A 47,835-nucleotide genomic window follows, 5' to 3' on the forward strand; every position below is an offset into this window, starting at 1 on the left:
GTTTCCAATCTACGTGCATCGCTAATGGTGTTGAAGGAATTCTGAATTCCATACCTAAAGCTGGACGGATTGCAAAATCCGTATGGGTGTCCCCATCCCAGTGTTTGTCATCATCATCATACCAATCATCGTCCCATTTTCCATGGTCGATAAATGATAATTGAGGACCTACACCTACATACCACGTTAACCCTCTAGTACCAGAGATACGTTGGTTGTATGAATAATCAACACCTACCACGGTAATGTGGTCTCCAAATAATACTTGTGCATTTCCTGCGTCACGACCACTGAAGCTATGTTTGATCTGTGGTCCAAATAATGATTCTCCATCACCCACATCTACTCCCAGACCAATGGCAGTACGGTAAGGTGTCTGTGCGTTTGCCTGCTCATTGGCAGCAAACATTAAAATAAAAAGGGTTAGAATAGGTAAAAATACTTTCTTCATGATAATAAATAATTGTTTCAAATTTCAAACCTTCGATATGAAAGTTTCCGCTGTTATAACAAATAGTTTGCCAAAAGGCACCTTTATCCCCCTTTAAAACACTATATGACAGATTTAGAACAAAATAAAAACCTCAGGCAAATCTTTCCTGAGGTTTCAAGTTTTTAAAGATTTATTGAATTATAATAATTTGCTGTGTAAATCGCCAAGGTTATCAACTTCATCATCTTCTTCCTCATGATATGGCTTATTATTATCATTTAAAGTTTAACCTTCGCCTATGGGTTCATTAACATCTTTCAATGGATCTTCTTTTGGATCATATTCCTGTGAGCCCTGATCGGAATCCGGATCATAGAAAGGATTTTGGTATTCAGGTTCATTATTTTTTTCGTTTTTATTGTCTTCTGGATCCTGAATTAAGCTAATCGCAATAATTGGTCCTTGACTATTCATTGCATAATTGACTTTTGAGTTCATAATCTTATTTTATTAAGTAAACAGGTTGATAATGATTTAGTTGTAAAAATTATATTTGATGTCGAGTATAAATACCCTTTCTCAATATTTGTTCAACAAATTTCTACCTAGTGTTTTCATTATATAATAAATGAATTGTTTAATTATCCATTTTGCAAAGAACCAGGGTACTTTGATATTCTTTAGGGTAACCTGGTTTGTTTATTATCCAATAAACTTGTCGGACTTTGTATTTTATTTGCCAACGAATTCATCTGCAATATGTTCTATATTAAAAAAAGTGTTATGGCGACGAAAAATGAAAGTGCTATAGAAGGTTTAAATAATAAGGGAAGACCAGATAAAAAGTAAGATCTGACAGCCTTTATGAAACGGAAAGAAAAACATCAAGATGGGGCAGGGGAAGCCGGTGTTGACCCACAGCAGGAACAACTTAATACTATGCCTAATCCTCATGAATTTCCCAAAGAACCTAAAAAAAAGAAAACTAAAAAATGATCACATGAAAAAGTTAATCCTATTGACACCCGTTGTCTTTACCTTATTGATGTTGGCATGTACGAATACAAAAAACATGGATAACCAAAATAAAATAGATCAACCCATTGATACTGCAGATAGGCTAGATAGTGTGGATAGTGCTAGAATCGATAGTACCCTAACGGAACAGCCAATCAATCCTGTGGAGTAAAAAATATGTGATTGTTATTCAAAGAAAATTGATTTAAGCATCATCCATATATTAAGGTTAAAGTATTCCGATAAAAAATCATATTTTTAAGAATACTTTTAAACCTCTTGCAATGCATAAAATCTTTTTAACAACATTTTTGCTATCCCTTATTTTAGCCTCCTGTACAAATGCCGCTAAAGACCAATCTAAAAAGGATGTTCAATCTGATACCAGCAGTATTTCTAAAGATTTTCCCAAAATTGGAAAGATCGAAGTTCTAGATCCCGCTATGTTGAATATTGTGGACAGTACTGCTCAAGTAGAGAAATTAGCTGATGGGATGACATGGGCTGAAGGTCCAGTTTGGGTGAAGGATGGCAACTACCTATTGTATTCGGACACCAGGCAGAATATTATTTACCAATGGTCGGAGTCTGCAGGGCTTCAGGAATTCATTAAACCCGCAGGTTTTGAAGGGCCAGAAGTCTATTCCGAAGAACAGGGGACCAATGGTCTGTTGATAAACCAACAGGGTCAATTGGTAGCATGTGATCATGGTAATCGTCGAATTGCTCAAATTGACCTGAAAACTAAGAAAAAAGAAACATTGGTTGGAAACTGGGAAGGTAAAAAGTTCAATTCACCAAATGATATTGCTCAACATCCTAATGGGGATTATTATTTTACTGATCCACCTTATGGATTACCAGGTCGTGAAAATGACACCGAAACAAAGGAAATCAAAGAAAATGGTGTTTATAAAGCTAACCAAAAAGGAGAGGCAGTTCAGGTTGTTTCCAATTTAGCAAGACCTAATGGTATTGCTATTTCCGCAGATGCAAAACAGGTTTTTGTAGCATTGAGCGATGGAAATAATCCTTATATCATGGCATATGATATAAAAGCAGATGGCTTATTGTCTGAAGGTTGGATATTCTTTGATTTCAAAAAGAATTTTCCAGAAGAATCCCTTGCGGCAGATGGTATCAAGGTCGATGCAAATGGAAATATGTATGCAGCTGCCGGTGATGGAGTTGTGGTCATTAATTCTACTGGAAAACCTATAGGAAGAATTCGCTCTACCGTGCATACTGCTAACTGTGCCTTTGGAGCTGATGGCTATCTTTATCTGACATCAACGGATCAGTTATTGAGAATTAAACTAAAGATCTAAAACAATGATGGGTGGCAACTGTCTTTATAGTGAACAAAAAACATTTTAGCTATGGAAGATCAAATCCTCGATTTAGAAAAGAAGTACTGGCAGGGAATGGCCAGTCTAGATTATGATACTGTCCGAGACCTTACCTACTTTCCATGTACCGTAGTCAGTAAGTATGGCGTAAAATACTTAGATGAACCGACCTATAAGAAAAACTTTGATATGGGGAAAGGTATGAAAATGGAAATAAAGGGAATTTCCGAAGCTGTCGTGCAAATGTTCAGTAAGAGTTTTGCAACCATTGGTTATTTAATCGATGTTGAGTTTGAAAGCCAAGGGCAATTTCGTAATGCCAAATGTGCATGTAGCTCCGCTTGGATCCAAGAAAACGGAAAATGGAAATGTTCCCTGCATTCTGAAGCAGATTATTCCCCAGCTGAACAGAAAAAATAAGAGAAATAACAGCTCATTAAAATAGAAAAAGGACTTGAATCAGTCCTTTTTCTATTTTTTATTTTCTCAACAATACAAACTTAATCATGTTTAAACAACTAATAAATAACTTGTTGCATTTGCTTCGTTGAAATCTTTTTAATTATTAGAGAATAACAATAAAAATATTACGGAATACCGTAATGTTAAATAGTATTTTTGAGATATATTTGCCTTAACCAAATCGTCAAATTATTAACAATTAATTAGTGTCATGCTAAACAAATGCTTCTATTGCGGGTTTAGGGCTTTGAGTAAAAAGCACCTTAAAGAACGTAAGTGCCCAAAAAAACCGTTTTTCCTGAAAATATTTTTTAAAAACTGCACAACAGGATTATTTTAATCGCCATTTGAACATAAATGGCCTATTATTTTTGTGGTCTTGTTCTGGAAATATTGTCTCCGTATAATAATATTGCTTTTTACGGAAAACCGTAAAATTTTTATTGATTTAAACAATATATTCATAACCCACAATTACCGGATATCGTTTATTAATTATTGATTATTATGAAATATTTTTGCATTCATTGTGGATATTGGTCTTTTGTGAAAGAACATTTAAAAATGCGTGAATGTCCGAAAAAGCCATTCTTGCTCAAGCTAATTAATAAACATTGTTCAACTAGATTTATTTAATTCATGAATTGGAAGAAAATCCTTTTGGGAGAGATTCTGGTATTGGTTCTTTTGAAAGCGGGAATCTTGCTCAATAACCTTGCTGGAAATACTTGGTCCTTTATTATCGGAATAGGTTTCCTATTGATCTGTATAACCCTGTTCTCCTATGCACGTTTCAAAAAGCTGGAACAGCCAGATCTTGTTACTGCATTATTATTGACCATTATCTATATCCCGATGACCCTGATCAATTCTTGGCGGTATATCTTTTAAACAATTATATCTTTATATTTTAAACCAAAGGTTGTCATTTATGGCAACCTTTTTTATTCTTTGTATGACATAGGATGTCGATTTCCAATGGTTTCTTTGGCTGAGAAGAGTTGGTATATATACCAATACCTCACGGCTTGATGACTTCGTTCCTGCACCAAAACCTTTCTCAATTTTATTTCTTTGAATAGATTGGAATATTGATTTTCAACGGAAATATAATTATTGGAGGGAACAATAAAGTAGGCATTTTCACCCTTTTGTATAGGCGGAATCGACAGGTTTATCCAGGCATATTTATGGATGTCCGTCAGTTTTCCTTCAGCTATCATGCGCATTTCCATTGGCCTTGCCAAATAGAAGTATAAGTGGCCAGCGGGGAACCATTTATCTACCAATAGTGCATCATGGATGGACATTTCACCTTTGCTGATATCTTCTGTCCTTAACGCTTCAAATTGGCCCTTTAAATCCTTCCAGCCCATCATGTCAAGCGTAATATCTCCCTTGCCCAATTGATCGTTTGTCGAATTTGAAAAAAGGTTGCCGGGATAGAAATTGATCAGGAGAACCCCAATGGCAATGATAATAAGGGTAAAACTAAGCTGAAAATTTAATAATTTCCTGATTTTCGAAATCCTGTTAAGTATGATCTGTTGGTCGATCCACATGCTGCTTATTAGCATAATCCCAAAGAAACCTGGACCACTCCAATGTGGCAGGGCTTGTCTGAACAGGGAAATTGCCGTAGTTGCGCCAATTATCGGTAGGGAGGTCAGTAACAAGAGGTAAACTATATCTTTTGACAGCCCTTTTATCTTAAACTTATCCTTGAATAAGGAAAAAAGGACAAAAACATACATATAGATCAATAGGGGATTATTATAGAAGATCTGTCCAAAAATCGCTTGGGCAAAATAGTCCCATCGGATTCCCGAATCTAAGTAACTGATGCGCTGACTATGGAACTTCCAGGTGATAAAACCATATTCTTCATTCCAAAGCCAAATGGGAAGCACACAGATCATAAAGAGACCCATCCCTAGGTAGAACGATCTATTTTTGAGAAATGGTCTTTGGAAAAGGAGGATATAGGAAATAAAACCTATACCTAAAAAAATGGAATGCACCTTACTCATGCAGGCTAATCCTAGCCATAGACCTAGTAGCAGAAATTGATTGCTTTGCTTATGTGGGTCTGTTGTGGTCAAAATCACTACCATACTATATATGGCAGCGATCCAAAAAGTATTTGCTATGGAGTCTGGTAGGATAAATAGGCCGGAAATGATACTGGAATAAATGGATGCCGTGTACAGGACGGCCGCAATCAATCCTGCTCTTTCGCTCATCAGATGTCTCGCAATTCCTGCGATTAACCAAGTGTTGAAAGCCGCCATGATGATTGCTCCAAAACGCATGGAAAAATCATTGACCCAATGAAGGTTAAGCGTAAAAAAACGGATCAAAATACCAACCATAGGTGGATGGTCAAAGTGGTTCCAATCTAAGTGTTCCGCATAACTGTAGTAATAGACTTCGTCATTGCCCAGTTCGATAAAAAGAGCAAACAGGCATCGCAAGATGCTGCTAACAATGATTAGCCATCTCAGTTTAATCCTGTATTCATTTTCCATTGTTGAACGTAAAGAGAAGGTTGGCAGAAAAATTCCAGATGAAAACTATCCCAATAGCGAGGAGCTTACTGAAATAGAAGTTTAACTTTAACTTTTGGTGAAAAAGATATAGAAATGTACTGTTGAGTGCCAGTCCAATGCTGCTGATCCCTAGGAAATAAAGGAATTGTTCTAAAACCTGCGGGTTTTTGCTGGAAAAGGTCCATATCCTGTTCAAGATATAATTATTGACCACGGCTAATGAAAAACCGATGGCATTGGCGATGAACTTATTTATCTTTAGTTTTTCCTTGCAGAGCCAGGTGAAAAAGAAATCGATGGCCATTCCCAAAAGACCTACCGCCGCAAATTTGGCAGCACTCAGCGCTATCTTTAGCATAGATTATACTTTAAAGTTATTAGGTATGGAAAGGCTGAAGCCATTTTCACCATAATAGGAAACCAACAAACCATATAAACAGGAGAAGCTAATTCCCAATAAAGAACCAAACCATACGTCATCAAGGTAGTGCTGACCTAGGTAAACCCGTGAATAACCCGTCAAGCAAGCTAGCAGGAATGCAATAATGGCCAAATTTCTATTTTTAGAATATAGGGCAATACATGTGGCCAAGGCAAATGCCGAGGTAGTATGGCCAGATGGAAATGCGTTGTGGTAGGACATGGGCATCCAGGCCAAGGAATGAAAGGAGGGGTCATCATGAAGATTGAAACCCGGTCTATGGGTATGGAAGGTTCTTTTTAAGAGTGAACAGATCAATCCAGAGCCTATATAGGTTGCTGCAATTGCTACGCCCAGCCTTTTGGACCATAAAAAGAAACAAAGTAAGGCTAAGGCAATCACAAAGATTCCATCGCCAAACTGTGTGATGACCGTGAAAAAATAATCGAAAAATAAAGAATGCTTGGAATTGATAAATAAAAATGACTCTTGTTTCGGAATTGAAAATACAATGCAACTCAAAAAAAAGTACCAGGTTAAAAAACAATTATAAAAATACCTGTTTTCATGGTAGAGTTTTAGGATACGTTTCATGAGGTTAATTTGCTTTGATCTTTAAAACATAAAATTATGGTTGAAATATTAAGAAAATGTTATCACAAATACTTAACTTCATTAAGTTTCTATTAATAAATAACCGCTGTTTAATGACAGTTCAGTTTAGGGGCTGAACCATTTCGAATTCTTGGGAAATATCTTTACTTTCAACTACTCTTAATCAATTATTATGAACTGCAAATATTTTGGAGGCATTCCAAACATGTTCCCTAGCAAGTCCTTTCTGCTTTTCTTTCTGTTTTGCTTGTTTTTCCAACCGATCAATGCCCAAGAGAATCGACTGATCGGGCGTTGGGTCCTTGATTTTGTCACCGATGCCAATAAGATGATTTCCGATATACATTCGCCCTTGTTTTCCAATGAAACCATTTATGAAATATCAAAAGATGAGTTAAAAATCAACGATCAACCATTTAAGGCCAGATATGATGATCTCAAAAATATTGATATGGTCCACCGATCCCTTTTTTATTCTTTTGACTCAGATTACCTTGTGATACAAGAGCGTGGCGACCCTGATCATATCTTTTATTTTTTGAAAGACTCCATATTCATAAAAACATATCCTGAATTTCAGGCAAAATATGCAGAAAGAAACGGTGAGAAATTATTGATTGAAGATACCTTTAACAAGGTGAGGTTTACCAGCAATATGGATTTTGCAAGCAGTATGGCATTTTATTCCTCGGAACTAAAAAAGAAGTCAAGATCCGAATTCTTTTGTGAAATTGAATTTGTACTGGATACGAATAATGTAATCAGGGATGTCGTATTTCTAAATCCAGTTGACTTAAAACTGGAAACCGATCTCAGGAAAGCACTGAATAAGATCAGTGGTTTTTTCTTTAACGATTTTAAAGAGAATGTTCTTGTCGTTCAAAGGATCCATTATTCGACTTTCGATAAAAAAGATGTCGGAAAGGAGATCAAGGATGCAATTTCATCGTTCCAACTAGGGGATGACTTATACCAAGAAGGAAAATATGAAGAGGCCTTACCTCATTTAGAAAAAGCGATACAGGTTCCTGTCAATCGAAAACAATTTTTTTACTATAATGATTGCCTTCGAACCTTGGGGATCTGTTATCTGATGCTAAATAGGGGCGAGGATGCCTGTAAAGTTTTTAATGATTGGGGAGACAGCTCAAATTTTAATGTCCGTAATTATTTAAGGTTCTTTTGTAATAATAAGGTAATTCCCGAACCTCCTGATAAAGAAAGATTGATCGAAAATATCAATTAGATGATTTTTCGGTATCAAATAATTTCATATCTTCCAATATGTCAACACGTAAAACTATTGCCATCGATATGGATGGGGTCTTGGCCAATAACATGGCGCATTATTTAGCTTATCATTTCCAGGAAACAGGAATCCGGATCACTGAAGCCGAGATCCAAGGAAAACCAGAAGCCGAATGCTTTGAGGACCCTGCTGCAGTCTACCGATATTTGGAGAAACCTGATTTCTTTAGGACCCTTCCCCTGAATCCTGATGCCCAAGAAGTGGTCAAGCGTCTGAACGATAATTTTGATGTGTATATCGTTTCGGCAGCAATGGAATTCCCTTGGAGCTTGGTCGAAAAATTTGATTGGTTACAAGAGCATTTCCCATTTATTACTTGGCATCAAGTGGTATTTTGTGGCAATAAGGGCATCATCAAAGCAGACTATATGATCGATGACCATATCTATAATCTACGTTCTTTCTCGGGTACAGGCCTGATATTTAATTGCTATCACAATATCCATGAAACTGGTTTTGAAAGATTGAATGGATGGAAAGATGTGGAGCGATACTTCTTTGGATCATAATCCTTTCTTCAGCGATTTCACAAGGATAATTTTTTATACAAAGGAAAGAGCAACCTCATCAGGTTGCTCTTTCTATGGTTCTATGTTATCTCAAGTCTACTAGGAGACCTGAACTTCCTGTGCCGGTTTTATTTTGGAAGGATCTTTCTGAAGGATTACCGTTAAGATACCGTCCTCAAAACTGGCATGTACATTCCCTAACAAAATCTCATCCTGCAATTGGAAAGCTCTTTCAAACTCACCTAATTGCTGTTCTTGGTAGATATATTTTAATCCTGGCTCTAATTCTGCAGCTTTACAGGTGATTGTCAGGACCTGGTCGGTTATATTTACCTGAAATTGTTCCTTCTTCCTGCCTGCCGCATATACCTGAACCTGGTATAATTCTTCATTTTCTGCAATATTCACTGGGATGTTTGCTTTTTGACTTCTGTTGAAGGGATTTCCTTCATTGAAAAAGTGATTTTGAAAACGGTCAAATTTTCTCTTAAAATTGCTTCGGCAAAAATTTTGCTGAGCTTCTGCGTCTTGGTTATATGTTTCTCTTCTGAACATTTTTATCATTTTTTATTAATTAGTAAATAGGGACAATGCTGGGTTTGCTCGCTCTGTTCACATATTGAACAGGAACTATAGCCTGTGGATTTGCAGTAAGGTAAGGACCGTTTATCGGGTCCTCAAATGCTGCCCTGTAGGCAGGATAGTCTGCATGCTTTCTACGTCTGCTGATTTTGGAATAAACCAAGGTTCCTATGGAAAACAAGATGGTTGTAACCAACAGTACTTTAAAGATTGTTCCGATCAGCAATGTTGCAATACCTGCTATGGCTGTTACTACAAGTAATCTTGGAATTATTAATTGAAATTTATTTTTCATGTTTTTCTTATTTTGTTCTATTTAAAGGCCTTTGATGTAGTAGACGCAGGAACCCATCCTTTTACCTTAAATTATTTTGAAAAATATTCAATTTCCCCCCTAGGCAAGCCTAAAATCCACATTTTGAATCAAAGCGGCGCTTCCATTCTTCCCGCAATCTTTCCTTTTCTTCCTCACTTAAGTCGGAACGATCTAGTTCTCTTTGTCGCATTTTACGGCCAAAGCCAGAACCTGGCTTTCCAAAGCCTCTACCAAATAGGAGCTTAGAAAGGATAAACAATCCGAGTGCCTGCCAGTAATCAATGGTTTTCAGACCGAATATCTCGGGCATCAGCTTGTTCCATAGAAATTGAAGCAAGGCAATGAGCAGGAAGAAGAAGATAACAATGGCTATTCCTATAAAGATCTTTTTCCCTTTTCTTTTAGTATTCATTGAGCTATTCATCGCTATTTTTTTTTTAAGATTTTAATTCATTATAGAGACCCCGCAACCTTAATCTAAGATGCTTAACCGCATAGCTTTTTCGGCTGATGATGGTCTTGAGGTTTTCATTTTCAAGATTTGCAATTTCCTGTAGGGTCATCTCTTCGATTTCATTAAGGATATACACTTTGCGCTGTTTTTCGGGTAGTTCTTCCAGAGCCTTCATCAGCTCGTCCCAGAAGATATCCTTGAACATCTTGAGTTCGGGATTGTCCGTTTCATCGGCAACCAAGAGATGTGCAATAGGGAAGGAGTCCTCATCGGCAGCTTCGGTAAGCTCGTCGAGCGATTCATCCTTCTTTTTTCGATAACTATCTGTGATTTTATTTCGGGTAACGGAATATAACCATGCCCCAGCATTTCCCAAATCTTCAATATTGGTAACCCTCGAGAATTGATACCAAACCTCCTGCAGGATATCTTCCGCATCGGCAGTCTTTTTCACCCGCGCCTTGACAAAGCGCAGCAACTGGCCGCCATATTCCTTGACAACCTCCGAAAAAGTTTTGGCGTTTTTTTCCGACATACGTTCTAGCTGTGCCTCGTCCATAAAGACAAAGACGAATCAAAAGAGTTTTTACTTTAAATTATCTAAAAAAAATTGAAATTCATCATTGAAGGGGCTTTTTTCATAAGGTACTTTCCTAGGCCTCGGGTCCCTCCGTTTTGCCATCCTGAGAATAAAATAATTGGACTAAAATTATCGGAAGGTGATGATACCATGTTGGAAATGAAAATAAATTAGCTCTTTTATTTTTTAAATATATAACCCCATAGGGGTTACATTATTTTAGAAAACATGGCAAGTTAGCCTGGAAGTAGCGAAAAACTATTGCTAAAATAATTCTGCCCTTCTAGGGCAGTATATCGTGGAAAAAGCTCTCCTTTTCCGGGTCATCCTGAGGAAAGAAGGGGCTCGGGACTAAACAATCATAAATATATTGGCGTACAGTTCCTTAACCTTCGGTTAAGGATGACAAGCGGTTTGTGAGAAGAACCGTACAGATTCCTCACTGATCGTTCAGAATCAACATGCGCTAGAGAGTGATTCAGAGTGCAGCGAAGAATCTATTTTAAATAAATAATGGATAATCCGGGACCCAGTGGAAAACCTTATCAGGTGGGTAGTGTAGCTGTAAGAAATTGTCTTGGTCCATCCTCTCATCCATTCCATCCTGGTTCAAACCACCCTTACATCCACAAAACCACCCTCCTCATCCATTCCATCCAAATAAAATGAACTATTTCCTTTCCAGACTGTTCACCCAATGAATACTACCGATAAATAAGCTCGCAAAGGCATTATGAAGAAATAGTATGGACAGCTTACCTTAAGGCAGAAATAGGTAAAATGTCTAAATAATTGACAGCTCCAAATTAATTTTGGGGCTGTTTCTTTAAATAAAAAAATGCAGGCCAAATACCTGCATTTCGAGGGAAAACTAATTAAAATTTCTTTTTGCTTATACGAAGACTCCGAAACTTTTTTGGACCAACTGGGCCAATTTATCTACTGAAATACTAGGTCCAGGATCTTCGGTGCTTGTCCATTCCCGTGTCGCTGGGTTATAGGACAGGATATAATTGATGTTATCGCCCTCAACCACATTGAATGAATGGGTCTTAGGGTCATAAGTCACGCTGAATTGAATCTCACGGCCTTCATGATGATATGCAAAAGTTCTGTTTAAATCCATGTAATTAAAACAAAGAATCAATCATTTGGTTTTTGCAATCTTCTCCTTGAATTCAAAAAAAATAAAACTATTTAGGTTTAGCATTGTTCCTTTTATACACACATATTTATTAATTCACTTAAAATAAAAAGCAAATGGATTCATTAGATTTAAAAGGAAGATGGAATATTTTAAAAGGAAAAGTAAAACAGCAATATGCAGATCTAACGGATGACGATTTATTGTATGTTGAAGGAAAAGAAGACGAACTATATGGTAAACTTCAGAAAAAAACGGGTAAAACTCGTGAAGAAGTTCAAACATGGTTAAGAGATTTGGATAAATAATATCCAAAACTCCTATAAAGGAAAATGCCCAGCCATACGGTTGGGCATTTTTCATTCTATCCTAATTGTATGTACTTATGCAAAGGAGTTAATGTGATGTTGTTCCATACAAAAGTAAGGCTATTCTTACTTTCTATAAATACCAGTTTTTAGGTAATTATTGTACAGATTTTTGTTAATTTTAACTAAATAAAATCCTGATTATGAATTTACTGTTTATCAATATTGGCTCTATCGAGATTGTTTTTTTGTTAATAGGAGCATTACCGTTTTTTTATACCCTATTTCATATTATCCACAATAAATCCCTAAACGTCAATCAAAAATATCTGTGGACTTTCATTATATTAATTGGAAGTTTACTTGGTATCCTTATTTATTGGTTATGGGGAAGGAAAAATGAAGCTATTGGAACTTAAGTTTTCAAGAGCTCAATGATCTTTTCAATTGGTCTACCGATTGCAGCTTTTCCATCCTTGACAACAATCGGTCTTTCTATGAGGACTGGGTTTGCAAGCATAATATCTATCCATTCCTCATCGGATAGGTTTTTATCTTTATAGTTCTCCTTGAATATAACCTCATTCTTACGGATCAAATCCAACGGCTTCATTTTCAGCATAGCTAAGATTTCCTTTAATTCAGCTTTTGATGGAACCTGTTTAAGGTATTCCTGAATTTTGATTTCCTCCTGTCCCTCCTGTAAAAGATTTAAAGTAGCCCTACTTTTACTGCACATGTTGTTATGGTATATCTTGATCATAATCTAAATTTTTTGAAAGCATTTATCATTCAACTCTTCAAAGTTAATCCATAGGATCTGAAATGCAGGTATGTATGTATAATTCTCTTCGTTACTTTTGAAGCCCAAAAGTAACCAAACCGACGAAGGAGCTCACGGATACCAATTCTCTTCGTTACTTTTGAAGCCCAAAAGTAACCAAACCGACGAAGGAGCTCACGGATACCAATTCTCTTCGTTACTTTTGAGGCGCAAAAGTAACCAAAACGCTTCGGCTCATTTAAGATGGCTTTTCGCACCATCCACTTCACATGAAAAGAATGCCTTGTTGTCGGGAATATCTTCCTTCAAAATTCTCCCTTTTGATGGAGAATTTTGAAGGAAGCATTCCAAGGCCAATCCCATCGCGCAGGACAACGGCATTCTTTCCATTTTTCCGCCATTGGAAATGAGCCGGGAGGCTAAAGGGCTTCCTCAGGAAGGTGAATGTTTGTATTGAGAAACCTCCAACGGGGGTGAAATGTTTGTAGAAATTAGATGTTTGTAATGGCGAACCCACAGTGGGGGTGAAATGTTTTTCTATACCTTTCCTATGTCACCATGAGGGTATCACCGAAGGGTCTCGGAACTATCCATACTTCACTTGAAATGGTTTTCTCATCTTACGATTTGGGGATGACAGGATTTCCAAAAAAAAACATCAATAGATTCTTCGTTTCACTCTGAATCCCTCTTTAGTGCATTTTGATTCTGAACGATCAGTGAGGAATCTGTACGGTTCTCCTCAGAAACTGCTTGTCATCCTTAACCGAAGGTTAAGGACCTGTATGCCAATACAACATGGATATGTATACATTGTTCCGAGATCCTTCCTTCGTCAGGACGACAGCAGGGGTACGAAGGTAAAGGGCATGTACGCCAATACCATCCGTAATTGATTAGGCCTGTAAAATTCCGAGATCCTTCCTTCGTCAGGACGACAGCAGGGGTACGAAGGTAAAGGGCATGTACGCCAATACCATCCGTAATTGATTAAGCCTGTAAAATTCCGAGATCCTTCCTTCGTCAGGACGACAGCAGGGGAGGAAAGAAGATGGAGGACCTGTACGCCAATGCCAGCCGTAATTGATTAAGCCTGTAAAATCCCGAGATCCTTCCTTCGTCAGGTTGACAATCACGTCCAAAAAAAACCGCGATAAAATCAATTTACCGCGATCTTAAAATCTACAAATTATAAAAGCTTGGGTCAAAAGCCTCTTTTAGGTTTTTAGGTTCCACTTTTTTCTTATGATTAAGGGCATGACGACTTGTTGATGAAGTGACATAGGCCTGTTGTCTGGTCCGTTGTAGATTGCCGATTGGGCTATTTTCCTCAATGGTCCTAAAAGGGGTAAAGGATAGATTTTCCATGATTTCAAAGTTGCCATCTGCGGGAACTTCCTGTTGAAAAATGCTGATCTTGGCTACCGTTTGAAAGGGCGAAAGCTCTTGATCCCATTCAACTGTCAGATCATTGATCGGCAGTTTGTCCAGATCATTGCAGAGCTGCACCTGCAGTTCAAAGGTCATATCGTTTTTAGCGATTTCCTTAATAATTGCAGAACGATAGGGCCAATCTTCGGATTCTATGTTCACATCTTTCTGTTGAACCCGCTGTTTGGTCTCCTCGGTAGGTTTTACCCTGACCTTAGCCATGTAATCTCCATGCCTTACTGCGCCCATACTATAGAATTCGTATAGAAAGCTATTGATGGCAGGGATCTTTTCAAAGGTTTTTAAGGCATTCAATTCCTTGAGCGCTTCCCAATTTGGAAAAGCCTTTTTATTTTCTGTGGCCCATAATGCGGCAAATTCCAGTTTACCTAAGGCGCCTTTTTCAAAGAAATCGGTCAGCTTAAGGAATAGCTTAGAGATAAAGACATAATGTTCAGCCGTATTGCAGAAGAATACCGGATTATTGATCAGGTTATAATCCATATTAGGGGAATTTACCTCGTTAGGTGCCAATTTTTCCCCTGGTATATCAAAGACCTTAATGGCCATACCTTGGGCATTGCCACTTAATTTATCTGGCAGGACCCTTGACGAGCCATTGGAAAATCGGATGACAGCTTCGTGCTTTCCAGGCTGTGAATATACGCCCTGCGCAAGCTCGGGCGGAAGATTTCCCAAGATTTCAAATTCTGCCTTTAGGGCGGCATAGCCATTGGCATGTGCATCTCGGGTATAATGGTTGATATTGCTCAGTTGCTTGGTTTCCTGGATGTAGTTTTGGATATCCTTATTGATGGTAGCCATATATTCTTCGAAATTCTCTGGGATTTCCTCCAAATCAGGGCTATATTTTATATACTCCTTGTTCATGTTCTATAGTTTAGCATTTTATGAATATTGTGTGATTATTTATGCCAGTTCACTGATCCATTTCAAGGCAGAAAGGCTTGGGATAAAACAATACGCTCCACCTTTTACGATGTTGTAGGTCTGGAGGTTGTGGTACCGTTTGACCATGGGATCAGCGGGGACAGTGAACAGTCCATCTTTTTGAACAGATATCAAAGGGTCGGTTTCGGTTCCCAGGTTTTGGGAATTCCCATCGTTTACCCATTGGGCTTGTAAGAATTCCATGGTACCCATTGCATTGGCACTGATGGCGAGGAAATACTGACCACGTTCCTTGCCATCATTCTTGGTAACCTCAGGAGGGACGATATCTCCAAAGGTGACGCTCTTTCGAATGATGCGGTGCAAGCGAACATCTTCCATCACAAAGTTTTTGGAATCCCGAGGATTCATCCTGCGGATGTGTGAAGAGAAAGGGCATTTCTTGCCATATTCATCGTGCTTGAATGAAAAATCATTGTTCTTGTGCATATTCTCGCCCAGTTCTTTATCATCCGCATCTGGACTTAGGACCAAGGGAGCTCCACTTCGCCAACGGCCTACTGTCTTTGCTGCCAATAGCTCGCCTTCCTCTGGACTATTGCTGTTCTCTTGGATAAACTTATTGAATTCAGCAACCTGGCTTTGGTATTTACGCACTGCCAGAAAAGAACCATTCTTTCCCAGAACTTCCGGTTGAGGAAAAGGAGCGATTACTCCAGCTTCACCCGGATAACCTAAGATAAATTCCCCCGCTTTTATCGGACGGTCATAGCTGGCGGGTAATTCAATGCCACTGCCCTCAATTTCCGGATTGCTGATGCCATCCCTGAATCCAAAGACATTTTTGACCTCTTCCGTTGCACCAAAATCATGCTGAAACAAGACCTCAATGTCGGATTTCCCCTCCAGCTCTTTCCTGAACTGTTGCAATAATTCTTGCCATGCGTCTGCAGAATCGGCAATTACGGCGGCAGCGACATGGATTTCCTGCTTAAATGATTTTTCCCAATGCTTGGGGTCATTGACATCCACATCCTTTAAGAACTTGGCTCGAGCGGCCATGCCTTCCTTGAACGATTCCGGAAAGGAATCCAGAGAGTCTTTCGGTAATCCCAGTGCTTCCAATCCTTTATAGGTAAAGGTTAAAAATACGGTAGCCCCTTCGTTTTTGTCCCAATCTTGGGCAGAATGCACCAAGGGTAGCACGGCCTTGATCATTTCCTTTCCCGCTTCGGGAGATTTGATTCGGAGGGCTGCCATCGTCCCATAATAGGGAATGGGTCGGCTACGTAAGATCATGGATTGGATATCCTCCAATTCAATTTCCACCTTGTTCGGATTAAAAATCCTTTTTAAAATCTCAAATGCCATAGCCTAACTTTTATTCGCTTCATCAATTACCTTGTTCAGTCCAGATACGATCTTGTCCTGCCTTCGGATATCGTTGACCGTTAGGTGTGGCACACCAACATACCAACCCGTTGCAGTAATCTGATGATCAATGATAAATTGTTTGACGCTTGGATCCTTGATGCCAGGCCAGCCTTCCACATTCCCAAAGATGATATCCATCAATTCCGGGATTTTGGTCGCAAAATCATCGATATATGCATCCCAATCGCCATCGTAGGCCGTACAGAACAGTATTTTGCTGTCATTGTCCAACAGGACAATCCGCAGGTCATGTAAGGTACCTACGCGTGTTGCTCCGCCAAGATTACCATCGGCAATCTCCATGATTTTCTTTAATCGCTCTCCACCACCAGGTTTTAAATCCGCAATAGCTGTCAGTTCAGACACACGCCCTGAACGAAGACCTTTTTTTCCTGCGGACTCAATCGAATGGTCATAACCATCATTGGCAGCTTCCTTGAAATTGGCAATAATCAGGTCTTTCTTTAGTTTCAAATCTTCTAACATACTCATCGTTTAATCATTTAAATTTTAAAACTCTGTTTCTTATCCTCTTCAAAAAAAACAGGTCAATTAATTAAATGTTTTAGAAAATACTTAGTGGTATTATTAAAATATTTGTTTAAACAATTAAAAAAAAGGATATAAACGATATTTACATAGATTTTCGGAAAGCAGGACTAAAGTAAGGGAACCTTAAAGATTAAATTTATTTTCTGGCCATGAATTTTTTATTTCTTTCGGTTCATGCGATTGAGCAATTGCAATTATATAGGAATTTTTTAGCAATATTTATCCTATAGAATGGCAACTTCGGGCAAATCTCTAACGATCTAACCACCTTTTAAATTCAGAGACCTTGTTCTTGCTAATAAGGATTGGGGCTTCACTTTTTGCCGTGGTTTCAATTCGCAGTTGATTCCTCCCATACACCCAGATATTGGAGATCGCTCGGATATTAATGATAAACTGTCGGTTGGCTCTATAGAAGACCTCTTGGTCCAGCTCATTGACCAGCTCATCCAAACTTCCATTGACGCTATAGGTGTTTTGATCAAATGTCCTTGCTATTATAGCATTGTTGTTCAATTCAAAATAGGCGATATCATCGGTATCCAAGGCAATAACCTCATCCCTGATATAGGAGAGGATACGTTTTCGAGTCGGTTTTTTATCGGAAAATTCTTGAGCGATATTGTTCTTTACTGTTTCGAGTTGCTGGTTCATGATCTGTAGGGTATTCACTTGCATGTTGAGTTCTGCAATCTCAGCCTCTTTTTGCTTTTCGTAAGTCCTATAGATCAAGCGGATCAATAGGAAGGAAGAGAGGCTAATGAATAAAGTAAAAAGAATTCCACCCACAACAAATTTTAGGAATAGATCCTCTAACTGAGCCTGAACTGCAGCAATATTGGCATGGCTGGCCAGCATCCAATCTGTTCCCTGAACTGGGTAGACACTGACTATTTCGGAACTTCTTTGGCTATCCGAGGGGAATTCCCGGGTGCCGGAGCGTTCCTTTCCTTCCTTCAAGATCTGGCGAAACGAATTCCGTTGACCGGCTATATTGATGGAAGAATTTGAGGCGTCGATCTTTTGTCCGATCAAGGATGGATCGGGGTGGCATAGCTCAATGCCTTGGGTATTATACATGCAGACAAATTCACTCTGCACATCCGTGTTCAGGATGCTTTTCTGAAGGTTCGCAATCACCGTTTCCTTTGCAATCCCAGCATGGATCTGTTGTTCCAACAAAACGCCCAGTTCCCTGATTTCTCTTTTACCGGCACTTTCTTTCTGTTGCAGCAAGGAAGTCTTAGCTTCTTGGTAGTAATAGCTCAATGAGGCCGCAGAAGCCAGAAAAGCCAGCAAAGTTAGGCCTATAAATGTCCATAAGTAATGTTTGGAGCTTTTCATTTTATTTGTTGAGACATTCAAATGTATAGCTTTTGTGAGGGAATCAAAAATTCCTGCACTTAAACCTGATTTTAATACTTTCCTTCACGGATCTGGATCCCCTTCAAGGCCAAATATTCACTTTTAGCTTCCATTTTATCCCTTTCAAGCTCATTGAAGCGGCATTACTTCAGGTTTCAAGCTAATTTTGAGCCATGAACCATCAATCAGTTAAGATGAAAAGATCACTTTATGTCCCCTTGGTTTTATTTGCGGGAATCATTGTTCTGCAATTTTTGCCCTTTGTAAGAGCGGATTCGGTACAGTCGGATCCAGCAAAACCACTGTCCGGAGTTCCGGAGGAAATCAATGCTATTTTAGAAAAGTCTTGTTTTGATTGTCATTCCTCCCAAAGCAATCTCAGTTGGTATGATAAAATCGTACCCTTAGATTATTTTGTCAATGGCCATATCGCAAAGGGTAGGGCGGCAATGAATTTCTCAAAGTGGGATTCCTTAGAAATCCCGGCCAGGAACAATCTCCTCTATTACAGCTTGAATAAAATATTGGAGGGTGAAATGCCACTGAAATCTTATAGCTATATACATGGGGACAACAAACCCTCAGAGAATGATATCGCAATCCTAAAAAGGTATTTGACTGAGCGTACGCCTAGGAAAGCATTTGATCCCGCACTGGTTTTAGATAGCAACAAAAACCTCCATTCCCCAAAAGCGGTGGAAAAAATGATTGTTGCAGCGAATGCCAATGGAATCGAGTATATTCCTGAATATAAAGATTGGAAGCTGATCAGTTTTTCAGATCGTTTTGATAATGCTACGATGCGGCTCATCTATGCCAATGATATCGCCGTAAAGGCCATTAAGGAGAATCGGGTTAAACCTTGGCCTGATGGAGCCATTTTTGCAAAAGCAGCATGGAAATCAAGGAGCAATGCGGACGGAACGCTATCAACCGGGGAGTTCTTTCAGGTGGAATTTATGATCAAGGATGCCCAGAAATTTAAAAGCAGCTTGGGTTGGGGCTGGGCAAGATGGCGGGGAAAAGACCTGAAACCGTATGGTGGAAAAGCGATTTTAACGACGGAATGTACCAACTGCCATAAACCACTCCAAGAAAGCGATTATGTTTTTACTAGACCTTTTCTGCTTAAGAACCTTAATTAAATCCTACCATGAAAAATATCCTATACATCTTGATTTCCTTCTTGTCTGTCCTTCAAATTAGCTGTAAGGACCATGCTGATCGTTTGCTGAACCGAGAAGCCTCCATAATAAGTCTTGGGAAACTGCCTGAAAACCCTTTGCTTTTGCATGCCTTAACCCTTTCAAATAATCCAAAGGACAGCTGTATGTCGGTAATTTATGCCAATGATTTAGCATGGCAGGAAATAAAAAATTCAAATCGACATAAATTTCCTGAAAAAGCTAACATTTATCAAGTATCTTGGGCAGTAGAAAATGACAAGGAATGGTTCGGCGCCCTAACGCCCAAAAGAATAGTACAGGTCGAACAGGTTGAATTCCTTAAAGATTTTAAGTATCAGTACCGCCAATATCGGGAGGAAGATTTAGATTCTAAATCAGAGCCTGGAAAGAAAAATAGGGCCGAAATAATACTTGAAAAACTGAAAAACTTAGAAAAATAATCCTTCGATAAAAAATTTCAATTTCCATCAGAATTTCTTGGTCTCATCCCAGTCTCATTCGAGACACATTCCGAATTTTCCGAATGTGTCTCGAATGAGAGTAAAACTAAGTCAAAATAAAATGTCTGATCAAAAACCAATTTTAAATGAAAAATTGCAACGCATCAAGGAAAATTCCATTTGTTAATTGAAGAATTCTTCCTTTTATCATTCCCTGGACCAATCAAGTATATATTCTGAAATTAATAGTCATTTCTAAATTGCCCATCAGAAGAAATTGCAGCAATAAAGTTTGAGCAGCTATTAATTGTTTAAAAAATTTAAAAAAGATATTTAAATAATATTGGAGAATTGGTCAGCATAACTTTGGGCCGTTTTGGCGCAATGGATATGAGTAAAAATCAGCATTCGTTTTGTTTTATTTACCGCTATTATAGACATAGCTATTTGTAGGAGTATTCCCTGATCCAAGAGCTGCAGGGTATACTGGGTTTTTTTTGGCAAGTCTCTCAAGCATCGCTTGGGTATTGCAGTCAATAATATCGATTGATACCTAGGTTCGATGGGCCAAATGGTTGGAAATTAATATACTATCAGGTAGCAGCATGCAGAAAAGATAAAGTAATTGCTGCAATGATAGCTGAGTCCAATAAGTACTTAATACATTTATTTCAATTTCTTAACGTAAAAGCCACGCAATGTGTTTAATTAAAAATTAAATTTGGCCCATTAGGATAGAGTAGCGAGGGGTTAGTACATGATAGTAATCAAATCATAATATATGAACGAAAATCCATCCAGACCAAGATTCAATGAATTGCTGCGGGTGAGAAGGTTGTTGGAAAAAATGTATGAAACGTTAGTCGATCATACCGAGATTTCCCGAACAAACAGTGAATTTTTTAAAAGTGCCCAACTTTTTAACTCCCAAACCAAAAACATTAAACCAATTCCTGATAACTCACTTATTGATGTTGATGATCTGATTAAACTGCTAAAAATAAGTAAATCAACCTATTATAGGATGAAAAATGACCATATTATTAAACCCATTAAAATCGGTGGAAGAGATTATTTTACAATTGAAGAAATCAATAGATTGCTGGGAAGAAAGAGATAGGAGATGAAAGGATAATTTTATTATTAAAAGTGGCCATTTTTTTATGGCCATTAATTTAACATACAATATTATTTTAAAATGAATTGAAATAATGCCAAATTCTATGATTCTTCAATGATTTGTAGGGGTATAAAAAGAATTTTCTTCAAAAAACAAATATCATCCACAGCTGTTTCCTCAAATAAATGCATTAAATTAGTTTAAGCTAACCAAAACACATCGCTATGAAACTCAACAATATCAGGTTAATGGTCAGGGACTTTGACAGTTGCTTTACATTTTACAAGGAGACTTTAGGTCTGGAATGTGCACATGGGGATGTGGGGGAGGTTTACGCCAGTTTTAACATTGGGATTCCTGGGGGCTTGGCGCTGTTTAAGTCGGAGTTGATGAATATGGCCTTGGGCATTTCGGCGATAGAGAACAGGCGTGGGTCGAATGATCAATTTGCCATGATCTTGGAGGTTGATGATGTTGATGCATCTTTTGAGGACTTAAAGAAGAAGGGCATTGATTTTATTACGGTTCCCATGGATATGGATGACTGGGGGATTCGGGTTGCCCATTTCCGCGATCCTGAGAGTAACCTTATCGAAATCTATACCGAGCTAAAGGGTTAAATATTTCAGAGCTTTTCATAATAGGATGTTGGCAGTTACTTCTTTTATAAATTGACTACTGCTAGCTATTGCTATTTCTGCATTTCCTGCGGAAATTTAAGGGATATGTCTTAACGATTCCGATATGAAAGCTGCTGAAGCAAAGTCAGTGGCAAGTCCTGCCAAATCGAGCAGCTCTTTTTTCTCTAAAGGGGCTGAATCTTCATTTTTTTGCGATAGTGCTACCCATGCTGATTTCTTTCAGAGGAAGTCGGAGAATTCTTCTTTTTTTGTACAGCCGAAGTTGAATGTTTCTGAGCCGAATGACCGGTATGAGAAGGAGGCCGATGCCACTGCAGATCGGGTAGTGCAAAAGATGGAAGAGAAGGAAAACGCGGGAAATAGAAGGGAGGAGCAGAAGCCTTCGATTACGCCATTGGTCCAGAGAAAATGTGATCAATGCGCGCAGGAGGAAAAAGTACAGCGTAAGGAAACAGGGAATGATGAGGTTCAATTGAAGGAGGAGGAGAGGGATAAAATCAAGCGGAAAGAGCAGGATCGGGAGGATAAAACGCTTCAGAAACAGGCGCATGCTAATGAGAGCCAGATGAGCGTAGTCCTGGAAGATGGGAAAAGGCGGGAAATGAAACTGCGGCCTCAAAATCGGCGAACCTTAAGGAACAGATCTAGACATCAGCTTCAAAATGAATCCGAGGTTAGAAGAGCGGTATACTTGGAACGTAAGGCTGATGAAAGGGAAAGGGATAATACGGTGCAGCGAAAGGCTAACAGCCTGAATGCATTCAGGAATAAGGCTCAGACGTCAGTAGAGAATAACCTATCTGCTTCAAAAGGTGCAGGACGTCCATTGCCAGAGACAATATTAAGGCAGATGGAAAAATCCTTTGGGGTTGATTTTTCGCAGATCCGGATTCATGATAATAGCATGGCGGTTCAAATGAATAAGGATCTGCATGCGCAGGCCTTTACGCATGGAAATGATATTTATTTCAATACAGGTAAGTTTGATGTGAACAGTCATGCGGGCATGCATCTCTTGGCCCATGAACTGACCCATACCATACAGCAGGGCGGGGCAAGACCGAAGCAGGTGCAGCAAAAGTCTGCCCATACTGCTGGCCCTAATCCAGCGCATGCGGCAGTAAATCCGAGTTTGAGCAGTACGGAGAAGAAAATTGCCAAACAGGATGAGGAGGATGGCTTTTTAATGGAGCAGGCCAAAGAGGCCCTTTGGTCCCTGCTGAGGGAGGCTTCGCCTGAGGTCTACGACATATTTAGGGTACAGGGTTTCAGCAATTGGGCGAAGGGGAAAGTAGCCGACTTTGTGAACAGCACCGTGAATACCTTTAGTGAACCGATTCGGTTGGGAGCTTCCATTATCAGTCTGATCAAGACCAATTTCCATCTTTTCAGGGCTTGGATGGTTACGGCCATTGAGCGCTTGAAACAGGGGGACTGTTCGCCATTTGTGGAAGCGACAGACTTTATCAACAATATATTGGAAGGGATTGCAGATCCCGTTCTCGATAGGATCAAGACCTTTTTGGCTCCGATCAAGCGATTTATCGACCATGTATGGAACGATATCGGGAAGCCGATCTGGGATTTTGTCTCCAGGATCTTCGGCAGGATCTGGGATGGTATCAAATGGGTAGCGGAAAGGATATGGAACCATATTCAGACCGTTATTTCGGTCTATGCGGATATATGGCATTGGTTTGCAAGGGCGATAGGTTTTGAAGGTGATGATCAGGATAGTCTTTGGGAACAGGTAAAAAGGAAGGTCCTGAGTCTATGGGAAGAGGTGAAGCAAGCCTTGGAACCTTATAAAACCCAATTGATGATATTGGGTGGCATTATTCTGCTGTTATCTCCTGCGGGGCCATTTATTGTTGCTGGAGCTATGATAACCGGCATTATGTATGCGGCTTCAAGGATCAGGCATTATATCATACATCGGGATGCCATCATTCGAGAAAGAGGTTTTATCAATGGGGTATTGATTCCGGGCCTGTTTCAGGCGATCCAAAGTTTGAGTACTTTCTTGCGCGCTAAGATCGCAATGATCAGCGGTACTTTGCATACGGCAGTAATTTCCTTGCAAAGTATCCCGCAGGATGTTTCTGCCTTGATGCTTACGGCTATCAATATGGCGGTGAATTGGTTGACGGAAAAGTTTGTGGAGTTGGAAGCATGGGCGAATGTACAGGCTACCCAGCTGATCGTCAATCTGCAGCTTGCCTTTGCTCGGATCAGGACATTCTTGCAACCGATAACGAGAATATTGGCCAAGATAGGCCGTGCGATGACCAATTATATTCAATTGGGATTCTTGATCTTGGATGACCTCTTCCATAGGATCCCGAAATGTATACGGGATAAGATAATTGCATTTTTTGTAAAATATATATTTAAGCTTATTCCATTGCTCCGGGAGGTTCAGGATGTGGAAGGTGCTTGGACCGCCATGCGGACCCGGTGCATGCTCATACTGAACATGATGTTTGTCCATGGAGATGTAAAGGGAGCATTATGGGAGGTATTTAATCTGTTGCTCGAGGTATTAAGGTTTCCAGCTGAGTTGGCAGTCAGAGTCTTCAATAAAGCCTTTGAAGTATTTGACAGTATCATCGAACGGCCTAGGGTATTCTTTGTGAATATGCTGCAGACGGCCAAGCTGGGCTTTATCGGTTTCTTTGAGCGTAAGTGGACCCATCTAAGGGAAGGTTTTACGACCTGGCTGTTTGATGCCGTCCAAGGAAGTCCGATCTATATACCTAGGGCCTTTAATTTTACGGAGATCTTCAGGATGTTGGGCAGTCTGTTCAGTGTGGGAATGGAAAAGGTCTATCGGAGCATTGAGCGGAAAAGAGGGGCAGAATTGGCCGCAAGGGTAAGGCTGTGGATCAGTAGGATCGGTCGTGCCGCCGGACAGGCCTGGAGTTGGGTTGTTGCCCTGCATGAGCACAGCTTGGATGAGATCATTACGATGATCCGGGATCGTGGAGCTGAACTGCTGCAGACCTTGGTGGATTCGGTTATCGACTGGCTAGTGAGCAATATTATCACCCGGGTAAGTACAAGGCTGGTCAGCATGTTGGATCCTACGGGTATTATGGCGGTAGTCAATTCCATCGTTACTTTTTACCGGGCAGTCGAAACAGCGATCGATAGGGCGAGGGAGATCTTGGAATTGGTAGAAGGCGTGCTGGACAATGTGGGGGAAGTAATGGCAGGTACCTTTATGAATGCCGCATTGCGTTTTGAAAACAATTTGCAGCGGGCCATACCGTTGTTCTTGGAGTTTTTGTCCAATCAGGTCAGCATGAGTCGGGTCGGAAGAAGGATTAGGGAAATGGCTACCCGAGCTGAGGAATGGATCGATGAGAAAATCGATTGGTTGGTAGACCGATTGTTGGCGGCCGGAGATTGGCTGGTTGACAGGGGTAGGGAAGCCATAGCAGCACTGGTTGGCTGGTGGACCGCGATGAAATCCTTCAGGGCCAGAGATGGTAGGGACCATGAGCTTTATTTTGATGGTGAAGAAGAGAATGCGACTTTGATGGTTGCCAGTAGAAGGGGTACCACATTTGAAAGTTTTATCCGTAATGTGCCTGTTGCCAATGACGATGACAAGCGAAGGGCACAGCAAGCGGCCTTACCTATAGCCCAGGAAATAGACCGGGAAAAAATGAACTTTATTCCGCGCACATTGCCTCCAGAAGAAAGACGGGCTGCCTTTTTAGCTAAAAAGGCCAGGTTGGATAGTCTGTTGAATAACCTTTCTGAACATGTCGCTATTTTGATCTCTGAGGGCGATCTGCCGGATGGTAGCTATGAAAATCCGATTGCAATCCGCTGGACCAAACGCGGGCATGTGCTTGCGATAACCGATCTGATTCCGAAAGATTCTTTATGGCGAAGTAGAGGCATGGTACCACCAGATCCTATAGAATCAGCGCCAGCTGATCGTAAGACCCGTGTGGAGCTTCCGCCGACCACGAGAAGGGGCTATAGTGGCAGGAATGAAATGCCAGGCGAAGGGACTGAGTTTATTATGATTGGGGTGGACAGTGAGAACTTTGTGCGGATAGGGGATAAATTGCAACGGAGTTCAACTTCAGGTTCGGGTGCCGAAAAGGATAGATTCAGGAGGTTGATGACAGAGAATTATCACTTGACCTTATCGGGTTATGATTTTGACCATGTTAAGGACCTAGGCTTTGGCGGACGCGATCAGGTTGCCAACCTGTGGCCATTGCAGAATGACCTGAATCGGAATTGGGGTAATTTTGTCTATAGGCAAACGGTCTCTTATCGGGATGCTGAAGGTAGGCCACAGGTTAGTACACCGATGGATCTAAGGAATAAATGGTTTGTTGTCAATGAAATTGGGGATATATAAAAAAAGTGGCTGCTAGATCTAGCAGCCACTGGAAAACGATAATTCATTTTATTTTACCAACCTGGGTTCTGTACCAGGTTTTCATTTTTTACGATGGCTGTAGCCGGGATTGGGTACAAGTATTGTTTGTTGTTAGGATCCCAAGAACGGGGCTGGGCCTTGAACCATTCCAAATGTTTGTCGGCAGTAAGTGTTTGGAAGTTGGTTGCCTTTCCACCGATAGCGACTTTAGCAACACCTGAAGGTACTGTGATGGATGGTCCAGATTGACTGCCATCATAGAACACAACATCCATCTTACCATCATGGTCTAAATCCATTAAAGTATTCAAGGCTGGCACATAGATACCCGTCCAAGGCAGGTTTGCCATCAATTCGCCTAATTTCCAACGCTTCAAATCATTGAATCTGAAACCTTCTAATGCAAGTTCTACCTGTCTTTCACGGCGAACCTCTAGCAGAATAGGGTCTGAAATCTTAGGGAAGAAGGTCTTTTGAAGGAATGGGTCGACTTTTGTAGGTAGGGCATTAGTCCCCCCAGTCACCCCTGCTCGAGCACGAAGTGCACCAATGGTCTTTTGCCAATCTGAAGCCGATAATTGCTTTAATTCAGCTTTTGCCTCTGCATAATTTAATAATACCTCTGCAAAGCGCATCAACGGGACAGCATTGGTATTGTAGCCACCATTGTCATAGAAGCTATCATCCAAAGTATATTTGATAGGCTGATAACCCGTATAGGTAAAGCTGCTGAAGTTGGGCGGAGCTGGAGCATCATTGCGTTTGTAACCGGGTGTACGGATCAACTGCGAAAGGCGATTGTCCCTGTTTTGGGTTTCCTCAAAGAATTCTTCAGTTTTGTAGTTAGCACGGTCGGTATATGGAGTTCCATCGATATTCAATATGCTGTTCACAAATTCCCTGGACAAGCTCAATCTAGGACCGTAGGTTGCGGAAGTCCACCACCAGTTGGCATCATTTAAGATGGCCAATTCCTTACTGAATGCTACCGCTAGCATAACCTCAGAGGTAACCGGCGTATTGCTGATAAACAGCTGCCTTTGGGATAATTTAACCCCTTGGGCAGTATTCAGGGAATAAGGACCTTTTGATATCAAAATATCGCCGGCATCAACTACCATTTTGAAGAAGTCATCTGGTTTTGTTGGTAGATCAAGTGCATGGTATTTACGGAAGGTCCCTTCGAATAGTGCCACTCTGGTTTTTAGACCAAGGGCAGTCCATTTGTTGATTACCGTTCCGTCGCCTGCGGTTTCAGTGATATTTTGGTAGGCATAGTCAAGGTCTTCCAAGATGTGCTTTACCACTACCTCACGAGAGTCCTGTTTTGCAAAAAGAACTTCTCTTTCATCTTGCGAGATTGGATGGTCTATCCATGGCACATCTCCAAATCGTACAACCATATTATAATAGAACCAAGCCCTGAAAAAGCGAGCCAGTCCGGTATAGTTATTACGGATCGTTTCATTAACCTCCTCACGGTTGTTTTTGACGATCATTTGGTTGATGTTCCTTAAGGTTGACCAAGACCATCCCGAACTTACTTCAGGAGAATAGGCTCCCTTGACCATAAAGTCATTAAGGCTATTGACCACAGAATAATCGGTCATGGCATCGCCCTTATAGGCATCTGAACCGGAGGTAATATTGTTGTAGAATGAAATACTGTAGGTTTTCAATCCGTTTTCGGTTCCAAAGATATCATCTTCGGTTGCGGTTGCTTGGGGCATTTCAGATAGTTCACAAGAACTGAACAGCAATGCGATAGCAGGTAGATATAATAAATTTCTTAATGTTTTCATGATTATAATCCGATAGATAGGTTAAAACTATAGCTCTTCATAACCGGGTAATTGAAACCATCACCATGTCCTGTCGAGATATCAGGATCTGAAGGTCTTAAGTTGCCGACATCTAGATCTTTTGTCCTTTTGTAGAATGGGGACCAAGTAAATAGGTTTTCACCAGATAATCCAATCCTTAGGCTCTGAACTTTAAGTTTTGAGGTGATTGAACTAGGGAAGTTATATCCTATCTGCAGGTTTTTCATACGGATGTAAGAGATTTCCTGTAAGAACCTAGTTTGTGGATTGACCTTAATGGATTCATTATATCCTGCATAACGTGGGAAGTATCCATTCGGATTGTCCTCAGTCCAATAATTGTCAACATGCCAAGATGGAAGGTTGTTGTAAGGTCTATTATATTGTCCCCAGAAGATTGATTCGTTTCCAGGATACCACTGCTGCTTACCAACACCTTGGAAAAAGGATGATATGTACACATTCTTCCAGTCCAAGTTGAGGTTGAAGCTATAGATGTAACGTGGTTCTTTGTTACCAATGATTCTTTTGTCACCATGGTCAGTCAAGGTATTTGTTCCATAGTCAATGACACCATTTCCATCTAAATCAGCAAAGCGTACATCACCAGGATAGATCTTACCAGAATTAGAAGATTTAATCAAGGATTGTGTAGCAGCAGCATCGATTTCCGCTTGGTTCTGGAATAGGCCTTGGGTTTCATAGCCCCATATTTCTCCTAGGGTCTGGCCGATATAATAATCAGAAAGGTTTCCGGTTTCATTGTTGTAGCGATCGATGGTTGATTTATAATCAGCCAAAGTTCCTTTTACAGACCAGTTAAATGGACTTCCTGAACCTTCAAAGCTATCTCTATATCCTAGTGAAAGTTCAAAACCTTGGGTAGTCATGTCGGCATAGTTTCCTTTAGGGGATGCTGCACCGAATACATCTGGCAATGTCATACCTACGGTGTACATATTCAATGTTTTCCGTTGATAGAAATCAGCCGTAAAAGTCAATTTATTATTGATGGCAGAAAGATCCAGACCTATATTGGCCGTTCTTGCAGTTTCCCAGGTTAGGTTGTTTGGAATAACCACTGGAACCCCTGTATATGGATTTTTAACCCCGCCAATCACCCTGTTGGAGATACTGATGGAATACTGATCCATAAAAGCATAGGGGTCAATATTACCATTCCCAAGTGAACCATAGGAACCTCTTAGTTTTAAATCGGAGATAGCGCTCTTGTCTACTTCAAAGAAAGGTTCTTCCGAGATTCTCCATCCCACGGATGCAGAAGGGAAAAAGGCCCACTGCTCATTGATAGGGAACTTGGAAGATCCATCGTAACGTCCATTGAATTCAAATAGGTATCGATCTTTATAGATATAATTAGCACGCATAAAGACGCCAACGTTTCTGTATTTGTTGTAACCAGCAGTTGCGGTGGTATTTTGACCTAAAGCTAGGTTGATATTGTCAACATCTTCGGTCAGAAGCCCTGTCTTTGTGATATAATCTGATTCGTAAACGCGTTGTTCATAGTTATAACCCAATAAACCTTTGAAATAATGGTCGCCAATGGTTTTTTCGTACTCACCATATAAGTTTCCAAATAGGTATTTCCATTGTTGGTCGACCAGATAGATATTGTTGTTCATGGAGGTTTCCAGTTTCAACATCTTTCCTTCAGCAACACTGTATGGAACTGGCACGCGGACGCGAGTAGAATTGAAATCACGGTTCCTGAAGGTGAAATCACCTTTTATTCTCAGGGAGTTATCCAAGAATTTAGTTTCGAATGCCGTGGTATTGCGAAGGTCAGCGTTTTTAGTGGCTGTACCATTCTTGCCATAAATGAAATCACCAACGGTATAGGCAGCCGAGAAACTGAAGGAGCCATCTGGATTAAAAATTGGAGAGGAAGGGTGACCTTCATCAGCTATGTTTCTCCAGATATTTCCACCTTCACCAGCTGTCGAAGGATCCCAATATTTAGCATAGGAGTAGTCGATGTTATTGGTAATCCTTAGCCAATCATTGACTTGCATTCCTGCTTTAGCTCTTGTGTTGTACGTGTTATAATTGTCGGTATTGAAATTATACATACCGTTGTAGTCATAAGTTCTGCCAGATAGATAATAATCGAATCTACCGGAGTTTCCTGAAATGGAAAGGTTATGGTCCTGAACAAAGGTATTGTCCTTGATCAGGGTGCCATAATAGTCCTCATTGCCATAATATACGTAGTTTCCTTTATCATCTACTGTAACTTCTTCAGTAATGCCTTGTTCTTTCCGGCGTTTGAATTCTTCTAACCATTCTGTAGTAAAGATCTGGGTCTTATTCAGTTTACTTGGGATTGATGAATAGTTGTTCCATGCATTATATGCTGTAAAGAAGTGGGAAGCATAGGTGTATCCATCGGTAATAAAGTCGGGTCTAGCGATTGGCTTCTGGAATGAGGCATTTCCGGAGTAGGTAATGCTTGTTCGGTCCGCCTTAGCTCTTTTGGTTGTGATCAATACCACACCGAATGTACCGCGAGATCCATAAATAGCCGAAGATGAAGCATCCTTTAAGACCGATACGGATTCGATATCATTGGGGTTCAGTGAGGAAGGATCGCCTTCAACACCATCGATTAAGATCAAGGCACTTCCACCTTGCCCGATGGAGGTGGTACCACGGATGTTGAAACTGGGATTACGGGTTGGTTTACCGTCAGCAGGAACAATGTTTAAGTTAGGAACAGCACCCTGCAGCATTTGGCTGGCATTTGCCAAGACCCTTCCTTCGAAAACTTCAGGACCCACTTGGTCTACAGCTCCGGTAAGGTTGGCTTTCTTTTGTGTTCCATAACCTACTACGATCACTTCTTCCAGATTGGTGTCGTCAGGAGTCAGGGTTATCTGCACATTACTTGATGTTACCGTCACGTTTTGTGCTTCAAAACCTAGGTAACTGATTCGCAACTGCTGCCCTTGACTAGCTTCGATTTCAAACTCACCATTTTCATTGGTACTGGTAGACTTCTGTGTGGTCAGGTTAGTAATTGTTACTGGGGATAAAGGATTTCCATCTTTATCCTTTACGACACCTCGAATAGTCGATTGTCGTAGTTCTGAACCAATAGCTTTGAATGGCTCAGCAAGTCTCAAGTCCACATTTGCCCAACTGGGATAAGAAAGGCAAAGGGCGAGACTAACAATTAATGTTTTTCTCATAGTGATTAAAACGGTTTAGTGTTTTGGCAAAAATGTAGTTTTAAGATTGATTCAATGTTAAGCTAATATTATATTAACTTAAAAATCTTAAATAAGTTTGATAATAAATAGTTGAATATTAGTAATGTTGAAATGTTTTTAAAGATTTCTTAAGAAAATATTTGAAATTTATACGAGGATATTCTTGAGATATACCGTTACTTTTTATCCATAACCTTGATGATATGAGAAAATTATCTCTCTTTATAGCTTGCAGTTTAGATAGTTTTATCGCAAAGCCAAATGATGATCTCCGTTTTCTGAATTTAGTTGAAAAACAGGGCGAGGACTACGGATACGCAGATTTTACCGCAGATATTGATACAATTATCATTGGTAGAAAGACTTTTGATTTTGTTGAGCGAACCATAGGTGTTCAACATTATGATCAAGCTGAACGTCAGGTTTATGTGATTACGAGCTCCGATAGACCGGCACAGGGAAATATTAAATTTTATAATGGTAATGTTATTGCATTAGTAAAGGATTTGAAAGCTGCTGAGGGGAAAGGCATTTACTGTGATGGAGGGGCAGAGCTGATCAATGAGCTATTAAGAAATGAATTGATTGATGAATTGATCATATCTATAGTTCCAGTTTTGTTGGGAGAGGGGGTACGGCTATTTAAGGGACATATGACAGAACAAATCCTTGAGTTACATTCGGTTAAATCATTCGAGACTGGTTTGGTACAGCTTCGTTATCGACGGAAGGAAAGTGCGAAATAGGATTGGGCAATCAATAGAATTCAATTAGTCTTTGATTGATGATGTCGTACTCATAAAGTTTTCTATTTTCATTATCGATATACAGCCATTGTAAAATATTCTGCTTATTATCTTGGTCTGTTCCAAGGCCAATGACCATATAGGGTCGGTCTTCAAAAGTTATTTCATCGATTTGATAAATTAACTTGGCCTGATCCTTTTTCTTTAGGATTTCTTTGGTGAGAGGTTGGTTGCTATAGGAGAGATAGTATTCCAGGTAAGCAGTTACATAAGCAAGGTAGGCATCTGTTAATTGTAGATCAGGAGACTTGACATATTGTAGTAGGTTTGGATAAGCTCTTCGGAGTGCATGTACCTTTCCATCCTTTAATTTTGAATAATCCAAGAGGACTTGATTGATTTCCATGAAATCTCCATCAATATTTTTAATTTCCTCCTCTTTCCATAGCACTTCAATGATATCACCACGCAGCAAATCCTTGCTAGGTTCTTTTTTAGCCTTGAAGACCATTGGCCATGATTTATTTCCTTCTTGTACAAAGAACAGAGCTATGTCTCCATCATCGTTATACTCCTTAAAGACCAGGGTATCTTTAACCTGCGCTTGAGTTGCATTTATATGAATGAATAGGAGTGCGAGGAAGAGTAGTAATCTAACTATCATGACTTAACAATTTGAAATTGAAGGAATTTAATTTAAATCATTCAAAATTTACGAATAAAGCTTTAAGAAATTAGTATTACACTTCATTATTAACTGAAAGTAAAAATTATGAAACATGTAAATATTCTTTTGAGTGAAGCTGCACAATTGCTTTTCTGAAAGCTATCTTTGCGCCATATTTATAAAAATAGCTGTAATTAATATAAGAAAATATGAAGATGATTTTAACTGCCGATCTATGTGATGCGTATATGCCAAACCTTCAGGTTGTAAAACCCATTGGATTCAAGAATTATGGGAAGAAGAAGAGTTTTCATGGACAGATTGTAACTGTGAAAGTTTTTGAAGCCAATGAATTGATCCGTGCGATATTGGAGGAAGATGGCAATGGAAAGGTGTTGGTAGTTGATGGTGTTGGTTCAGATCGTAGGGCTTTGGTGGGCGGCAATATTGCAGCTATGGCACAGGAGAATGGTTGGTCTGGCGTATTGATCAATGGCGCGATCCGTGACGTTTTGGAAATTGCTGAGGTGGATATGGCAGTTCTTGCCTTGTACAGCAATCCACACCGTAGCGCCAAAGAGGTGCAAGGCGAAAGAGACTTGACCCTTCATTTTGCCGATGTAGATTTTATCCCTGGCCATTTTATCTATGCTGATGTGGATGGAATTGTACTTTCAGAAAAGGAACTTTCATAATATTTTACTCCAAAAAGGATCATTATGAAGTATCCTTGGCTGTAAAAGATGCGCCAATACGCCTAGACTGTATTAATTTAACTAACTTTGTAGCTTTACATTCATTTTAAATATTCAGCAGTGTCTTTAGATAAATTAAAACTTAGCAAGCGTCTCCATGCATCGATGAACGAATTGGGTTATTTTACAGCCAAGGAATTCCAGTTGAATGCTCTTTCACGTATCGTCGGTGGACATAGCATCCTCGGCATTGCTCCAGAAGGTGCCGGAAAAACCACGACTTATGTCCTTGGGGTATTGATGCGGTTGAAATATACCGACGATGAAGCTCCTAAAGTTTTAGTCTTAGCACCAAATGAAGAAAGAATCACTGAAATCGTAGATCGTTTCTATGCCGTAAGCCGTAATAAGAATCTGCATATTATGGGACTTAAGACCAGCGGTGGGATGGAAGAGGAGATCGAAGACCTGGTCCGCGGTGTAGATATCGTTGTGGCTACACCTGCCCGTGCGCGGGCGGTCTATTTGAAACTGGGCCTTAACCTAAACCGTATCGAAACCTTTGTGATCGATGATGCGGAAGAAATCGTAAAGCAAGGGATGCAAACCAACGTTCGCGAATTGGCGCAAAGTTGTGGGAAAGTGCAATACCTATGCTTCAGTACCGTTGAACATGAAAAGCTGCATCTGATGATTGACGGTTTTATGCCTTATGCAACCCTTGTAGAAGTGGATGAGCTTGGCGAAAACAGTCATGACACCCATGAACTGATGCTTTATCAGGTGCCTAATTTCAGTACAAAGATCAACCTGCTGAATGATCTCATGGCTGATGATGAAGTTTTCGATAAAGTAGTTGTCTTTGTAAATACCAAACATACTGCCCATAACCTATTGGATAGGCTACATGCCAAAAAGGGTGTTGCTGCTATCTATAGGCCTATGTTCCATGATGACTATGGCTTTGATGACATCAATATCTTTAAACAGAGGCCCGAATGCCGTATCCTGATCGTAGCCAATGAAGGCCTTGAGGATATAGACTTAAGCGCTGTACCTTTTATCTTCCATTTTGAAATTCCAGAGAACAGGGAAGAATTTATTAAGCATGTCCTCAAGACTGGTGAAGATGAGGTTATCGCCATCAGCTTTGCTACCGACATTGAGCTTCCTGAGGTTAAGAAGATCGAACAGAGTATTGGCAAAAAGATCCCTGTGATGCCACTTCCGGAGGATCTAACGATCTATAAACCATCTGAGGTATCTAAAGAAAAAGCTGTTGAGGATGAAAGTAGAGGGGGAGCCTTCCATAAAAAGAAGGAAAGCAACAGCAAGACCTACAATTATGGGAGTGGAGTGAAAGCTAAGATGACCAAAAAGAATAAAAAGAGGTAAGCACCTAGATCAGCTTTTTGATTTCTTGGATATCATCTATTTCTGAAGGGAGTTTATCTTTTCGCCAGCGAACAATTCTGGGGAACCTGAGGGCGACTCCCGACTTATGTCTGTTACTTGGGGCAATGCCTTCGAAGGCTATCTCGAAAACCAATTCAGGTTTTACGGTCCGAACAGGGCCAAATTTCTCTATAGAGTTTTCACGAACGAACTTGCTGACCTCAGCGATTTCCGTGTTACTGAGTCCTGAATAGGCCTTTGCAATGGTTACCAGTTTATCCCCGTCTTTCACTGCGAACGTATAGTCGGTGTAGTGCCCACTACGGCGGCCGCTACCTCGTTGTGCATAGATCAGTACGGCATCGATGCTCATCGGATCCACCTTCCATTTCCACCAGAAACCTTTCTTTCTCCCAACCTGATAGGCCGAATCTTTGGCCTTTAACATCAAACCTTCTGCATTTATATTTCCAGAGGATTCCCGAACCTTATTGAGTGAATTCCAATCGCTGAAATCCAATAATTCCGATAATAAGAAATTTTCTGAATTCAATTTACCCAGGAGGTCTTCTAATATTTTCCTTCTCTCCTTCAGTGCCATGTCTCGTATATCCTGTCGGTTCAGTTCCAAGATGTCAAAGGCAATAAATTTTATAGGGACCTCTTGCATCATTTTCTTGGAAATATTCTTCCGGTTCAGCCTTCTCTGCAATTGATTGAAGGTCATGACGCAATTTTCATCATAAGGAACGATCTCTCCATCGATGACAAAATCAAAATCCACCTCTTGTAGATCTTCCAATAGTTCGGGGAATTGCTCATTTACCAGCTCCTCACCACGCGACCAAATAAAGGTTTCGCCTTCCCGTTTGATTACCTGTCCGCGGATTCCATCCCATTTATATTCTACTTGCCAATCTTGCTCCTTGCCTAGACTTTCAAGATCCTGAACCAAGGGATTTGCAAGGCTAAAGGGATAGGGAACGGATAGGTTGATGTTGATATGTTCCCCCTTGATAAATTTTTCAAAGGAGAGCAATTCAGGATCCCAATCCGACATAAGGCTATGGGCTACCAGGTTTGCATCCAAATCATAATACTTGGCAAATGCATTAATGAGCGTTTTAGAAGATACACCGATCCTAAAACTACTGCCCATAAGTTTATTGAACACAAAGCGTTCGGTCTGTCCCAGGCTTTCCCATGAAGTGAGGATGTAAGATTTGATTAGATCTTCAGGTTGTCCCTGAAGGGCCATGATTTCCTGAATCCACTGGTCCAAGCTTTTTTCGACGCTATGTTTGGCGGGCGGTATGATCAGGGCAATGGTCTCCGCCAGATCACCTACAGCGGTATATGATTCCAGAAACAGCCATTCAGGAATGCCACTGTATTCAATGGCCAATTGACGCATGATATTGGTCTTGACAGAACGACGCGGCCTTTTTCCCGTAAAGAGACGGATGAACCAATACTTATCCAATTCGGAAGATTCAGCAAGGAACTGTTCAATAGCTAGGATTTTGCTATTGGTCTTATTGCTGCTGTCCAGCGCATTTATCAGTCTTGCCAGTACCTTCATCTTATTCCTTGATTAGCTGTTCATCAGTTTCTTCTTCGCTGCCAAAAGCAGTTGTTATTTCCTCAGCTTCAATGCCTATTTCATTGAGGTACCTCGAAAATTCTGCTTTAAAACCGTGCGTAACATATACCTTTTCCGCAGCTGTTTCACGCACCGCAGTCAATAGGCCTGGCCAATCGGCATGGTCACTGATGGCAAATCCCGCATCAGCACTGCGCCATCGCCGGGCACCGCGAACCTGCATCCATCCCGAACAGATTGCCGTTTGTGCATTGGGAATATTCTTCAAGATATTGGAACCAAATAGGGAAGGCGGTACAATGATAATTTCGCCTTTCATGTCCTTTGGGCGATCATTGAAATCTATAGTTTTATAGGCAGGTAAGGAAATGCCACTTTCGGTAAAAGCTGCATTGATCCTGGAAATGGCATAATGCACATATAGGTCATCAAAAGCTTCCAACGCCTTCATGATACGTTGAGCCTTTCCTAAGGCATAGCCGATGATTATCGAATTATTTCCATTTCGTTTATTATTGGCCACCCATTCCCCAAGGTTTTGGTTGATTTCGTCAACCGGAAGCCAATTGTAGATGGGCAGACCAAAGGTGCTTTCAGAAATGAACTCATGGCAACGGATCGGTTCAAAAGGAGTGGAGAGGCCATCATCCTGGATTTTATAGTCCCCGGAGACAACCGTTACTTTCCCCTGAAATTCCAATCGAACCTGTGCCGAACCAATTAAATGCCCTGCAGGGTGCAGGGAAACCCTTACCGAATTGATTTCGATAGCTTGGTTGTAATCCAGTGTCTGTACCTTAATATCCTGTCCTAGCCGCAGTTTGAGTATCGGAGCCGTCAGTTCATGGCATAGATACCGCTTCATACCTATCCGGGCATGGTCTGCGTGTGCATGAGTAATAATGGCATAATCCACTGGCAACCAAGGATCAATATAGAAGTTTCCTTGAGCACAATATATCCCTTCTCTCCGAAATTCCAACATAGGCCCAAGGCTTTAGGTTTTAGTCTTTAAAACTGTACAGAAAGATTACATCACCTACATAAACAGGTTTGTCAGACTCCTCACTCATGAGTTTAGCTTGAATGGTCGCTTTTACCGTACCACGCAGGTTGTTGATAGATTTCACCAAAGCATGCAATCGAACACGGGTATTCACTTTTACTGCTTGCCCGAATTTAAGGTTTTCAATACCGTAGTTGATTTCCATCTTCACATTCCTGACATCCGCAATCTGCTTCCATAAATGGGGGATAAGGGATAGGGTCAGGTAGCCATGTGCAATGGTGGTTCCAAATGGGCCTTCATTCTTCGATTTCTCCTCATCTACATGTATCCATTGATGGTCCAATGTGGCATCAGCAAATAAATTGATCTGTTTTTGGTCAATTAAATGCCATTCAGAAAGACCTAATTCTTTCCCTTCATAAGTTTTGTACTCTTCGTAATTATTGATGATTACCATAGGTATTATTAGTATATAAAAATAAGCTAGTGATTTTTTTTGATTAATTAAAGGTTTTAATCCATGAAAATCCCAATCAGCTCAGTCTGTAGGGTTTAATTACCCTTATTTCTAACAATTGATAGCTCCATATGTTTGCATTGCAGCCTAGGTTTCCCTAAATGAAATATGAATTGCATATGGTTATTTGATAAAGCGTATTTCCTTTATCAATGCGTAATGTAATAGACAAACTTACCTACAGCTTCTGCAATCTTATAGACCATCAATACAGCAATCAAAGCTGCAAATCCTAGTATGATTTTTTTATTTTTCATAATCCGTTTTAATAATTGGTTATCCTAATTCGGTAATCGTTACAAAATTTACTTAATTTATGTAAAATTCTTTTTTCAAGCATTAATTTATCACAGATTTCATGCAATTATACATTCCAAAAATAGAGTTAGACAGCTTAGATAAATCTGGATTGGAAATCTACCAAGGTTTAGATGCTGAACCATATGGCCCGGACCTGGCGAGCAAAGTCTGCAAAAAGCTTATGCAAAATCCAGGAGAGGATACAGGCCTATATTTTTCCCATCGTGATTATTGCGGACTGGGACTGTATTTTATCAACCAACAATTTATGCTAGGCGTAGTAAATGATGGTTATGGACCAGCACCAATGCTGGCAAGCTGCGAATCAGATACTGATTTAGTAAACTGGCTGAGTCAAGAATCTGATCAAACCATGTCGCTATATGGAAGTCACTTTAATAACCAAACCATTACAAAGTCCCGTTTGGAATGGTATCTAGAAGAAAATTATTCACCTACCTGGAATATGTACTGTTTGTATATGAATGATAGGCGGGGAAAAGGAAGACCATGATAATATTTCGAATAAAGCCTAATCCGAAAAATTAGGCTTTATTGATTTTAATTGATTTTTTTACCTGTAAATAGGATCTGCTTAGTTGCTTTACTTCCAAGCGTAGAAACCGATAATGAGTTTTCGTCTTTGATATATACGAATACTCCTTTCGGATCATCGTCATCATTGCTCATCGTACCGTTTTGCTCATAGACATCAAAAGTTTCCGAAACACTTCCCGAAGCTGCATTTGTCGTGAATTTTAACTGGTCTTCACCCGCTTGGGTAACTGTTACGATGCTATTGTCATAACTGGTGAACTTGCCGTTAGAAAGATGAATGCTCAAATCTCCCTGGTAACTCCCCACAGCATCAATAGGCTTCAAATTACTGTCTTTGCTACAAGACGTTGTTCCAATAAGACCCAATGCAATAAATAGCATAAAGTGTAATTGCTTTTTCATATTAAGTAGATTGTGTGATTTCTTGACACGAAACAATTTCCCTGCCAAAGATAAAAATCTGTGGATCCGGTAAATGGTAAAATAGGGGATATACCAAAGAAAATAAAGGAAATCGAAAAGGTTAAGCTGAATATAGGCTAAGCTACTTTTTTGGAGTTATTCAAGGCTAAGTAGATAATTGAACCAATCACATTAAAAACCAATACAACCAATATCCAGACCACTCTTTGGCCACTGGATAGTTCTCGGTTCGTGACGATATGGTAGATGGAAAAGACTGTAATAAATAACATAATTATCCAAATCGCACTAGCTATTAAACTGCCTAAGAAAAGTAAGTTCATAATGATTGATAATTATGGTGATTGATGTTGTTATCATGAATTTAGAAAGAATTGTTGGGGAATCAAAATAGGGAGGGAGACTATTATGATATATTTAAGAAGGTATATTTCTAGCAATGATAATAATTTCACCATTGCTTAACATCTGTTTCATATTCAACATCTTTATTTGTGCCAATTTATTAAGCTATATTAATGATAAAACAAATTCACACACTAGCGACTGCTTTAACCTTTATTGCAGCACTAACTTCTTGCGAAAAAGATCAAGATCACAACAAGGCCAAAGTTGTAGACTATCCTGCTATGGCGGAAGTCGAAACTCCCAATGTACTGATGACGACCAAAGATGGCGTAAAAGTCTATAATGGAGGTTTTGGTTCCGCTGTAGTGGCAGACCCTCATGATCCGGAAGTATTTTATATGATGACAGATCGAGGAGCCAATGTAGCTGGACAGGCTAAGAACGCAATCATCATTGGAAAGTCGGACTTCGCTCCACAGATTGGAAAATTCAGGTTGAAGGAAGGGAAATTAGTCCTGGAGCAAGTAATCGAGTTGAAAAATGAAAAAGGGGCCAGATTAAATGGCTTGCCGAATCCAAAGGGAATGGGCTCAACGGGCGAAATTCCTTATGATCTGAATGGACAGCAATTGGCAGCATCGGCAGACGGTATCGACTCTGAAGGTTTGGTTATCGCAGCGGACGGCACGTTCTGGATTTCGGATGAATATGGTCCACATATCGTTCATGCCGATATCACTGGAAAGACCATTGAACGTATCAACCCTTATGGAACTGGCTTCGGTGGCCGTAAAATCCCTGCTGTCTTTGCTAATCGCAGAGCCAATAGAGGGATGGAAGGCTTGACGATTACCCCAGATGGCAAGACCTTGGTCGGTATTATGCAATCCCCGATGTACAATCCCAGTTCGGCTGCCGTATCAGGTTCTGTGATCATTCGTATCCTGACCTTTGATATCGCATCCGGAGCTACAAAACAATACGCTTACCTAATGGACAATCCCTCGCTTACCGGTGTAAGTGAAATATTGGCCTTGAGTAATACAACCTTTCTAACCTTGGAAAGGGATGGGCTCTATGGCGGAGATCCTGGAAAACCTGCACTCTTCAAAAAGATATTCAAAATCGATATCAGCAAAGCGACTGATATCTCGGATGCCTCAAATGCTGCTTCAGGGAAATTGTTTAAAGGAAAAACGGTGGAAGAACTAAAGGACCAAGCTGGACTGGCTGCTGCTGGTATTACGCCAGTTACAAAGACTCTCGCCATCGATTTATTAAAGGATCTACCAGAGGTCTATCCACACGATAAGGCGGAAGGTCTTACCATGTTAAAAGGAAATATTCTCGTGGTTTCTAATGATGATGATTTTGGAGTTGTTGATAATGGTAATAGTGGCTTTGCCCAAAAAATCCTCCCAAGTACCAAAAGTGTAGATAGGAATAGATTGTATTTCATTAAAATGAAATAAGAAGGAGTAAAGGATTAGTATAAATAAATGAGGCCGTATCAAAATATGAATTGATACGGCCTTTTTATTTTGATGAATTAAGGGAACTGGTTTTGTTCTTAGATTTTCCTGGTAATTGTCATTACTCTGAACCCTAATTCAAGAATGCTTTGTGTTAAATATGAATTTAAGGTATAGTATCAAGGGCATTAAATTTTAAAAGGTCATCAGATCTAAGCCAAATACCAAAATCAACGCCTTCATGACCAGGAGCAATTTCATCTTTAGCAATTATCTTATAGTATACTATATACGAAAGATAAGGTTCGCTTTGCCTGACTATGGACTTAGGAGCTGACTTTATTTTAGAAATTAATGTTGGAGTAAATATTTCCTGAACCCTTTCTGTAAAGAATATTTTAGAATCTATGTAGTTTTTTATTCCAGCCTCATTACATAGAATGCATCTAATAGAATCAGTACTATTACTGATTAAGGAGTCAATATTCTTATTTTCAATCAACTTAATTATATGATCTGCTTTCTTGTAGATTAAACTTGAGTCAATCTGTCCATGAGATTTTGAACAGAGTAAAAAAAGAAAAATTAGACTTAGTGTCTTCATGATCACATTTTGAGTATCGGATTGGTTTGTTCATCAATAATAATTACAAGCTATTAATAAATGAATCTTTTATACAATGCCCATCAAAAAGACTAGGTTTATTTTGTAATAAGAGAAATAAACTCACCAACAATAAAACCAAATCTATAAATAGCAAAAGCTGATAATATCACTGAAATTGCTTGAACTAACTTTCTGTTCTCAATTAGTATTTCAATTGTTCTATTCATAACCTTAAGTTATTAAGAAATATCGAATATTTGAATGTGATTTTATGCTTTCTTTATTGGGAGGAAATATTTACAAGTATATTAATGATAGGAACTTACTTCGATATTAATAAGTAAATGATCTACATGGACCTTATCTGCACGTTAAGGCTGAAGGCTTAACCATGTTAAAAGGAAATATTCTGGTTGTTTCTAATGATGATGGTTTTGGAGTTGTCTATAATGGGAAAAGTGGATTCGACCAGAAAATCCTTCCAAGTACCAAAAAAAGTGTGGATAGGAATAGATTGTATTTCATTAAAATGAAATAAGTAGGAATACAGAATTTTATAATAATAAATGAGGATGTATCAAAATATAAATTGATACGGCCTTTTTTATTTTTTGGGTGGAGGTGTTTCTATATGAGTTTTATTCAAAATGACAATAGAAATGAGAATAAAGAGTTTAGGATAGTTGACTGTACCATATATTCTTAATTCATGGTTTTTTATTTAAACACTTTTATAGAACAAATGAATCTGATTAGACTAATTCATTATTTTTTAACTGAAAGAAATTTAGAAAAACATCTCCATTACCACCACTTCCTAAACTTTTTACATTTCTATATTGAGTAGATTTATGCATAATTTAAGTTTAGATAATTTCAATTAATAATTACAAGCTTAGACTGATTGGTAGGCAGTCCATGCTAAGGTATATATTTAATAATTCAGAAATTTTTTATATCTCTTTATTCCATCGAGGTAATCGTTCGAACTTATTTATAAAAGTTTTGAGTAAATTAATTTCTAATGCCCTTGGTTGATCAAAACAATCTGAATGATAGGTACCATACCAATTAATTCTTATAGAATTGATACCCTCTAAAATCATTTGTTTGGTTAAAGAATTACGGCGAAAATCACCAAATTGTTTACCTTTTAGAAAACGACCACGTAAACCATCTTTTCTAAAGATTAAAATTCCAGCTTTGTTGGTTCTTCCACTAATACCAACATATAATAGTTCATTAGTATCGTTATCAAAAAACAGATACAAACCTGCTAAATCATTTTGGACAGGTATATTACAAACTTCGCTTAATTTTGAAGTTTGTTTAAAAATAAAAGAACCTTTAAGTTGGTATTTTTCTAATTCATGAATCAATTGATTAACCATTATATTATATCTAAAATTTAGCCTCCAATGCTTCTGTCAGTACTTGTTGCAACAACAACTCGTTAGATTGCCCACATTGATTTATTTGTTCTTCTAAAGTTCGCAATAGTCCATTAACTCTTCTTATATGTTCTGATTTTCTATTGAAATTATTGGGATTGGTGTACTGAGACATACGATCCTAGTCTGCAGTTTCAATCGATGGTGTTAATTATTTTGTGCAAATATCCCTTTCAGTAAGATCAGATTTCTTCATTTTATTTCCTAAATAGGATAGGGTAATAATTGTTTAAACATACTTTAATCAGATAAGAAAAATTACGGAAATCCGTATTTAAGATTATATGTTAAATTGAATGAAATCTAAATTTAGATTTATCATTAAGTTTCATCATTCATAATGAAATAATGGCACAAAACTTACCTTATTATTAATATCTTATCCCCCTTACTTCCCGATACAAAACTTACTAAAAATATTCTCCAGCAAATCATCTGTCGTCACTGTCCCGGTAATCTCCCCAAGATGGTGCAGCGCCTGCCTGATATCCATCGCTAGAAAATCCGAAGTAATCGGGTTATCGATCCCATACAGCACCTTCTCCAGCGCTTCCTGCGTATGCTGCAAAGCCTCCACATGCCTAATATTCGTCACCATCACATCATCCGTATTGATATTCGAAAGATTAACCTGGTTCAGGAGCTCATCCTTCAGTTCATCGATTCCGATCTGATGCTTGGCCGAAATATAAAGCGGATTCAGTACCTCATAATCCTTTTTCTGTTCTTCCGAGAGAAGATCAGACTTATTGATAATGGTCACAAAAGGGATATTCAAACCTTTGACTTCATCGATCTGCTCCTGTACGGCAGAGATCTGGTCTTGGGTAGGGTCGAAGAGGTAGATGATCAGTCGGGCCTGCTTCATTTTCTCACGGGTCCTTTCCACGCCTATGGCCTCAACCACATCTTCCGTATGACGGATTCCGGCGGTATCGATAAAGCGGAAAGTCACGCCATGAATATTGATCTCATCTTCTATGGTATCGCGTGTCGTACCGGCGATATCGGATACGATAGCTCTTTCCTCGTTCAACAGGGCATTCAATAGGGTAGACTTGCCTACATTCGGTTTCCCGGCAATCACTACTGGAACACCGTTCTTCAGTACATTCCCCTGTTCGAAGGATCGGATCAATTTGGCAATGACCGAGTGGATCTGCTGGATCAAGGCTTTCAGCTGGTCACGATTGGCAAATTCCACATCTTCCTCCGCGAAATCAAGTTCCAATTCGATCAGGGAGGCGAAATGTACAAGGTCTTCACGTAATTGCTTGAGCTGATTGGAGAATCCACCGCGCATCTGCTGCATGGCGATCTGATGGGATGCTGCCGAATTGGAGGCAATCAGGTCTGCAACCGCTTCTGCCTGGGATAGGTCCATTCCACCATTCAGGAACGCCCTTAAGGTAAATTCACCGGCACGCGCCGCTCTAGCACCTTTCTTGATCAGAAGGGTGATGATGCGTTCGATGATATAGGCCGAATTATGGGTCGATATTTCAATGGTATCCTCCTTGGTATAGGAGTTAGGCCCCACAAAGAGGGTCACCAAAACCTCATCGATGATATGTTCGCCATCGCGAATGGTTCCAAAATGCACGGTATGCGAAGCTTGTTTCGTCAAATCCTTACCTTTGAAAACCCCATTGACCAAGTTAATGGCCTTGGAGCCCGATAGACGGATCACTGCAATTGCGCCATTGGCCCCTGGAGAGGTCGCCAAAGCGATAATAGTATCTTGTGAAATTAACCCTGTAGACATATCGCAAAGATAAGAATAGTCGGGAGTATTTGGAATGGAGCTTAAGCTTCCTTGATGGAAACATAATTAAAAGTTTTAGAGATCCTAAATCTGCAATTGGTTTTTACATCGTCCTGAAATCAAAAAACGGATTGTTAGTTCTATCGGGATTCAGCTTGGTCTCATTCGAGACATATTTCGAAATTTTCGAATATGTCTCGAATAAGGGTAAAGCAAGACTCGAAGAGTATTCAGAAGCAGCATCCAAGCCAAAATCCAAGTTTTTTGCCCAGTCTTATTTATTAAAAATTTGAGGGAATATTGAAGGTCGGGAAATAGATTGTCAAAATTTCAATACGGAAATGCAAGTGCTCGATGCAATCCCTACCTTTGCTCGGCTTAGAAGATTATTACACATATTTAGCCGAACATTTTTTATATGGAAGAATCCACTAAAGCACCGCTTTCTGCGTACCAGAAATTGGTGATTTTCATACTAGCATTTACCCAATTTACCGTTGTCCTGGATTTTATGATCATGTCTCCAATGGGGGATATGCTGATGAAAGCGATCGACCTAAAGCCTTCTGAATTTGGTGTGGCCGTTTCTGCCTACGCCTTCAGTGCCGGAATTTCAGGACTCCTGACTGCAGGATTTGCCGATCGTTTCGATCGTAAGAAACTGCTGCTCTTTTTCTATACGGGTTTTATTGTAGGAACTTTTCTCTGCGGTTTTTCGACAAGTTATCCCATGTTGGTGGCTGCTCGAATAGTGACCGGTCTGTTCGGTGGAGTGATCGGTTCCATTTCCATGGCGATTATCACCGATGTTTTCACCTTGGATCAGCGTGGTCGGGTGATGGGGTTTGTGCAGATGGGTTTCGGTGCCAGCCAGGTCTTGGGAATTCCAATCGGACTCTATATCGGGAATGCCTGGGGTTGGCAAAGTGCCTTCCTGATGATTGCCATCGTAGCGGTCCTGATTGCCGTATTGATCTTCCTGAAATTAAAACCTATTACCGGACATATCGGCCTTCAGAAGAAACAATCTGCCCTGCAGCACCTATGGGGGACCTTTACCCGCAAAGAATATAGGATCGGCTTTATGGCGACAGCATTACTCTCCGTTGGAGGTTTTATGATGATGCCATTCAGCAGTGTTTTCGCCGTGAACAACCTGCACGTTACCCATGAACAGCTTCCACAGCTGTTTATGATCTCAGGAATTGCCTCTCTTTTGATTATGCCAATGGTCGGTATGCTCAGCGACCGATTTGACAAATACAAGATCTTTGCCATCGCGACCACCTGGATGATGATCATGGTCTTGATCTATACCTCTTTAGGTCCGACAGCGTTCCCGATCGTGGTCGTATTGAACATCTTGATGATGATGGGGATCTTAAGCCGTGTAACGCCTTCTTCAGCTTTGGTGTCAGCAGTCCCTGAAAAAGAAGACCGTGGCGCATTTATGAGCGTCAGCGCTTCTTTACAGCAGATGTCGGGTGGGATAGGAGCCATTATCGCCGGCCTGATCATCGTCCAACAAACCAACGAAAGCCCAATCGAACATTATACAACCCTTGGTTACATCGTCGTTGTGATCAGTATTATTACGTTGGTGATGATGTATGGCGTGAGTAGGTATGTCAGGAAAAAAGTAGTTAGTAGTTAGTGTTTGGTATTTAGACGGTTGAACCAGGATTAAATGGATGGGAGGATAGACCAAGATCTGGAAGGAACCAGGATTAAATGGATGGGAGGATGGACCAAGAACTGAGCATGAACCAGGATTCAATGGATATGAGGATGTGCCAAGATCAATTTGTCGCTGGATAGACCCCGATATTGTAGGCGTATCGCATACGCCCGCCCCATGCAAACTTGAAATAATTTCACCCTTTAGGGTGAATAAAACCTTCATCCATACCTTTAACTTTACAAAAAAAATAGTTTCCTCATCTTCGATAGCGGAATGACAACCATCTCCAATTATTAAAATAAACAATAGATTCTTCGTTTCACTCTGAATCCCTCTTTAATACATTTTGATTCTGAACGACCAGTTTAGAGTCTGTACGGTTCTCCCCAAACAGGGCTTGTCATGCTGGACCGAAGGTACAGGAACTGTGCGCCAATACAAATTATTGGAGATTGAAGAGAAGAACTGTGCGCCAATGCTCTCTTTCATGTGTTCAAATTGGATTTTTGCAAGGTTCCGAGATTCTTCGTTCCTCAGAATGACCCAAAAAATGACAAGAAGATTTGTGGAAAAACATTTCACCCACGCTGTGCGTTGGCCGAAGAACAAATCACTCTTCTACAAATATTTCACCCACGCTGTAGGTTTCTCAATACAAACATTTCCCTTCCTCAGGAAGCACGTTAGCCTCCGGCTCATTTCCAATGGCGGAAAAATGGAAAGAATGCCGATGCCCTGTGCGATGGGATTGGCATTGGAATGCTTTCAAAAAATTCTCCATCTAAAAGGAGAATTTTGAAGGAAGATATTCCCGACATCAAGGCATTCTTTTCATGTGTGCCAGATAGTGCGAAAAGCCATCTTAAATGAGCCGAAGCCTTTTGGTTACTTTTGGGCTTCAAAAGTAACGAAGTGAATTGGTATCCGTGAGCTCTTTCGTCGGTTTGGTTAATTTGCAATCCAAAAGTAACGAAGAAAATTATTGGTCATCTCGACGGTTATCGAGTGAAGCCGAAATGCCGCTCGACCATGGGACTTGGTCTATCCTCTCATCCCATTAATCCTGCTTCCTTACCAGATCATGGTCTATCCTCCCATCCCATTAATCCTGGTTCAAATGCATGGACGGGCGAATTCAATTCGCCCCTTCTATGTTGTATTCCAAATTTTTTCTTGATTATTTGCCTCTATGGTTGTTTTTCCTTTCCCTTTCCCTTGCTTTG

General features: G+C 39.9%; 46 protein-coding genes (1 of these 46 cut by a window edge). 20 read left to right on the top strand and 26 right to left on the bottom strand.

Going from position 1 to position 47,835, the window contains the following annotated elements; genetic code table 11:
• Together ACWIB3_RS14490 and ACWIB3_RS14495 are read right to left on the bottom strand one after the other, a co-directional pair.
• Positions 1-451 carry the 5' portion of a hypothetical protein gene (locus tag ACWIB3_RS14490; RefSeq protein WP_185212539.1) on the bottom strand. 77 nt of this gene lie to the left of the window's left edge, so 451 of the gene's 528 nt are visible here — the first part of the coding sequence; the start codon lies at positions 449-451; its stop codon lies off the left edge, out of view.
• A gap of 267 nt (positions 452-718) precedes the next feature.
• Positions 719-931 (bottom strand): hypothetical protein, encoded by a 213-nt coding sequence (locus tag ACWIB3_RS14495; RefSeq protein WP_454291954.1) that lies wholly within the window; start codon positions 929-931, stop codon positions 719-721.
• 366 nt (positions 932-1,297) lie between these two features.
• Here ACWIB3_RS14495 and ACWIB3_RS14500 point away from each other — a divergent pair, with 366 nt between their 5' ends.
• From ACWIB3_RS14500 to ACWIB3_RS14520, 5 genes are all read left to right on the top strand, one after another.
• Entirely contained in the window at positions 1,298-1,429 is a 132-nt protein-coding gene (locus ACWIB3_RS14500; RefSeq protein ID WP_454291955.1) for a hypothetical protein, read from the top strand.
• A gap of 4 nt (positions 1,430-1,433) precedes the next feature.
• Complete coding sequence (locus ACWIB3_RS14505) at positions 1,434-1,622, top strand: hypothetical protein (RefSeq protein ID WP_185216748.1); 189 nt, start codon at positions 1,434-1,436, stop codon at positions 1,620-1,622.
• Between the two features lie 112 nt (positions 1,623-1,734).
• A complete protein-coding gene (locus ACWIB3_RS14510) occupies positions 1,735-2,778 on the top strand; it encodes an SMP-30/gluconolactonase/LRE family protein (protein ID WP_454291956.1) in 1,044 nt (347 codons plus the stop codon).
• A gap of 51 nt (positions 2,779-2,829) precedes the next feature.
• Positions 2,830-3,219, top strand: a complete 390-nt coding sequence (locus ACWIB3_RS14515) for a nuclear transport factor 2 family protein (RefSeq protein WP_313259716.1) — start codon at positions 2,830-2,832, stop codon at positions 3,217-3,219.
• 681 nt (positions 3,220-3,900) lie between these two features.
• The gene (locus tag ACWIB3_RS14520) at positions 3,901-4,152 is read left to right on the top strand and encodes a hypothetical protein (protein WP_185212532.1); all 252 of its coding nucleotides are present in this window, start codon (positions 3,901-3,903) and stop codon (positions 4,150-4,152) included.
• Between the two features lie 53 nt (positions 4,153-4,205).
• Here the strand turns inward: ACWIB3_RS14520 and ACWIB3_RS14525 are convergent, their stop codons facing one another.
• From ACWIB3_RS14525 to ACWIB3_RS14535, 3 genes are read right to left on the bottom strand one after another with little or no spacing between them, the layout of a single operon-like run.
• Positions 4,206-5,789: a glycosyltransferase family 39 protein gene (locus ACWIB3_RS14525; protein ID WP_454291957.1), complete on the bottom strand. Its 1,584-nt coding sequence runs from the start codon at positions 5,787-5,789 to the stop codon at positions 4,206-4,208.
• A complete protein-coding gene (locus tag ACWIB3_RS14530) occupies positions 5,779-6,168 on the bottom strand; it encodes a GtrA family protein (RefSeq protein ID WP_185212530.1) in 390 nt (129 codons plus the stop codon). Before ACWIB3_RS14530 ends, ACWIB3_RS14525 begins: the two co-directional genes overlap by 11 nt.
• Positions 6,169-6,171: 3 nt before the next feature.
• A complete protein-coding gene (locus tag ACWIB3_RS14535) occupies positions 6,172-6,753 on the bottom strand; it encodes a phosphatase PAP2 family protein (protein ID WP_454291958.1) in 582 nt (193 codons plus the stop codon).
• Between the two features lie 265 nt (positions 6,754-7,018).
• Here ACWIB3_RS14535 and ACWIB3_RS14540 point away from each other — a divergent pair, with 265 nt between their 5' ends.
• Positions 7,019-8,092 carry a tetratricopeptide repeat protein gene (locus ACWIB3_RS14540; protein WP_454291959.1) on the top strand — a complete coding sequence of 358 codons (1,074 nt, stop codon included), beginning with the start codon at positions 7,019-7,021 and terminating at the stop codon, positions 8,090-8,092.
• A 38-nt stretch (positions 8,093-8,130) separates the two neighbouring features.
• Entirely contained in the window at positions 8,131-8,664 is a 534-nt protein-coding gene (locus ACWIB3_RS14545; protein WP_185216735.1) for a 5' nucleotidase, NT5C type, read from the top strand.
• 99 nt (positions 8,665-8,763) lie between these two features.
• On the opposite strand, the gene ACWIB3_RS14550 is transcribed toward ACWIB3_RS14545, so the two are convergent.
• From ACWIB3_RS14550 to ACWIB3_RS14570, 5 genes are all read right to left on the bottom strand, one after another.
• Positions 8,764-9,219 (bottom strand): Hsp20/alpha crystallin family protein, encoded by a 456-nt coding sequence (locus ACWIB3_RS14550; protein WP_185216733.1) that lies wholly within the window; start codon positions 9,217-9,219, stop codon positions 8,764-8,766.
• Between the two features lie 19 nt (positions 9,220-9,238).
• Positions 9,239-9,541, bottom strand: coding sequence for a hypothetical protein (locus ACWIB3_RS14555; RefSeq protein WP_185212525.1), 303 nt, complete (start codon positions 9,539-9,541; stop codon positions 9,239-9,241).
• Positions 9,542-9,650: 109 nt separating this feature from the next.
• The gene (locus ACWIB3_RS14560; RefSeq protein WP_214656435.1) at positions 9,651-9,974 is read right to left on the bottom strand and encodes a hypothetical protein; all 324 of its coding nucleotides are present in this window, start codon (positions 9,972-9,974) and stop codon (positions 9,651-9,653) included.
• 25 nt (positions 9,975-9,999) lie between these two features.
• Positions 10,000-10,551, bottom strand: a complete 552-nt coding sequence (locus tag ACWIB3_RS14565; RefSeq protein ID WP_185216728.1) for an RNA polymerase sigma factor — start codon at positions 10,549-10,551, stop codon at positions 10,000-10,002.
• Between the two features lie 937 nt (positions 10,552-11,488).
• Complete coding sequence (locus tag ACWIB3_RS14570) at positions 11,489-11,722, bottom strand: hypothetical protein (RefSeq protein ID WP_454291960.1); 234 nt, start codon at positions 11,720-11,722, stop codon at positions 11,489-11,491.
• Positions 11,723-11,856: 134 nt separating this feature from the next.
• Here ACWIB3_RS14570 and ACWIB3_RS14575 point away from each other — a divergent pair, with 134 nt between their 5' ends.
• Entirely contained in the window at positions 11,857-12,048 is a 192-nt protein-coding gene (locus tag ACWIB3_RS14575) for a CsbD family protein (RefSeq protein ID WP_093097249.1), read from the top strand.
• Between the two features lie 203 nt (positions 12,049-12,251).
• Positions 12,252-12,467, top strand: coding sequence for a PLDc N-terminal domain-containing protein (locus tag ACWIB3_RS14580; RefSeq protein ID WP_368041466.1), 216 nt, complete (start codon positions 12,252-12,254; stop codon positions 12,465-12,467).
• Here ACWIB3_RS14580 and arsC read toward each other — a convergent pair.
• The 5 genes from arsC to ACWIB3_RS14605 form a co-directional block, all read right to left on the bottom strand.
• Positions 12,464-12,811: an arsenate reductase (glutaredoxin) gene (gene arsC, locus ACWIB3_RS14585; protein WP_454291961.1), complete on the bottom strand. Its 348-nt coding sequence runs from the start codon at positions 12,809-12,811 to the stop codon at positions 12,464-12,466. The two genes, ACWIB3_RS14580 and arsC, sit on opposite strands and share 4 nt — an antisense overlap.
• A gap of 1,203 nt (positions 12,812-14,014) precedes the next feature.
• Positions 14,015-15,154 (bottom strand): catalase family protein, encoded by a 1,140-nt coding sequence (locus tag ACWIB3_RS14590; protein WP_454291962.1) that lies wholly within the window; start codon positions 15,152-15,154, stop codon positions 14,015-14,017.
• A 39-nt stretch (positions 15,155-15,193) separates the two neighbouring features.
• Positions 15,194-16,546 (bottom strand): Dyp-type peroxidase, encoded by a 1,353-nt coding sequence (locus ACWIB3_RS14595; RefSeq protein WP_454291963.1) that lies wholly within the window; start codon positions 16,544-16,546, stop codon positions 15,194-15,196.
• 3 nt (positions 16,547-16,549) lie between these two features.
• Positions 16,550-17,101, bottom strand: a complete 552-nt coding sequence (locus ACWIB3_RS14600) for a hypothetical protein (protein ID WP_093097237.1) — start codon at positions 17,099-17,101, stop codon at positions 16,550-16,552.
• 312 nt (positions 17,102-17,413) lie between these two features.
• Positions 17,414-18,505: a LytTR family transcriptional regulator DNA-binding domain-containing protein gene (locus ACWIB3_RS14605; protein WP_454291964.1), complete on the bottom strand. Its 1,092-nt coding sequence runs from the start codon at positions 18,503-18,505 to the stop codon at positions 17,414-17,416.
• Between the two features lie 215 nt (positions 18,506-18,720).
• Here ACWIB3_RS14605 and ACWIB3_RS14610 point away from each other — a divergent pair, with 215 nt between their 5' ends.
• From ACWIB3_RS14610 to ACWIB3_RS14630, 5 genes are all read left to right on the top strand, one after another.
• Positions 18,721-19,671 carry a cytochrome P460 family protein gene (locus ACWIB3_RS14610; protein WP_454291965.1) on the top strand — a complete coding sequence of 317 codons (951 nt, stop codon included), beginning with the start codon at positions 18,721-18,723 and terminating at the stop codon, positions 19,669-19,671.
• An 8-nt stretch (positions 19,672-19,679) separates the two neighbouring features.
• The gene (locus ACWIB3_RS14615) at positions 19,680-20,153 is read left to right on the top strand and encodes a hypothetical protein (RefSeq protein WP_454291966.1); all 474 of its coding nucleotides are present in this window, start codon (positions 19,680-19,682) and stop codon (positions 20,151-20,153) included.
• Positions 20,154-20,934: 781 nt separating this feature from the next.
• Positions 20,935-21,273 carry a helix-turn-helix domain-containing protein gene (locus tag ACWIB3_RS14620; protein ID WP_313189122.1) on the top strand — a complete coding sequence of 113 codons (339 nt, stop codon included), beginning with the start codon at positions 20,935-20,937 and terminating at the stop codon, positions 21,271-21,273.
• Positions 21,274-21,497: 224 nt separating this feature from the next.
• On the top strand, positions 21,498-21,893 hold the full coding sequence (locus ACWIB3_RS14625; protein ID WP_454291967.1) for a VOC family protein: 396 nt from the start codon (positions 21,498-21,500) through the stop codon (positions 21,891-21,893).
• Positions 21,894-22,017: 124 nt separating this feature from the next.
• On the top strand, positions 22,018-26,298 hold the full coding sequence (locus ACWIB3_RS14630; protein ID WP_454291968.1) for an eCIS core domain-containing protein: 4,281 nt from the start codon (positions 22,018-22,020) through the stop codon (positions 26,296-26,298).
• Positions 26,299-26,351: 53 nt separating this feature from the next.
• Here ACWIB3_RS14630 and ACWIB3_RS14635 read toward each other — a convergent pair whose 3' ends face one another.
• Positions 26,352-28,121 (bottom strand): RagB/SusD family nutrient uptake outer membrane protein, encoded by a 1,770-nt coding sequence (locus ACWIB3_RS14635; protein ID WP_454291969.1) that lies wholly within the window; start codon positions 28,119-28,121, stop codon positions 26,352-26,354.
• A 2-nt stretch (positions 28,122-28,123) separates the two neighbouring features.
• Entirely contained in the window at positions 28,124-31,354 is a 3,231-nt protein-coding gene (locus tag ACWIB3_RS14640; RefSeq protein ID WP_454291970.1) for a SusC/RagA family TonB-linked outer membrane protein, read from the bottom strand.
• A 224-nt stretch (positions 31,355-31,578) separates the two neighbouring features.
• Between ACWIB3_RS14640 and ACWIB3_RS14645 the strand changes: the two genes are divergently transcribed.
• The gene (locus tag ACWIB3_RS14645) at positions 31,579-32,121 is read left to right on the top strand and encodes a dihydrofolate reductase family protein (RefSeq protein ID WP_454291971.1); all 543 of its coding nucleotides are present in this window, start codon (positions 31,579-31,581) and stop codon (positions 32,119-32,121) included.
• 10 nt (positions 32,122-32,131) lie between these two features.
• On the opposite strand, the gene ACWIB3_RS14650 is transcribed toward ACWIB3_RS14645, so the two are convergent.
• Positions 32,132-32,785 carry a hypothetical protein gene (locus tag ACWIB3_RS14650; protein WP_454291972.1) on the bottom strand — a complete coding sequence of 218 codons (654 nt, stop codon included), beginning with the start codon at positions 32,783-32,785 and terminating at the stop codon, positions 32,132-32,134.
• 212 nt (positions 32,786-32,997) lie between these two features.
• Between ACWIB3_RS14650 and rraA the strand changes: the two genes are divergently transcribed.
• Positions 32,998-33,483: a ribonuclease E activity regulator RraA gene (rraA, locus tag ACWIB3_RS14655; protein ID WP_454291973.1), complete on the top strand. Its 486-nt coding sequence runs from the start codon at positions 32,998-33,000 to the stop codon at positions 33,481-33,483.
• Between the two features lie 120 nt (positions 33,484-33,603).
• Positions 33,604-34,878, top strand: a complete 1,275-nt coding sequence (locus tag ACWIB3_RS14660) for a DEAD/DEAH box helicase (protein ID WP_185216701.1) — start codon at positions 33,604-33,606, stop codon at positions 34,876-34,878.
• A gap of 4 nt (positions 34,879-34,882) precedes the next feature.
• Here the strand turns inward: ACWIB3_RS14660 and ACWIB3_RS14665 are convergent, their stop codons facing one another.
• The 3 genes from ACWIB3_RS14665 to ACWIB3_RS14675 are packed head-to-tail and all read right to left on the bottom strand — an operon-like array spanning position 34,883 to position 37,947.
• Positions 34,883-36,460 (bottom strand): ATP-dependent DNA ligase, encoded by a 1,578-nt coding sequence (locus ACWIB3_RS14665; protein ID WP_454291974.1) that lies wholly within the window; start codon positions 36,458-36,460, stop codon positions 34,883-34,885.
• Position 36,461: 1 nt separating this feature from the next.
• Positions 36,462-37,466 carry a ligase-associated DNA damage response exonuclease gene (locus ACWIB3_RS14670; RefSeq protein ID WP_454291975.1) on the bottom strand — a complete coding sequence of 335 codons (1,005 nt, stop codon included), beginning with the start codon at positions 37,464-37,466 and terminating at the stop codon, positions 36,462-36,464.
• 19 nt (positions 37,467-37,485) lie between these two features.
• On the bottom strand, positions 37,486-37,947 hold the full coding sequence (locus ACWIB3_RS14675; protein WP_254527532.1) for a MaoC family dehydratase: 462 nt from the start codon (positions 37,945-37,947) through the stop codon (positions 37,486-37,488).
• 418 nt (positions 37,948-38,365) lie between these two features.
• Here ACWIB3_RS14675 and ACWIB3_RS14680 point away from each other — a divergent pair, with 418 nt between their 5' ends.
• Positions 38,366-38,821 carry a hypothetical protein gene (locus ACWIB3_RS14680; RefSeq protein WP_454291976.1) on the top strand — a complete coding sequence of 152 codons (456 nt, stop codon included), beginning with the start codon at positions 38,366-38,368 and terminating at the stop codon, positions 38,819-38,821.
• A 47-nt stretch (positions 38,822-38,868) separates the two neighbouring features.
• Here ACWIB3_RS14680 and ACWIB3_RS14685 read toward each other — a convergent pair whose 3' ends face one another.
• The gene (locus tag ACWIB3_RS14685; RefSeq protein ID WP_185212497.1) at positions 38,869-39,267 is read right to left on the bottom strand and encodes a hypothetical protein; all 399 of its coding nucleotides are present in this window, start codon (positions 39,265-39,267) and stop codon (positions 38,869-38,871) included.
• 137 nt (positions 39,268-39,404) lie between these two features.
• Positions 39,405-39,611 (bottom strand): PLDc N-terminal domain-containing protein, encoded by a 207-nt coding sequence (locus tag ACWIB3_RS14690; RefSeq protein WP_454291977.1) that lies wholly within the window; start codon positions 39,609-39,611, stop codon positions 39,405-39,407.
• 195 nt (positions 39,612-39,806) lie between these two features.
• On the opposite strand from ACWIB3_RS14690, the gene ACWIB3_RS14695 reads away from it, so the two are divergent.
• Positions 39,807-41,108, top strand: a complete 1,302-nt coding sequence (locus tag ACWIB3_RS14695) for an esterase-like activity of phytase family protein (protein ID WP_454291978.1) — start codon at positions 39,807-39,809, stop codon at positions 41,106-41,108.
• A gap of 166 nt (positions 41,109-41,274) precedes the next feature.
• Here ACWIB3_RS14695 and ACWIB3_RS14700 read toward each other — a convergent pair whose 3' ends face one another.
• The 3 genes from ACWIB3_RS14700 to mnmE all read right to left on the bottom strand — a co-directional run bounded on the left by ACWIB3_RS14700 (position 41,275) and on the right by mnmE (position 44,931).
• Entirely contained in the window at positions 41,275-41,712 is a 438-nt protein-coding gene (locus ACWIB3_RS14700) for a hypothetical protein (RefSeq protein WP_454291979.1), read from the bottom strand.
• A 956-nt stretch (positions 41,713-42,668) separates the two neighbouring features.
• On the bottom strand, positions 42,669-43,106 hold the full coding sequence (locus tag ACWIB3_RS14705; RefSeq protein ID WP_454291980.1) for a hypothetical protein: 438 nt from the start codon (positions 43,104-43,106) through the stop codon (positions 42,669-42,671).
• 448 nt (positions 43,107-43,554) lie between these two features.
• Positions 43,555-44,931, bottom strand: a complete 1,377-nt coding sequence (gene mnmE / locus ACWIB3_RS14710; RefSeq protein WP_454291981.1) for a tRNA uridine-5-carboxymethylaminomethyl(34) synthesis GTPase MnmE — start codon at positions 44,929-44,931, stop codon at positions 43,555-43,557.
• A 418-nt stretch (positions 44,932-45,349) separates the two neighbouring features.
• On the opposite strand from mnmE, the gene ACWIB3_RS14715 reads away from it, so the two are divergent.
• Entirely contained in the window at positions 45,350-46,585 is a 1,236-nt protein-coding gene (locus tag ACWIB3_RS14715) for an MFS transporter (protein ID WP_454291982.1), read from the top strand.
• Positions 46,586-47,835: the final 1,250 nt, after the last annotated feature.

Source organism: Sphingobacterium sp. NPDC055431 (assembly GCF_053644255.1).

Coding starts and splice junctions, on each gene's coding strand:
- ACWIB3_RS14495 (WP_454291954.1), bottom strand. CDS start 931: ATGAACTCAAAAGTCAATTATGCAATGAATAGTCAAGGACCAATTATT.
- ACWIB3_RS14500 (WP_454291955.1), top strand. CDS start 1,298: ATGAAACGGAAAGAAAAACATCAAGATGGGGCAGGGGAAGCCGGTGTT.
- ACWIB3_RS14505 (WP_185216748.1), top strand. CDS start 1,434: ATGAAAAAGTTAATCCTATTGACACCCGTTGTCTTTACCTTATTGATG.
- ACWIB3_RS14510 (WP_454291956.1), top strand. CDS start 1,735: ATGCATAAAATCTTTTTAACAACATTTTTGCTATCCCTTATTTTAGCC.
- ACWIB3_RS14515 (WP_313259716.1), top strand. CDS start 2,830: ATGGAAGATCAAATCCTCGATTTAGAAAAGAAGTACTGGCAGGGAATG.
- ACWIB3_RS14520 (WP_185212532.1), top strand. CDS start 3,901: ATGAATTGGAAGAAAATCCTTTTGGGAGAGATTCTGGTATTGGTTCTT.
- ACWIB3_RS14525 (WP_454291957.1), bottom strand. CDS start 5,789: ATGGAAAATGAATACAGGATTAAACTGAGATGGCTAATCATTGTTAGC.
- ACWIB3_RS14530 (WP_185212530.1), bottom strand. CDS start 6,168: ATGCTAAAGATAGCGCTGAGTGCTGCCAAATTTGCGGCGGTAGGTCTT.
- ACWIB3_RS14540 (WP_454291959.1), top strand. CDS start 7,019: ATGAACTGCAAATATTTTGGAGGCATTCCAAACATGTTCCCTAGCAAG.
- ACWIB3_RS14545 (WP_185216735.1), top strand. CDS start 8,131: ATGTCAACACGTAAAACTATTGCCATCGATATGGATGGGGTCTTGGCC.
- ACWIB3_RS14550 (WP_185216733.1), bottom strand. CDS start 9,219: ATGTTCAGAAGAGAAACATATAACCAAGACGCAGAAGCTCAGCAAAAT.
- ACWIB3_RS14555 (WP_185212525.1), bottom strand. CDS start 9,541: ATGAAAAATAAATTTCAATTAATAATTCCAAGATTACTTGTAGTAACA.
- ACWIB3_RS14560 (WP_214656435.1), bottom strand. CDS start 9,974: ATGAATACTAAAAGAAAAGGGAAAAAGATCTTTATAGGAATAGCCATT.
- ACWIB3_RS14565 (WP_185216728.1), bottom strand. CDS start 10,551: ATGTCGGAAAAAAACGCCAAAACTTTTTCGGAGGTTGTCAAGGAATAT.
- ACWIB3_RS14570 (WP_454291960.1), bottom strand. CDS start 11,722: ATGGATTTAAACAGAACTTTTGCATATCATCATGAAGGCCGTGAGATT.
- ACWIB3_RS14575 (WP_093097249.1), top strand. CDS start 11,857: ATGGATTCATTAGATTTAAAAGGAAGATGGAATATTTTAAAAGGAAAA.
- ACWIB3_RS14580 (WP_368041466.1), top strand. CDS start 12,252: ATGAATTTACTGTTTATCAATATTGGCTCTATCGAGATTGTTTTTTTG.
- arsC (WP_454291961.1), bottom strand. CDS start 12,811: ATGATCAAGATATACCATAACAACATGTGCAGTAAAAGTAGGGCTACT.
- ACWIB3_RS14590 (WP_454291962.1), bottom strand. CDS start 15,154: ATGAACAAGGAGTATATAAAATATAGCCCTGATTTGGAGGAAATCCCA.
- ACWIB3_RS14595 (WP_454291963.1), bottom strand. CDS start 16,546: ATGGCATTTGAGATTTTAAAAAGGATTTTTAATCCGAACAAGGTGGAA.
- ACWIB3_RS14600 (WP_093097237.1), bottom strand. CDS start 17,101: ATGAGTATGTTAGAAGATTTGAAACTAAAGAAAGACCTGATTATTGCC.
- ACWIB3_RS14605 (WP_454291964.1), bottom strand. CDS start 18,505: ATGAAAAGCTCCAAACATTACTTATGGACATTTATAGGCCTAACTTTG.
- ACWIB3_RS14610 (WP_454291965.1), top strand. CDS start 18,721: ATGAAAAGATCACTTTATGTCCCCTTGGTTTTATTTGCGGGAATCATT.
- ACWIB3_RS14615 (WP_454291966.1), top strand. CDS start 19,680: ATGAAAAATATCCTATACATCTTGATTTCCTTCTTGTCTGTCCTTCAA.
- ACWIB3_RS14620 (WP_313189122.1), top strand. CDS start 20,935: ATGAACGAAAATCCATCCAGACCAAGATTCAATGAATTGCTGCGGGTG.
- ACWIB3_RS14625 (WP_454291967.1), top strand. CDS start 21,498: ATGAAACTCAACAATATCAGGTTAATGGTCAGGGACTTTGACAGTTGC.
- ACWIB3_RS14630 (WP_454291968.1), top strand. CDS start 22,018: ATGAAAGCTGCTGAAGCAAAGTCAGTGGCAAGTCCTGCCAAATCGAGC.
- ACWIB3_RS14635 (WP_454291969.1), bottom strand. CDS start 28,121: ATGAAAACATTAAGAAATTTATTATATCTACCTGCTATCGCATTGCTG.
- ACWIB3_RS14640 (WP_454291970.1), bottom strand. CDS start 31,354: ATGAGAAAAACATTAATTGTTAGTCTCGCCCTTTGCCTTTCTTATCCC.
- ACWIB3_RS14645 (WP_454291971.1), top strand. CDS start 31,579: ATGAGAAAATTATCTCTCTTTATAGCTTGCAGTTTAGATAGTTTTATC.
- ACWIB3_RS14650 (WP_454291972.1), bottom strand. CDS start 32,785: ATGATAGTTAGATTACTACTCTTCCTCGCACTCCTATTCATTCATATA.
- rraA (WP_454291973.1), top strand. CDS start 32,998: ATGAAGATGATTTTAACTGCCGATCTATGTGATGCGTATATGCCAAAC.
- ACWIB3_RS14665 (WP_454291974.1), bottom strand. CDS start 36,460: ATGAAGGTACTGGCAAGACTGATAAATGCGCTGGACAGCAGCAATAAG.
- ACWIB3_RS14670 (WP_454291975.1), bottom strand. CDS start 37,466: ATGTTGGAATTTCGGAGAGAAGGGATATATTGTGCTCAAGGAAACTTC.
- ACWIB3_RS14675 (WP_254527532.1), bottom strand. CDS start 37,947: ATGGTAATCATCAATAATTACGAAGAGTACAAAACTTATGAAGGGAAA.
- ACWIB3_RS14680 (WP_454291976.1), top strand. CDS start 38,366: ATGCAATTATACATTCCAAAAATAGAGTTAGACAGCTTAGATAAATCT.
- ACWIB3_RS14685 (WP_185212497.1), bottom strand. CDS start 39,267: ATGAAAAAGCAATTACACTTTATGCTATTTATTGCATTGGGTCTTATT.
- ACWIB3_RS14690 (WP_454291977.1), bottom strand. CDS start 39,611: ATGAACTTACTTTTCTTAGGCAGTTTAATAGCTAGTGCGATTTGGATA.
- ACWIB3_RS14695 (WP_454291978.1), top strand. CDS start 39,807: ATGATAAAACAAATTCACACACTAGCGACTGCTTTAACCTTTATTGCA.
- ACWIB3_RS14700 (WP_454291979.1), bottom strand. CDS start 41,712: ATGAAGACACTAAGTCTAATTTTTCTTTTTTTACTCTGTTCAAAATCT.
- ACWIB3_RS14705 (WP_454291980.1), bottom strand. CDS start 43,106: ATGGTTAATCAATTGATTCATGAATTAGAAAAATACCAACTTAAAGGT.
- mnmE (WP_454291981.1), bottom strand. CDS start 44,931: ATGTCTACAGGGTTAATTTCACAAGATACTATTATCGCTTTGGCGACC.
- ACWIB3_RS14715 (WP_454291982.1), top strand. CDS start 45,350: ATGGAAGAATCCACTAAAGCACCGCTTTCTGCGTACCAGAAATTGGTG.